The organism is Salibacterium lacus (assembly GCF_042684865.1).
GTDB classification, from domain to species: Bacteria; Bacillota; Bacilli; order Bacillales; family Marinococcaceae; genus Salibacterium; species Salibacterium lacus.
In genome coordinates, this window is the sequence record NZ_JBHUML010000003.1 from 353,510 (window position 1) to 411,180 (window position 57,671).

A 57,671-nucleotide genomic window follows, 5' to 3' on the forward strand; every position below is an offset into this window, starting at 1 on the left:
CTGCCATTCCTTCGAGACAGTCAGCGTGATACGGGCAGTTTCCTTCGTAATCATCTTCCGGATGCCGGCGTACAAGAATATGTCCCATTTCGGGATGTCCGAAGCCTTCCAGCACTTTCCCGTCCACGACCGCACCGCCACCGATTCCTGTTCCTACTGTCAGGTACACACAACTCCCTGATTTCTGACCTCCTCCTTTTCTAAATTCCCCATATGCCGAGGCATTCACATCGGTTGTCCAGGCGGTTGGGACGTTGTATCTGCTCTTGATTTCTCCGAGAAAATCAAAAAATCCCCATCCTGGTTTCGGAGTGCTGGTGATAAAGCCGTATGTACCGGAATCCTTGTTCACATCAATCGGTCCGAATGAACCGATCCCCATGGAAATGAGAGTGTAAGAATCAAAAAAAGCAAAGACATGTTTCAATGTTTCCTCCGGGGTCGTTGTCGGAATACTTGTACGTTCTTCTATATCTACACCGTTTCTGCTGACCGCGCACACAAACTTCGTGCCCCCGGCTTCGATTGCTCCATAATACATAGAAGTATCCTCCCTGCTGTTGTTTTCTTCTCTGTTCTTTTTTCTACAAACGCTCCTTTGTCTCCTTCTATATATTTTTTACATAATGCTTTCGCCTGACGATAACAATACCATTAACTACAGCAAAGCAGGTGATACGGTGTCTATTTTTGAAACAGCGAATCCAGGCGATATTGTTTACGTAATTATCCGCAATCCACACGTCCAGGGGGTGGCCAACGTGCAGGAAGCGGCAGTCGTTGAAAATCCGGAAGCTCCCGGCGGGCTTGCTCTGTTCTTATATGAAACATACTACCCGTTAAATGATGACATCGCGGTATATGAAACCATGCAGGAAGCTGAAAGAGATTACGCCGAAGCATTCGGCACGCCGGAGGATACACAGTATTATGGTTAAACCCTTTGTACCGGAACTCGTTTATGTCGAACCGCGCGCCCTGGAATATCCTCTCGGAAAAGAGCTCACCCAGAAGTTTGAGAATATGGGAATTGAAATCAGGCATACGACATCGCACAACCAGGTCCGGAATCTTCCGGGCGACAATCATTTTCAGCGGTACCGCACCGCCAAGTCGACACTGGTCATCGGCATCCGGAAAACGCTGAAGTTTGACACATCAAAACCGTCGGCAGAATTCGCTATCCCCTTTGTGACCGGGTGCATGGGCCACTGTCACTACTGTTACCTTCAGACGACAATGGGAGATAAACCGTATATCCGCACGTACGTGAACGTGGATGAAATTCTGGAATCCGCCGAGGAATACATGCAGCATCGCGCTCCGGAACGAACGAGATTTGAAGCGTCCTGTACCTCCGATGTCGTCGGGGTGGACCATCTAACCCACACGCTGAAAAAAGCGATTGAATACTTTGGACGGACCGAGCACGGACAGCTCCGTTTTGTGACGAAATTCGCCCATATCGACCATCTTCTGGACGCCGAGCACAACGGCCGCACCCGGTTTCGTTTCAGTATCAACAGCGACTATGTCATTAAATACTTTGAACCCGGCACTTCCCGGTTGAATGAGAGAATAGAAGCTGCGGTAAAAGCAGCGGGGGCGGGATATCCCCTCGGCTTCATTATCGCCCCGATTTACCTTCATGACGGCTGGAAAGAAGGATACCTGGACATGATGGAGAAATTAAATAGATCCCTGCCCGCCGAAGCAAGAAAGGATCTCACGTTTGAAATGATTCAACACCGCTTCACGAAACCGGCCAAGCGGGTCATCGAGAAAAATTACCCCATGACAAAACTCGAACTCGATGAATCGAAACGCAAATGGAAATGGGGCCGTTACGGTATCGGAAAATACGTGTACACCAACGAAGAACAGGAAGATATCAAAGATACCATCGGCTCTTATATCGCGTCTTATTTTCCAGAGGCCTCGCTGGACTATTTCACGTAACCCGCGCACGGAAAGAGGTTTGAGCCTGCGGCTTTTATTTTACTTTCTGATTCATGCGCTCCACCCACTGCTTCAATAAATAATAGTAGGTTTCTGTAGCAGCATAAATCTTTTCTGCCACGCTTTCATTATTCGTGTGAGTGGTTAAATTACAGTCGTTGATATATGCAGCGCTGTATTGCCGCGTCTCTCTCGATGTCGGACGGTTCTTTTAATCCGGCAATCTGTCCAAAAGAAGCGAGCGCCGCTTCCGCCGAGGTCAGACGTTGGTGAAGTCTTTCCATATCAGCCCCTCCTTTTTGACCTGCCGGGTGAACGCCGGGCCGGCAGATCGCAAATCAACGACATCCACATGATAAGGAACGGTGGACTCCTAGACTACCTCAAGCAGACGATTCCATGCCGAAGCATCCAGATCCTTTTCTGCTTCAACCGCCAAGTCGATATCCAAGCTCTGTTTCTCTGTTCCTTTCGCCCATGAACCGAAAAGATAAACACGGACATGACGGGAGTCCAACTCTTGTGTAACAACATCTTTTAAAGAAGAAAGAATGGCATCACGGCAGGCGGAATAATGCTCCATCGAATATCTTCCTTTCCTTTTTGTTCCTTATACCATAACACCCACCGGTTTCACCGCTGCGGGCGGAACGCTCAGGAGTGATACGGGGCAGACTCGATTTTCTCTTCATCCCCGGAACCAATAGTTACACTAATTTAAAAACAATATTGTAAACGCAAACATTAGATAGGGACTTAAGAACATCAAAACACTTAATACAAGGAGAAGTTTGTTTTTAAGAGCGGCTGCAGCAATTAAAACAGCCCATATACCAGTGAAAAAAGTGATAATGATGGTATATACAATGCCGTAATCCATCGTAAAAGTATAATACCAGGACCCCGAACCGATGATAAACGCGATCCAATACATGATTTGAAAAACTACCTGTTTGTTCATTAAGATGATCTCCTTTGAAAGTTTATGACACGTCCGTTCACCTATATCATAATAAGAAGTAAAAACGGGCTTAGAAGCAGCAGAACACTTAACAGAACGAAATGTTGTTTTTGAGTGAGGTGACAGCAATGACAACAGCAGCTACACTGTTTACCGTAGTGAAAACTATAGCGGTGCTGAAGTTAAAACCCAATCCCGCGATCATGATGCAGGGAACGAGCCCAAGAAAAAACAACATCCAATAGACAATAACAAAGGCCGATGGTTCCCGCATCTGGATAACCTCCGATGCTGATAATCTTACCGATTCATGCTCCACCACATACGAATACCGGGCTGTTTAATATTGAACAGCCCGGTGAACAGCTTGCAGAAAAACACGCGGCACCGCCGGCCAACAGATCAGGAACTCTGCGGGGTGAGCTCGATTTTTTCTTCTTCCCCGCTTTCCAGATGATAACGGAACAGTTCGAAACTCTGCTGCTGGTTCTGCCGGTCCTTCTCTTTGCTGTAATATATCTCGCTTTCTCCTTGACTTAGCTGGGTGTGCTGCACAGATTCGTTGATACCAAGACGCTCCCCTTTTTCTCCGGTGGCGCGGTCAAAGGTTACCATGTCGTACTGGAACAAAGGATCCCCTTCGCCGTAGTTCATAATCGTCTGGACGAGAAGTTTGTTCTCTTTTTCCAGCTGCACGACTTCACTGACCGGCACGTCATTGTTCTCGAGCGGAACAGGGTTTAACTTTCCGGGTTCGGCGATGTTCATTTCGTATATCCGCTGCACAGACTCAAACATCGAATCCGGGGTGGCGTTTTTGTAATCATCGGCCAGTATCATAAGCATTTTTTCTCCGTTATTTGATATACTCAGCGACCCCGGGCTGTACGTGTCAAACGTACGTATTTCTTCAAAGACGCCATCCGGTTTCAGGGTATATAACCCGGATTCCATCGGTTTGAATCCTTCTTCCGGCTCTCCCTGTGTGCTGACGTGTATGCCTTGTACGAACAAACGCTCATGGGCGGGGTCCTTCTTGAGATTTGTGAGGACGCCGCGCGCCTGAAGTACGGTCTCTATCTTTCCACCTTCCGCAGATATGGTCACGATATCACTGTGAGCAAGCTGAAATTCCTGTTCACCCGGAGCACCTTCCGGATATCCGCTCGTTTCGATGACGGACAAATCACCATTTTCGTTGAACACCGGACTCCACAGTTTCTGTGATTCTTCCGCCGTATAGACTCCTGAACGTTCAGACTCGCGGCCTTTCACATACAAGGTCTGACTGCCGTTTGATTCCATCACGTAAGCAATACGTCCATCAGGTGCCACACTGTATTCACCGGTGAAAGACGGCTTTGCCTTTTCTTCAGACTCCACCATTCCTCCAGCAGCGGCAAGACCTGCCGTGACAACAGCAATCAGACTAAATACAACGGCCATTCCTTTTTTATTCATGAAACTGCCTCCTCTTAATCAAATAATCCTGCAGCATAAGGAACAATAACCGGCCAGAACATGTACGCCAGAATAAGAACAGTCAGAACCAGACTTCCCAGAATCAGTTTCGGGAAACGCGGAAGCAGCAGGATCTGAACCGCATAAAGCACCGCCCACAAGAGCATGGGTATTAACACACGCAGTAAAATAGTAGCGGATGCGCCGAAACCCATGGCGATGAGATGAATATACAGCCCCGCCGCACCACCTGCGAGACCAAGTGTAATATTGACAATATGGATAACACGCCGCGATTTTTTATGTTTCTTTTTTTGCTCATATGTCAAAACGGTCCGGTACAGAAGATACAGATTGAGCAGTAAAATCAAAGGAAGAACCGGGCCCAGGGAACCGGAACCGAAAAATCCCAGACCGCTCCATTGAGGAACAAGAAACAGGAAGTTCAACACCAAAGCAAGAGCCAGCCACAGCTTCCGGTTTACAGCAAACACACGGTTCAATGCAAAAAACAGCACGGTCGAGTGACCAACTGTTCCATAGAGTACAAACCAGAGAGCTTCCCGGGTCTGAGTAAGTGAAGATATATACTTCCCAAAGGTGAACATAAAGCAGAGCACCGCAAGCGCCAGCAGCAGTTCCCTCCGAAACGGAAACATCGCCTGCTGCAGGCCGTCGCCGATACACGCTTCTTTCCCGAACATGTTCATCGCTTCCTTTTCCGCTTCCTCTTCGGTTTTCCCGGCTTCCATTTCTTCATCCCGCCGCATCAGAACGTGAGACAGCAGTTCCTCATACAGATCATCACGCTCGGAACGGCTGCAGTCCGTCTGCGCAGCGATCCGCTTCACATACGTCTCCAGCTTACGAGTCATACGCTCTTGCCGCCTTATCCAGCAGATCATGAAGCGATGCCCAGTCCTTTCGTTTCCGTTCGAGTTCGGTCCCACCTTCTTCGGTGATTGTGTAATACTTTTTTTGTCTCTCCCCTTCCGCCGCGCTCCAATACGATGTGACCCAGCCTTTACGCTCCATCCGTTTCAGCGCCGGGTACAGTGTTCCTTCACTCATGTTGTACGCCTCGTCACTCAAACTTTTCAACTTTTTCGTCATTTCATAGCCGTACAAATCCCGGTCCGCCACAAGCGACAGCAGAATCAAATCAATATTACCTTTCATCATTTCTTTATCCATTATTTATTCTTTCCTTTCATTGGAATACAGTTACAGTATAAAAGGTGATACATCGTAATACAAGGGTTATATTAAAAAAACTCCCTCTATGTTATAGAGGGGGAAAAGAAGATTTACTTTCAATATCCGAGGAAGGAAGGGGCGGGCTGTAGTAATAACCCTGGTACTCTTCGCATGCTTCTCCGGAAAGAAGCTGCAGCTGCGCCTCATTTTCAATACCTTCTGCAATAACATTGAATTCCAGGCGGTGGGCCATGTTAATAATGGCGTCCACGATCGCTTTCTCCCTGGATCCGTGTTCCATATTATCAACAAAGGACTTGTCTATTTTTAAGGTATTGAGCGGGAAATCTTTCAGATAACTCAGCGAGGAATAACCTGTTCCAAAGTCATCGAGCGAGATTTTGACTCCCATTTCTCTTATTTCTTTCATGATAGGAACGGCTTGTTCCGGTTCCTGTACGATACTTTCGGTAATTTCGAGTTCCAGATATTCCGGAGGGAGTTCCGTTTGGGCAAGCACATGTTTCACCACCTGCGCAAAATCCGGCTGCTGAAACTGAATCGCGGAGATGTTCACAGACATTCTGGAAACCGTGCTGCCTTCATTGCGCCAGACCATCATCTGCCGGCACGCTTCTTCCAGCACCCAGCGGCCGAGCGGTACAATCAAGCCCGTCTCTTCCGCCAGCGGAATAAAGTCCCCGGGAGAGACGAGGCCACGCTCCGGATGTTCCCACCTAAGGAGTGCTTCATACCCTTTGACTTCTCCTTCTGCCACGCTGACCTGAGGTTGATAATAAAGCTGAAACTGCCCTTCTTTCATTGCTTTCTGGAGATCCGACTCAAGCAGAAGTTTCTTGAATACTTCCTCGTTCATGTCCGGTGTAAAAAAACAATACTGATTCTGTCCGTTGCTTTTCGATTGATACATCGCAGTATCCGCATACTGAATCAGTTTTTCCGCCGTCTTGCCGTTTTGAGGGTACATGCTGATTCCAATAGACGCCGAAACGAACAATTCATGACCCTTCACAAGAAAGGAGTGCTTCAGGGTTTGAATCATTGATTCAGCGGTGTGACCCGCATGATACTGGGTCGCATTCGGAAGTACCGCTACAAATTCATCTCCGCTCTGGCGGGCAATGAAGTCCGACTCCTTGAGCTCTCCACTCATTCGTTCCGAGGCGGAAATAAGCAGTTCATCCCCTATCCGGTGGCCAAACACATCATTCACTTTTTTGAAACGGTCCAAATCAATGAAAAGAACGGCAACATGAGATGCAGCTTGCTGGTCCAAGGTATTCTGCAGATGTTCGTTCAACATACGCCGGTTCGGAAGCCTTGTGAGTTCGTCCCGGTACACAAGCTCCTGAATCCGTTCATTCTGTGCCACCCGTTCTGAAATATCGCGTATAATACCGGTGAAAAATGTCCGGTCTCCTCTACTCTGTTCGGAAAGAGACAGTTCAATCGGAAACGTCTGTCCATCTTTGTGCCGTCCTTCCAGTTCCACAACGCTTCCAATCACTCTCTGTTCTCCGGTGCGCAGGTGGTGTCTGAATCCCTCTTGATGAGCTTCCCGGTAAGACTCCGGGATAATCATCATCAACTCACTGCCGACAGCTTCCCCTTCGGTGTAACCGAAAATTCGTTCCGCTGCTTCATTCCACGATATGATAACCTCTCTCTGATCTGCTGTCACAATGGCATCGGTAGCCGAGTGAACGATGGACTGGTACAAATCCTGAAGATAGTTGGACTCATCTTGACTTGATTCTATTTTTCTGGAAAAAATCGCGACGATAACAATAATCGTTACAATAATAAGAATAACGATACTGATAAGGGCAGACAGAATCTCAGACCCTACAGAGGAAGAAACGGGAGGAACTCCTTCTCCACCGCCGGATCGAAAATAGGTTCCTGCCATACCTGTATAATGCAGCCCGGAAATCGCTGCACCCATCACGATGGAACTGCCGATGAATCCGGCTTCCCTTTTCAAGCGGCGTTCAATGGAAGGAAGCACAGAAAGCAGACGGAGTGCCGTAAATGAAGCTATCAATGCGATAAGTACAGAGAGTGCAACATAGACCCTGTCGTAAAACAGCTCGGCTCCCATCTGCATAGATTCCATGCCTATATAATGCATCGACACGATTCCGGAACCAATGAATACCGACCCCGTCATATGCAGCACCAGTTTCGGCTGTAAAAACTGTACCATTAAAAAAGCCAGACAGCTCGCTGTCACTGCACAGCCGATACTAAGCGCAAAAAGGGCAGGATCATAGGTGACTGTCATCCCCATGTCGTAAGCAAGCATCCCGATGAAATGCATCGACCATATGCCCCCGCCGAGACAAAACCCGCCGCTCACTGCCCAGAGCGTTCTTTTTTTCCTCGTCGATGCTTTAAGCCGGCCTGCGGCATGAAGCGCAGCATAAGAGGCAAACGCAGCAATAAAAAGGGATAAAAGCACCAGGGACGGCTGATAAGTGCCCTGCATCATATCCATGGATATCACATAACCTTCCTGTTTTTCTCTTTCATCACCACTGAAACAAAATACCCGTTAATGAGTAAATAATAACAGTTGAGAAAAAGACCGTCATGTGGACCAAAGAAAAAATGAACATCGCTTTCGCCCATTTCTCTGCATCCATTTTTTTCGATCCATACATACTAAGTACCAGCCAGGTGATGCTGAGAAGCAGGGAGACAAGCATTAATCCCAGACTCAAAGTGCCGAGAAGAAAGCTGATGGCAATTAGAATGACAAGATACGCGTTCGTCTGTACATACGTGCGCTGGATACCTTTTACGACCGGCAGCATCGGCACACCCGCTGCGCGGTATTCCTCGTATTTACGGATCGAAATAGCGTAGAAATGAGGCATCTGCCATATAACCGTAATGACGAACAGCCCAAGCACAGCGGGATGTGAAATGTCCGGATATATTGCCGCCCATCCGATAAGCGGCGGCATCGCCCCGGAAATACTGCCGATCTCCGTGTTATAAACGGTCCGCCGTTTACTCCACATCGTGTAGGGAACGACATAAAAAAAGATGCCGAGAAAACCCAAAAGTGCGGCAAGCGGTGTGGCCAGAGCAAGAATACCGACCCCGGCGATACTCATCAACACGGCCAGCCATAATACGGTGCCGGCTTTGATCTCCCCGGTGACAGTCGGCCGGTTCTTCGTCCGCTCCATCATCGAATCAATATCGCGGTCATACAGATTATTGAAGGCACCTGCTGCGCCCATGACGAGAATGGATCCCGCAAAAGCGCTCAGGATGGCCGGAAGCTTCTCTATAATCCCGAGCTGATACGTATACAGCGCCAGGCTCAACCCTGCAGCCATCGGGAATAGATTTGATTTTATAATTCCTGTTTTTATTGTTTTTGACAAAATCTCTGAAAACGGCTGCTTCCCTGCTACGGAAGCTTCATTTGTCTTCTGATCTTTCCGCATGATTATCCTCTTCATTTCTATAATAAATGTTATGTTCCATTATATCAGACATACGAAACGGCACATACGAAACGGTTTGACCATTCAGCGACACATTACGGCGGATTTCAAATTTGTGACATAAACTTGCCAGTGAAAGGGTATACAATCTGAAGTCTGCAGAGTGGTTCATCATGCGGTTCACTTAATCATTTGAAACGAGCTTGTCTTCGTATCATGTGCAAAAGGGGTGTTAACTATGGAAAACAAAACGAAACGATTGCAGTTCATGAACACGATTTTCTGGGTTTCGTTCCCTATTATCTTTGTTTTTGCGTTGTGGGGCGCACTCGCACCTGATGTATTGGCCGAAATGGCTGATATGGTGTACAGCTGGATAGCCGGTACATTCGGCTGGTTTTACCTTATATTTGTGTTGTTTCTCATTCTGTTTAATTTCTATATTGCGTTCAGTAAATACGGAAAAATCAGACTTGGAGGAGTGGATGCCAAGCCGCGGTATCCACTGTTCACCTGGATCGCTATGTTATTCAGCTGCGGGTTCGGCGTCAGCATCGTTTTTTGGGGCGTAGCTGAACCGATGACTCACTTTGGAACTCCTCCTCCCTTTGTATCCGGCATCGAAGCGGAATCACCCGCCGCTGCGAGAGAGGCAATGTGGAACGCGTTCTTTAACAACGGCATCCACCAGTGGGCATCTTTCACATTCGTCGGGCTTGCGATATCGTATTTTCACTACCGGAAGGAGGAGCGCAGCCTGATCAGCGACACCATGAACGCGGTCATAGGGGACCACGGAAAAAAACCGCTCCGTCATACCATTGATATTATTGCGGTCCTTGCAACGGTCATGGGAGTGGCGACAACGCTTGGGCTGAGTGTCATGCAGATCGGAAGCGGTCTTGGCAGCGTATTCGACCTCACGTCCGGCCGTCTGGTTCAGTTCAGCATTGTCGCAGCCATGTTCATTCTTTTTATGGTCTCCACCGTGTCCGGTCTCGACCGCGGGATTAAGTATCTGAGTAACGTGAACCTCGGACTGGCTCTCATACTTATGGTAGCGATGCTTATTATAGGGCCCACTGGGTTTATCTTGAATGCCTTAACGACCGGCATCGGTGATTATCTGCAGAATTTTTTCCAGGCAAGTCTCCGGCTGGATCAATACACAGACAGTACCTGGGTGCAGGAGTGGCCGGTCTATTACTGGGCGTGGACCATTGCGTGGGCTCCGTTTGTCGGGATGTTTGTGGCCCGCATTTCCAAAGGGCGCACGCTGCGTGAATTCGTGCTTGGTGTTATGGTCGCGCCGCCTCTTATCGGGATCATCTGGATCGGTATTTTCGGCGGGACGGCCATCCATCTTGATCTGTTTCAGGGAACCGACATTACATCTGCCGTCGAACAGAATACATCCACCGCTCTCTTTGCGATGCTTGAGCATGTGCCGCTTGGTACCATACTTTCGGTTCTGGCTATCTGTCTGTTGTTTACGTTTCTCGTTACGTCTGCCGACTCTGCCACCTTCGTTCTCGGCATGATGACGTCAAACGGCGACGAGAATCCATCCGTCCTTCTGAAAATTATCTGGGGCACCCTGATTGCGTCCCTGGCTTTTATTCTGATTATCAGTGCCGGGTTGAACGGGCTGCAGACCGCCTCACTGGTCGGAGCATTACCGTTTTCTGTCGTCCTGTTTGTCGCCGCCATGTCGCTTCTTAAATCCATACGCAGAGACTACCGAAGGACCCGGGAGCTCGAAGAAGAAGAACGGCAGCGCCAGATTCGGGAACAGATTGAAAATCATACAGAGTAAGAAGCAGGAGCCGCGCGTACAGTGCGTGGCTCTTGCTTTTACTATGTATTTTAGTCCCGGCAGGCGTTCATGATTGCGTTTGGGTCTTTATTTTTCCTTCAAACGTTGTTATGAAATGCACCGGGTTGCGTTTGATCGGGGCTCGGCAGCCGCAAACTGTCTTATGGACCGTTCATAATTACGTTCAGGGGACTCTATACACATCAATCGTCGTTTAGACGCCGGGACTTGCTTTTTCTTCCATCTTTCCCTATGATATAAGAAATCGAAAGGGAGTGACCTATGATTAAAAAGAAGCGCCGCCCATCCCCCGAACTCCAACTGTTTCGCAGCCTGAACCTCCGCTCTTCCCTTCCCCCGAAAGAAAAGCAGTATTACCACCATCTTGAAAAAGGATTCGAGGGAGAAATGCAATTCGACGATTGGGCGTCCACGCTCAACCCACAACCGGTAATGATTCATGATATCTCGTTTGAAATCAGTCACACCTACTGCCAGCTGGATTCGTTATGGATCACCCCTCAAGGCATCTATCTTTTTGAGGTGAAACAGTACGAAGGAGATTTTTATGTAAAAGATGATTCATGGTTTACCCTGTACGGAAAAGAAATCAAAAGCCCTCTCCTGCAGCTGAGAAAAAACGAGTCACTGCTCCGCCAGCTCATGCAGCAGCTGCAGTGGGACGTGCCGGTTCACGCCTTTCTGATTTTCATGAATCCCCTTTTCACGCTCTACCATGCTTCTCCTGATATGCCTATTCTTTTCCCTTCCCAGATAGAGAGATTTCGCCAGAATTGGAAACGCGACTCGCTGCCTTCCGGAGAGAAAGAGGAAGGCAGGACGGCACTTCTCCTCGAACGCGGGACGACCATCCCCTTTCCTTCGCGGACACCGCCCTATACTTTCACCGACCTGCAAAAAGGAATCCTATGCGCGGAGTGCTTTTCTTTTATGAAAAAAGAGAAAAGAATGCTGATTTGCCCGGGGTGTCAAACCGCTGTCAGCAGGGATCAAGGTGTGCTGCAGAGCATAGAGGAATTCAGGCGCCTTTTTCCCGATGAGAAGCTCACCACCAATACCATCATCGAATGGTGCGGAGGCGGCCTGCCTCCGAGGTCGGTAAGGAGGATTCTGACCACGAACTTCCAAATCAGAGGGAGAGGGAAGCATGCTTATTACCAGTGACCAGCGTTTTTGTTGGAATGGCTCTTCAAACGGCACCTCCATCTTCCCCCAGTTGCGTTTACAACGTCTCCGCGTGCCCTAAACGTCGTTAGAAAACGCGCCGGGTTGCGTTTGATCGGAGCTCGGCAGCCGCAAACTGTCTTATGGATCACCCTTGATTACGTTTATGCTCCTTGTCCCACCCGTTTTGGCCGTAGCTGATTGACGCTCACATTCCGGCACGCGGACTCAAAAAATCCGTATCACCCGGCGCAGCATCATGTGGTCCGGATTATTTTTTCCTCCAGTTGCGTTTGCACCCCTTCTGCACCCTCTAAACGTCGTTAGGAAACGCGCCGGGTTGCGTTTGATCGGAGCTCGGCAGCCGCAAACTGTCTTATGGACCACCCTTAATTACGTTTATGCACCAGTTCCCACCCGTTTTGGCCGCAGGACGCTCACAAACCAGCACGCGGACTCAAAAAATCCGGATGACACGGCGTCATCCGGATGTTTCATCAGTCCTGCTTCCACTTAGCAAGCAGTGACAACAGGATAGTGATAAGTAGAAAGCCCATCAAAGCAAGAAAGGGAATGGTGATAAAGCCTAATAGATTGATATACTGCCCCTGACACGGAACCCCCTGGGCGCACGGTTCCACGGGAGCGAACCCGGGAACTTTCTGCATCAGGTAATGGTACACCGAAACCAGACCGCCGACCACTGGCAGAGGAAGCACGTACCGGATGATACGGGGATTATTATCAAAAGCTGCGATGCCGAGCACTATCACAAGTGGATACATCAGAATACGCTGGTACCAGCAGAGTTTGCACGGTTCAAAACCAAGCACCCCGCTGAAATACAAACTCCCGAAAACAGCTGCTGCCGACATCAGCCATGCAGCATACAATCCGTAGGATACGACGAACTTTCTCATGACTCCTGATTCAGCTCCTCTTCAACCGCCGCCTGAACAGCCTCCCAGTCAAGTGGATCTTCAATGAGCGTTCCATTCACCAGAATACTCGGGGTAAATTGAATATTATACTCATCTACAAGTGATTCGTCAGTACTCACCTGTTCTTCATACGTCCCCTGCTGCACGTCCTCTGCCACCTGTTCCGCGGCCGGCGCTCCGTCCACCTGCGCGGCCATATCCCCAAGCGAATCCGGGGTGACCCATACTTCATCCTGCGACTGACCGCCCGGATGGTTTTCAAAAATGGTCTGATGATACGACCAGAACGCCTCCGGACTGCGGTCCCATACCGATTCCGAAGCCAGTGCCGCAAGCCTTGACTTCTCGCCGTGGAACAGAGTATTCACATAAGTAAACGAGACATCGCCGCTGTTAATATAGTTTTCCTGAAGTTTTGGAAACACCGTCTGACTCCATGATTTGCACGCCGGGCACTTATAGTCGCCGAATTCCACCACCTGCACCGTCGCATCTTCTTCTCCCATCACCGGCTGATTATCCAGTTCCAGCTTCGAGCCTGCCTGATTTCCCGTCGGGTTGTCCGGTCTCGTAATCAGAAAAACACCCATCGCCACAAATACCACGGCCGTCACAATGACAAGAATTTTAGATTTCATACGTTCTGCCTCTCTTTCGTTCTGTTACAGATACTCCTTTCATTTTACACGAAAACAAGCATCCTAGCTGTGACAGAACACCAAAAACAGGGAAACTGTTCTTTTTTAAGAAACAGGGCAGCCAACACGCATATTAATCGGGAGATTCTCCGCCGGTTTTCATATCCTGTTCCGTCTCCTGCCCCATCCCTTTTAAAAAGGTAAGAAGCAGCGTGACCGCCCGGTTGACTTCCGGGTCTTTTAAGGATTTCACAAGATCCACGTAGCCGGTCTTTTCTTCGGTGTCACCGGCTTCCCCAACGCGGCGTAATCCTTCATTCACTTTAAGCAGCAGCGGCTCCATTTTTTCCACATCGAGCTTGCCGGCCACACCCATCAGCAGGAGAAGATGGCGGATCGCTTTTGTATTTTCTTCATTGTTCATCGTCTCCGCAAGGACTTGCAGCACTTTGTCCCCATCGGCAAACAGACCATGCAAAAGCGATATCACGCCGCGGTCATCTGCGTGCTTCAAGGTCGACAAGGATTTCAGAATAACTTCTTTATTATCAATCAAAGCATCTTCGATATCACGAAGGTCCTGTGCCCGCTGCTCTTCTTCCGATGGCTCCTGTTTTTTGATATGCTGGATTTTTTCAGCCATGTTAACGACCCTCTCCTTTCACTACGTCCCCGGGAAAGATGTAATCACTTCGCTGCCATTTTTTCTCCACCTGGACACCGATCTGCGGCTGCGGATTCCCGAAACGGTGATTAATTTTCGGGAGCGGGGAGTCCCCTTTCTCCTCCAGCACTTCCATTCGTACCCGCACCTCTTTATACGCCGGGGTGTCTGTATCTTTATCCGCATAGCTGCTGGTGAGGCGGTTGACCGCTCCATCCCCGTCGTCATTCAGCGGAATATAAATCTCTTTTTTCTGAACCCGTTCTGTTACCAGACACGGCAGTTTCACTGCGCCGTACGGGGAAACCAGACGTACGGACGTGCCGTCACTCAATCCGCGTTCCTCCGCAAGCTGCGGGGAGACTTCCACAAACGCGCGCGGTGTCCCGCGTGTAATTCCTTCCGACTGATAGGTCATATTTCCTTCATGGAAATGTTCCAGCAGACGTCCGTTATTCACCTGCAGGTCATACTCTTCCTCATATTGTACCGGTTCGGTCCATTCGACCGGATAGAGACGGGCGCGTCCGTCGTCAAACGGAAACCGGTCGGCAAACAGCATCGGTTCATCGGTACCATCTGCGTGAACCGGCCACTGCAGGCTCTTGTATCCTTCAAGCTTTTCATACGTGACACCCGCAAAAAGTGGTGTTAATGAGGCCGCTTCAGCCATAATCTCCGATGGGTGATTGTACTTCCAGCCGGCATCCAGCTGATTTGCGATATCCATGATAATTTTCCAGTCCGGACGGGAATCGCCAAGCGGCTCCAGCGCCTGATACAACCGCTGAATCCGCCGTTCTGTATTTGTGAACGTGCCGTCTTTCTCAAGGCTCGGACTTGCCGGAAGGACAACGTCAGCAAACTGGGCTGTGGTAGTGAGAAACAAATCCTGAACGACGAAAAAGTCCAGTTTTTCAAACGCCCCGTGCACGTAGTTGATATTGGAATCAACAATCCCCATATCCTCGCCTTTGAGATACATCGACTTTAACTTTCCTTCATGAATGGCCTCCACCATTTCATGGTTGTTCAATCCTTTTTCTTTCGGAATCTCTGCCTCCCAGGCCTCTTCAAAACGATTTCTCACCTCATCATCACTGACAAACTGATAGCCCGGGAAACGGTCCGGCATGCTGCCGAAATCACTGGCCCCCTGTACATTGTTATGGCCGCGGAGTGGATAGGCACCGGTGCCGGGACGACCGTAATTACCGGTAATAAGAAGGAGATTGGAGATAGCTGTGCTGGTATCGCTTCCTCCCTGGTGCTGGGTAACACCCATTGCCCAGAGGATACAGACACTGCCGGCTTCATGAATCATTTTTGCGGTACGAATTAAATCGTCCTGAGATACGCCGGTCATTTCTTCGGCATACTCCATCGTGTAGGGGGCGAGCGTTTCTTTATAATGTTCCACTCCGTTCACGTTCTCCTCCAGGAAGGACTCAGCTTCCCAGCCCTGATCCACGATATATTTAGTCACTGCAGAAAGCCAGATCAAGTCTGTTCCGGATTCCGGACGGATAAACAAGTCCGACCGCTGCGCCATTTCATGTTTGCGGAGATCGGAGACAATAAGCTTTTGAGCGTGGAGTTTATGGGAGCTTTTCACCCTTGTAGAAAGGACCGGATGGGATTCGGATGTATTCGAACCTACAGTAATGATAAGCTCACTCTGTTGAATGTCGGTAATGGAACCGGAATCGCCTCCGTAGCCGACGGTGCGGAACAGCCCCATGGTGGCCGGACTCTGGCAGTAACGGGAGCAGTTGTCGATATTGTTCGTACCAATCACTCCCCGCGCCAGCTTCTGCATGACGTACGATTCTTCATTCGTGCATTTGGAGGAACTGATAAAACTGAGTGCATCCGCTCCGTGTTCCTCCTTGATGCCGGTGAATTTCCGTTTAATAAGATCCAGGGCTTCGGCCCATTCTGCCTCCCGGAACATCTGTCCTTCCCTGATTAATGGCTTTGTAAGACGTTCTTCACTATTTACAAAATCCCAGCCGAACTTCCCTTTTACACATGTGGAAATCCCGTTGGCCGGAGCCTCCTGCTGCGGTTCGATTTTTAATATGTCACGTCCCTTCGTCCAGACGTCAAAGCTGCAGCCGACCCCGCAGTACGTACAGACCGTCTTTGTCTTATCAATACGGCTGTCCCGCATCGAGGCTTCCATATCCGATACGGCGAGAATCGAGCTGTATCCGGTTTCCACCCCTTTTGTGATATCAATAAGCGGCCGAAGGGTGTCTTCATTCATGCCGGTCATGTACCCGGCTTCTCCTTCCATTCCGGTTTCCATCATCGCGTTGCACGGACATACTGTGGAACAGTGGCCGCACGACACACAGGAAGATTCCTCAATCGGCACATCGTTATCCCAGATCACACGCGGACGTTCCCGCTCCCAGTCGATCGTCAGCGTTTCAGTGACCTGCACGTCCTGACAGGCCTCCACACAGCGTCCACACAAAATACACTGATCCGGGTCATACCGGTAAAAACTGTTTCGGTCTTTGTCGTAAGGTTTGGGTTCAAACGGTACGCTCTGATGCTCGATTTTCATTTCTTTTACGGCATTGTGGATTTCACAATTTCCATTGTTGTAATCGCAGACCGTACAGTACAGCTCATGGTTGTAAAGAATCCGGTCCATCGCCACCTTCTGCGCGTCCTTCACTTCGCTGGATACCGTATTGAATTCATCTCCCTGGTCCACATTGGAAGAACAGGCACGAACCAGCTCCCCGTTTTTTTCCACGATACAGGTGTCACATGTTTCAATCGCCCCAAGGCTTGGGTGATAACAAACGGAAGGAACCTGCTGATCCTCGTCTGTTAAAACATTCAACGCTGAAACATTCTCATCCACTGTTACCTCTTTTCCGTTGATTTTTACTTCCATTTTACCTGCCAACCTGTCCACTCCTTTCTAATCTCAATATGAACGGCCGTTGAATTTCTTCTCTACATTGTCTTCAAACACAAAGATGGACATACCCACATCTTTTTCAATATCGATATCAACAAATAACTCCACAAAATTACTTCCCAGCAGTTCCTCCATTTCATACGGACGGTGCTTCTTATATATCTCTTTTACCATCTGGGTTCTGGCTTCACGCAGCATCTGCCTTCCATCTTTTTCACTGGCGATAAATTTCTCTACCGGGGAAAGGTTGCCTTCCATCTCGCATATTGCCCAGTTTTTGCAGAATGTTGTAGTGATGTGGCTCGGCCCCTTTCCCATATGCTTTTTGCGGAACGAACGCACCAGATTACTGAATTCAGCTTCATATTTATTCATACAGTTTCAGCTCTTTCACCCCGCTTCTTCCTGTCGTTGTTTTCGTTTCAGGAGATTAATATCCCTTCTGATCCAAAAAGAAATAATTAAAGCCACAGCAATCATCACCCCGAAAATATACAGCGTCGCCGTGTAACTTTGCGTCGCCTCACGGACAGTGGAAGATATGCTCGGCCCTGCAAGGCCTGCTGCCGCCCAGGCGGTAAGGATGTAGCCGTGGATCGCCCCCAGCTCTTTGGTGCCGAAAAGATCGCCGATATAAGCAGGGATGGATGCAAAACCGCCGCCGTAACACGAAATGATAATAAACAGAAGAATCTGAAATACAATAACCTGACCCATGACCGGAAGCATAAAATAAGCAGCAACCTGGATAACAAAAAATGCTGTGTAAACATTGGCACGGCCGATGTAATCAGAAACCGACGCCCAGATAATGCGGCCGAGTCCATTGAAAAATCCCATAATTCCAACCATTGTTGCTGCCGCCGCTGATGAAAGCCCTGCAATTTCCTCCCCCATCGGAGCAGCTACAGCCAGTATAGCTATACCGCACGTTACGTTAATAAACAGCATCAGCCATAGAAACCAGAAGCGTCTCGTTTTTACCGCTTCATTGGCAGTAAGCTCGGACAGGTCTGCGTTTTTCTTCGTTTTTTCCTGTGCTTTATCCTGCATGTAACCTTCAGGCGGACGTTCCAGATACAATGCAGAAGCCGTCATAAAGCAAAGAAAAATAATACCGATGATAAAAAATGTATTAGCAATACCGACGGTCCCCATAAGTGCTTCCTGCAGCGGGCTGAAGATGACAGCGGAGAATCCGAATCCCATGATTGCAAGTCCTGTTGCCAGCCCTCTTCGATCCGGAAACCATTTAACGAGGGAAGAAACTGGTGTAATATAACCGATACCCAGTCCAATACCGCCGAAGACGCCGTAAGAAATAAGAAGAAGAATGAGTGACTCTACCATCACAGCCAATCCGGAACCGAGCACACCGGCACCGAAAAAACCAGCTGCTGTAAGACCAGCCACCCGGGGCCCGTATTTTTCTACGAAGCGGCCCAGAAATGCTGCTGACAGACCAAGAAATAAAATAGCCAGACTGAACGCGAAGTTGACCCAGAATAAGTCCCAGCCCAGCTCTTCCTGCAGTGGATTGGTAAATACGCTCCATGCATACACCGAACCGATGGAGATGTGAATACCAACTGCCGATAATGCAATCAACCATCTGTTTTTCTGTTTTCCAGCCATTCGATTCCACCCCTTCTGTTTTGGTTGGTTCCTGCTTAAATAAAAAACGACGTTTCCCCAAAACAAATGACATAATTGTCTTGAAAAAACGACGCACACAGTTGAAGCAGGAACGCTGCTACACCTAAAAGAAATCGCTTACAAAAATCCGCGCAGATGATAATAGCAGGGTCGCTGCTACACCGGTCCACCTTCACATAATATTCATATTTTCCTCATTCTACAACGGCTGCCCTGCTTTTTCAATAACTTTGATAATTCCGATTATTCGGACATATAATTGATTCCTATTCCGGATATTGATATGATGAAGGCATCAAATTCGGCTGCAGGAGGGGGAGGTTGATGACAAGCCATATCAGTGAACCGCGTCCCATCACATCGTACCGGGCAGGTGTGGTGAGTGCAGCGGCAGATACCATCGTGAAGGAGACACCACTGACCATTTATGTAAATAGAGAAGAATTTGCCACCATGGTTTGTTCCCCGGAACATCTTCGTGAAATGGTGGTGGGCTTTCTTGCTTCTGAGGGAATTATTTTAGTTTACAGTGATATCCTTCGTCTGGAGCTGGACGAGGAATCCGGATTTGCCTACGTTCACCTTTACAAAAAGCCCAACCTTTCTTTCTCCGGACATTCCAAGCGTTTCATCGGGTCATGCTGCGGTAAAAGCCGGCAGTTCTATTTTCACAATGACATGAAAATGGCGAAAACGGCCCGTACATCCGCCCAATTGTCTCCGTCACGCTGTGCTTCCTTGATGCAGGCGATGCAGGAGGACAGCGAAGCATTCCACCAAACCGGGGGTGTTCATAATGCTGCTCTTTGTTCAACGGATGAACTGCTTCTTTCGCGCATGGACATCGGGCGCCATAATGCGCTTGATAAACTGTACGGACACTGTCTCATGCATCACTGGAGTGTGCGCGATAAGGTTCTTGTCTTCAGCGGCAGATTGTCCTCGGAAGTACTGACAAAAGCAGCCAAAATAGGTGTCGGTATCGTACTTTCCAAGTCCGCTCCAACCAGTCTCGCTATTGACCTGGCCGATGACCTCAATATTACCGCTGTCGGTTTTGTGCGTGGAGACAAGCTGAATGTCTATACGCATTGCGAACGTATTTTTGAAGAAGGAGTGCATTCATGATGAGTTCATGCCCTGTAGACCACAGCCTTGATGATGTGAAACAAAAACTGGAAGATCAAAAAGATGTCATGCCGGCTCCATTATATCATGATACCGCCCGTTTTTTTCACGACGGTCAGCCTCAGTCGATTTTAAATGAAGGATTTCATCTGCTGAAAAAATACGATCTCGCCGGGGAGGCAGAAAAGGAAAAAAGAAATGCTGCACTGCAACAGCTCGTGCAGCGCGGGGAGTAGCACACAACCAGAGCGCATAGTAGAAGAACCAGGCAGGGAGGGGCTCCCTGCCTGGTTTTGTTCAACTGTTAATAGTTGTGTTACTCATGGCTGTGGTTATGACCTTCATGGTCGTGGCTGCTGTGATCGTGCCCTTCATGGCTGGTCTCTTCCTGATTCTCTGATGAGCTTCCGGTGTCTACGGAAAATTGAAGGGCGGTTTTCATGTTTTCGATATTTTGTCTCATCAAGCTGAAATAGTCTTCGCCCGCTTCGATCTCTTCTTCGGTAAGAGAAGCCAGATTATGCAGCGTGAGAGATTCTGCGCCTGCTTCTTCCTGAATAACTTCGGTTACTTTCGATGACACATTCTGCTCCAGCATGACGTGGTTGATGCCGCTTGTCTCCATCGTATCGATGATGGACTGCAGCTCTTTCTGGGATGGTTCATCCGATGGTGAAATACCAGTCACTGCCGTTTGTTCCAGGCCGTAGCGATCTTCCCAGTAGCCGTATCCGTTATGGGAGACAATGAAGGTATTGTTTTCTGCTTCCTCCACCATCGCGGTGAATTCTTCATCCAGCGCATTCAGGTCTTCTTTCAGCTTCTGATAGTTTTCTGCAAACATCTCTTCTTTTTCCGGACGGAGATTTGTAAGCATGTCTCTGATGTTGGCTGCCGCTTCCCGGGCCAGTACCGGATCGAGCCATACGTGAGGGTCGACATTGCTTTCATGGTTGTGGGAACGCCCGCTTCCGTCCTCACCGTGGCTGTGATCGTGACTGGAGGAGGATTCCTGCAGATTCAATCCTTTTGTGACGGCAAGGGATGTCACTTCCTCGTCCGCTGCCGTATCATTGACTGCATCCGCGAAGCTTTCCATCCCGGCCCCGTTATACATGAACGCGTCCGATTCAGCGATATCAATCATCGTCCGGGAAGTTGGTTCAAAACTGTGCGGGTCTGCCCCGGCTGGAACGAGGTTCTCCACTTCCACCTCGTCACCTCCTATCGCTTCAGCGAAATCCTTCCATACTGCTAATGTAGTGTATATATGTAATGGTTCTTCTTCAGCCTGTGCTTGTGTATCGTCGGCACTTGGCTGCTCCGATCCGCATGCTGCTGCCACTCCGGCAAAAAGTAGAAAAATAGCTGCGGAAATGCCCCAATGTCTCATACCTGCATTCCCCTTTCGTAAAGGTTACGATTTGACTTTTGTTAGTATATCGCAACCTTTACGATTTGTAAACCAGAATAATTATGATTTATAACGTTGCGGGGAAGACAAGTTTCTATTTCTTTTTGCGGATTAATTCGTCTCTGTTTTTTACCTCGGGAGGCTGCTCCATCCAGTTATGCTTAATCATGAGATCGATCCCGCTTTTCGCGTATTTAGCGATTTCCAGGGATAAGCGCTCATAATTCAGACTCAGATCCGTTCGAAGGCTTGACGATGCAGCGAGTGCATAATTCCCTACACCAGCCGATGTTAACATGGACATATGAAACATCATTAGTTTATCGGAAAACGTACGGGTGGTCGAATCACTGACACCAAGATCGGGAAGCCTGGGCGTCACAATATCATTTTCATCAAAGACAGCAGTGAAAATTTTGATATGTTTGTTCGATATCTCTTTTCCCCGTATCATATGATTCTGAACTTCTCTGGACATGGACGTCTGAGCAAACGCAATGGCCAGCTTGACCCCTACGGCGTTTGTGAGTACGTTCATGTATAAATATGTGGTTTCTACTGCATTGAGCGCCCGTTTTTCATGCAGAGGATTGAGACCGCTAAGGTATTTTTTACTTTCTATATATTCCCGTTCTTTCGGAACATTTAAATAAGGATGGGTGGCATGGATGCCCTTGGACACTGCTGCCTCTGTGGTGAAGTTGTAGAGTGAAGACGTATCCGAAAGAAGCCTTGTGTAGAAGGAGCGGATATCCTCACGTTTGCTCATTCCCAGGAATGCACTGTGGGACGCCATGCCGACTTTGGACATATGATTCACGTAGGTTAAACAGAAAACATCAGAGAACAGCCAGGGGGCGTCCATATTAACATCCTGTTCTGAAAAACCATCCGGCTTCACGTACTTTTCCTTTTCAAAAAGAGTCCTCATCTCTCCCAGATCGCGCTGTGAAATATCATACGCATACTGCACCACCTCTCTGATCTCTGTATCCTGCACATGTTGCAGCATAAAAGACAACATAACGTTCGACATACTCTCATTCATATATGTCGTCCATAAGTTTCCGATTTCAGCAGATGTTAAATGGGTATCCTGTTGATTCACTACAATATCCCCCTAAGCTTTTATTCAAGTGTTCCGTTTTTTCACAAGTATCTTTCTTATCACCATACCGGCACCGAGCCCGAGCGGCAGAAACAACATCGGCAGCCACATCGGCCCCAACTTGTACCCGTAGACCGTGAAAACCGGCGAAAAAATCAGTCCAACCGTGACAAAATAGGCGGAAAAAGCCATCGGCATGTAAGAAAATGATTTTTCCCCGCCGCCTGCTTCCCGGTAAGCATCCCAGATGCTGAAAAAATAAAGACACGGGTAAAACATCAGCCACTGATAATTCGTCTGCTCAATGGCCTGTGCTATTTTTCCGTTAAAGCTCAGGATAATGATGGTGTTAAAATTCCCAAAAACATTCACGAGTATTTCCAGAAAAACAAGCAGCAGTCCTTTCACATACTTTCGCAATATTAAATGCCCGAAGCCGGGCAGGGCGATACTCCATAATACAATCTCCAATTTTCTGCTTTGTTTTTCCTCATTGATATTCATACGGATTCTCCTGTTTTTCTGCTTCATTCCAGCTTTTTAACAGAGCTTACCTTTCACCTGGAAACCAATTCTCTCCTAGTTTTTCAATATCAGCCCTCCTTATTCACCGAGTGCCGCTTTTTCAATGCGGCCGCGGTCAAAAGAAGAGCAGGCACCATGACATGAAACGGCAGGTGCATATATAACGGCACGAATTTCAGTCCCTCTTTAATGTGTTCGGCATAGCCGCTGGCAATGACCATCGATAAAAACAGGACAACGAGACCAAGCGGAAATACCAGACTGGAACTCTCTTTTTTTTGAAATAAATCGGACGTGCCGATAACTGCCGCGTAAAAATAGATACTTATTTTAACGAAACCTCCGACAATAAGAGCAACCATGAAAAAGACATCGAGACGTTCCAGAAATTCAGCCACCTGAATAGCCTGAATGGTATTTAAAAGGGGAAACTGCGAACGTTCGGTCAAATTCACTCCAAGCACGGCAACATTGACAGCCATCGTAATCGACAGATTGATGCCGCTGAGCACCAATGCTGAAAACGCGGCAGGCTTGATTTTATCCGGACGGTTCACGTAAGGCAGAATCATAAAAAAGACGACGGCTTCTCCAAAAGGGACATACAATGTTTCCGTGCCGGCTGTTTTCAAAATGCGTCCGATACCGCCTTCCAGCACCGGTTTCAGGTGGTCTATGTTGATCAAACCCGAAACAACAATCAGAATGGATCCGGTTACAGCCAGTACGTAAAGAACGACAAACATTATTTCCCCTGTTCTGGAAATGACTTCAATACCTTTATGGGTGACATACAGGACCAGAAGCAGAAGAAGGGTATTGATTATAAAAAGCGGGGTTTCATTGTAGGCAAAGGTAACGAGCATTTCGCCGAAATCACGCAGCACCCGTGCAGCGCTGTACATAAAAACCACAATATAGAGATACGCTGTAATTTTTCCAAAAAGGGGACCGATAATATGCTGCATATAGGAGGTGGGAAGCATGTCCGGATAAAACAGATACAACCGGTAATACATCCAGAACAAAAAAAGGCTCCCAAACATTCCTGCCAGCACAGCCAGCCAGGCATCCTGTTTTGCCTCAATTCCTAAAGACAACAGGAGGGCGCTTCCCATTTCGAATAAAAAAATCAGCACAAACAGCTGCCCGGCATTTATTTTTGCCTTCTCCATCTGTTTCACCCTCCTGTCCCGGCGTCATCGTGATAAGTTCCTGTGAAAAGATTCGTTACGCAGCCCGGTCCGCCGGATAAATACATCCACCGAAACATCCACCTGTACTTCCGGGAAATAGCTTTCATCCCATTCCCCTTCCCACTTTTTCCATTTATCAGGATTCGCCTGATGAACTGCTTCGCCGAATCCGAGAATATCGGTTTCCAGCTCCTGCGCCTTGTCGACAGCATGCAGAATACTCTGTTTAATTGTTTCTTCAACCTTCTGTTCCATTTTGTTCAAAACCCCCGGGGAGGCCAGATTAATAGGTTGTTTTACTTCACTGGCATTCCCTTCGGCGGCTATATTCACCTTCATTCGTACGTCCCCACCTTTGCCCAGGTCAGCCGAAACCTTCGTCTGCTGCCGGACCAAGTCGAATACCGCCGCATGTTTTTCTTCGTTCCAGTCCACAGATACCGCTGTGGTTTTCACCTTATCCAACAGCCAGACAATTCCTTTGGAGGTTTCGCCGGTCGTCATATCCACCATTCTGCCATTCTTAAAAATGGCCAGACCCGCAGCTTCCAGCCGGCCTGCGGGGTTGGTCTGCTGAATGCTCTGAAGCGTCTCTCCCTGATTTTCAATCGTATGAAAAGTAGTAACAACCGGCGCTTCACCAGGCGATACGAGTTTGGCAACCAGCTCCCTTATATTTACACTGACATGCTCCCCCCATGCTTTTTCTGTGGACCTCATCGTATTAATAATTTTATTGGCAGGGACTTTATCAATACTGCTCAATGTCTTCATAATATCTTCAGCGTCAGACTGGTGGGAAATTACTACCTGGGCGCTGGAACGGAATTCATGATCCCGTTCCAGCACATCAAATACCGGCTGGATCCCTTTCTCCTCAGCCAGCTTTTCACTGATCACCACCAGATTCGTATGGGCATAATAGATACGGCGCGATACCTTTTTGGACATTTTACGGTTGATTTCGGTCAGATTCCAGCCGGATTCGGTGTAGGTCGATACAGGCGGGCTTTCCGATCCGCCGGTTCCCTGCATGCCTTCCCCGGCTACATTCCCCGGGTTGATTACTTGTACCGTCACGGTGTAGCGTCCGTCATCCTCCAGATCAATTCCAGTCGCTGAAACGAGCGCAAGATCGGGAAGCTCCTGGTTGCTCCAGCAGCCGGAAAGCAATACGATGGTCAACAATGCAGAAACCAGGCAGTACAATTTAGTCTTCATTCAGGTCACCTGTATTCTTTCGTTGTTTCCGGATACTTTGTGTACCGGGAGCTTCCGGTTTCAAATCATCTGCCTCCCGCACATTATTCTCTCCACTGATAAGACGGGGGCGTTCTTTCGCTTTCCACCACGGCAGACGGATAATCGAATCGCCGAAATCTGCAGGAATGAACGGAGCCAGCGGAGCCATGTAAGGCACACCGAAGGAACGGAGGCTGCATAAATGTGCCGTAATCATAATGAACGACAAAATCAATCCGTAAAATCCGAAAGAGGCTGCAATCACCATCAGAAAGAAACGGATTAGACGGGCCGCAATGGCCATGGAATAGGACGGTGTCGTAAAGCTTGCAATTGCTGTAATTGCCACGATAATGACCATCGCCGGCGAAACAATCCCCGCCTGTACCGCCGCCTGTCCGATCACAAGCGCCCCCACAATCGACACCGTCTGCCCGACGGCTTTTGGCATGCGGATACCAGCTTCCCGTAAAACCTCAAACGTCATTTCCATGATGAACGCCTCTATCAAGGCCGGAAAAGGAACGGCTTCACGCTGCGCTGACAGTACAATCAAAAGCTGAGTCGGAATCATTTCCTGGTGAAACGTCGTTGCGGCCACATACGTGGCAGGAGCGTAAAGGGATATTAAAAAAACCATAATCCGGAGCATGCGCAGCGAGGAAGCGATATAGGAACGACTGTAATAATCATCGACCGACTGAAAAAATTGAATGAAAACTGCCGGCATATGCAGAATAAACGGGCTTCCATCGACAAAAACAGCCACCCGTCCCTCGAGGATGTTGCCAGCAGCAGAATCCGGACGTTCCGTGAAATGGATCGTCGGAAATGGAGAAGAAGGCTGATCTTCTATTAATTCTTCGATATAGCCCGAGTCCAGGATGCTCCCCATGTCCGTTTGTTTTAAACGGCGGTGGACTTCTTCTACCACCTTTTCATCAGCTACCCCTTCAAGATACATAATTTCCACATTTGTTTTTGTTTGACGGCCGATTTTCATTGTTTTCACCCGTAGATTCGGGTTTTTGATACGTCGGCGAACCATCGCAGTATTAGTCCGGATCGACTCGGTAAATCCTTCCCGGGGGCCGCGGATTGATATTTCGGTCGGCGGCTCTTCCACCGCACGCCGCTCGCCGCCAATAGTACTTACGCTTAACGCTTTTAGGGCACCATCGATGAACAGAACCGCCCTCCCAATCGTCACCGCTTCAAAAAGCGTTTCCCAATCCAATACCGGCTCAATTCCTCCAAGAGCAATGACCTGTTCTGCAATATAATCCGGGATATCCTGCTGCTGAACGGGGGAAACCGGAACCTGGAGCTTGAGCAGCGGCTCCAGGAGAAACTCATCAATGGAGGTGTTATCGACGATACCGTCAATGTAGACGACGGCCGCTTCCCACTGCATCCCGCCCGTCGTTAACGTCCGGATCACCACATCCGAACTGTTCCCGGTTCTCTTTTTAAACTCTTTCAGATTATCCTTCAGAGAAGTTCCCAACGGTGTCTTCTTTTTCTGGTCTGCACTGGAATGACTCTGCTGTTTTTTGGATCTGAACAAACGTCGTAATCGATAGGGCATAGCAACCTTGCTTTCTTTGTATTTGCGGTTAGTGTGTTTCCAATTCACGCGCAATATACATAACGCCCGTCTGAAGTGCACATCTTAGAAATGGAGTTGATAGACGTGAAGACAGCGGGTATTACATGTTTACTTTTTAGTACATTAATCGGAGTTTCCCTGATTCTCGACATGGCCATCGGGTTTAATATGAAAGATGCAGTCCGGAACACCTTCAATCCGTTCCGGGTTATGGATACGGTCGAAATTGCAGTAATCGGAGTATTTCTCCTGATTTTAGCAGCGGATCTTGTGATGGCATTTATGCGAAAAAGAAAAGAAGGGGAAGGAAAGAAAAAGGGCAGGATGAAATAATACGGGAGTTGAGTCACGTATTCATACTTTGACGAAACGAGGGATATTTTATGTTTAAAACGCTGGAAGCCATTGCTTCCCTTATTCACGATTATACCGATAAAGAACCAAAACCACCTCTTCATGTCGGGGAAGTAATGGACCTTTGGACTGCTTACACTTCGTTTCAAGAAGCACAGGTGCTCTACCAGGTCGGCTTGAACTCAACCACCGATCCTGATTTAGAGCATGCCTTACAGAAGGCACTTAAAAGCAGCGAAGCCGATACAAAAAAACTCGAAACATTTCTTCTTCAGGAAGGCGTTCCCCTTCCCACCCTCAGCTCTCCCAAACCAAACTCTGAGACGAAAGCTGTTCCTAAAGGAGTACAACTAACGAATGAAGAAATCGCGAGTATGGTTTCTGTGAAGATTGCCACGTCGACCGCCTTCTGCGCGGAGGCTATGTCCAAAACCATCCGCAGCGACGTCACTATGATATTTTTTGAGATGCAGATTCACTTAATGCAGTTCGCCCTCCCCTTTAAAAATGTCATGGAAAACCGCGGCTGGCTGCACACTCCACCTGCTTATATCCCGCCCGGCTCCCCGGGCACACAGTGAATACACGGGTTTTTGACACCAAAAGGCTTCGGAAGCCCCGAAGCCTTTTCTTCTTCTATATAACCGGATAATACGGTTCGTATCTTGGATAAACAAAATATGGCGGCATCGACCTATAATGCATCCATCTCAGCCATTCTCTACATCGGGGGTAATAAATCGTTTAATCCCTGCTGTAAACCAATACGAAAGATATGCTATGACAATATCAATAAGAAGAATGTAAAACTGATTCATGCCACGCTCAAATTCCACCAACCCCATTGCTTCTTCCAAAGACATGAAGATAAAGACAAAGACAGCACTTAAAAGGACCGTATAGATATAAAAGTTTTTCTTATGATTCGTGCAATACTGGTACAACAACAAAAATCCGACAGGAAGCAAAGATGTTGTCACCGTTAAGGCAAAGGGGAGCAGAGGCGTTATAAAACGGGTGTGAATGAGGTAATTATAATTTTCCAGTATCAGATCAATATAAGTCCAAAGTAAATGAATAGTGTATCCAAAACAAAACAATTCAAATATCCTTGTCCTGTCAATAAAATATAGCAGGCATAGAGGGAGCACCAATAACGAAACAACAACCCAGAGCTCCCACGTACCCAGATGAGAATAATCACTCCAGTAGGAAGAAATAAGCGAATTCAATTCCTCCCTTTTCTCCTGTATCTGATTCCAGTACTCCCTGTAACGCATCTGATATCCTCCTATAACGTTCCTCCTTGTAATGTTTCCGTACCGAAGATATTCATACAAAAAAGTTTCATTTTCATTAACTTGAAACCAAAGAGAAACGTCCTTCCCTATAGGAAAGAACCCGTTTCTCGTATAAAATACAGTCAGGAGGAAGTTCCATGAACAGGAAGGGGATCAGAATGAACAAAACGATCGATCATATCGGTATCGCTGTACGGGATATAGAAGAAAGCAAAGCTTTTTACACCAATGTACTGGGAGGCACAGTCATTGACCATTACATCAGTGAAGCTTCCGGGGTGGAAAGTGAGGTTGCCGTTCTCCACGTCAACGGCCTTCAGACGGAGCTTCTGGCGCCGACCAATAATACGACATCCCCGATTGCACGCTTTATCAAACAGAAAGGAAAAGGCGTTCATCATATTGCCTACCACGTGCACGATCTTGATGAAGCTCTGGAGGAACTGAAGGAACAGGGAATCCGGGTTCTCGACCACACGCGCCGGATGAATAAACACGGCAGACGTCTTATTTACTTAAACCCCGCAGATACCGAAGGCACGATTATCGAGTACTGCGATTATCCTGAATAAAGCCGGCCGCGGGCGTTTAGGGGAGCACCCACCTCCCGTTCGATAAAATCCACCATACCAAAAACTTCTAAATGAAAAAATGACGTCGGACAGAGAAAATATCGACCGGCGCCATTTCAGGCGTATCTATTCTGTTATACCGTGCTTTTACCGGTCTGGAGCAAGCTGCACAGCCATGCGGAGCGCCTCATTCAACGATTGCTCATCAGCGATGTTCCGGCCGGCGATATCAAAAGCGGTACCATGATCCACACTTGTCCGGATAATAGGAAGACCGACTGTAATATTCACCCCTGCTTCCAAACCCAGTACTTTCACCGGACCGTGGCCTTGATCGTGATACTGGGCGACCACTATGTCAAAATCCCCCCGTTTCGCCCGGAAAAATAAGGTGTCGGCCGGAAGCGGACCCTGCACATTTATGCCTTCCCCCTGTGCTTTTTCCACTGCTGGTATGACTTTTTCTTCTTCTTCGCCGTTTCCAAATAATCCGTTTTCCCCCGCATGCGGATTAATGCCGCATACGCCGATGGCCGGGTTTTCAAATCCCGCGGTCCGAAGGGTTTCGTCAGCCAGTTTAATAACATCGTACTCCCGCTGTACATTAATTTTTTCCACAGCATCGAGCAGCCCGACATGCGTAGTAGCGTGAATAACTTTCAAACCTGGAGCGGAAAGCATCATGGCAAATGTCCTGGTATGCGTCAAACGGGCAAGAATCTCCGTATGTCCGGGATACAAATGACCCGCTTTATGGAGAGCTTCTTTATTCAACGGTGCAGTGCAGACTCCCTGGATATCTCCGTTATTTGCTAACATTACGGCATGCTCCAGATATGAAAAGGCAGCGTGTCCGGCTGCTTCGGAAATTTCTCCCCAGGAGAGATCTGGAGGTACGAGATTCAAGTCCACAATATCAATCACACCATGCTGGAATAACGCCTTTGATGGGTGATCGATAATACGTACGTCAGCCTCGGCCCCCGTCACTTCAACAGCCCGTTCCAACATGGACGCGTCTCCGATGACAAAGGGCAGGCATTCTGAAAAAAGTTGTTTTGTACTGAGGGATTTTGCGATAATCTCAGGACCGACCCCCGCAGGATCCCCCATCGTTATTGCAATGGCGGGACGTTTTTCAACCATTGTTCTCCTCCTTTCGTTGTAAGGTGTTATCAATCAATGAACAGGTCCGGCAGGAATGTAACAAGGTCCGGGACGAAGATGATAACAATAATGGATAACATATACACAAACACAAAGAGCAGAATGTGTTTCAGCATTTTGATGACGTTGGTCTCCGCAATCTTGGAAGCCATCAGCGTGGACAGTCCGTACGGCGGCGTCACAGTGCCGAGGCGGATAGCCATAACGGTGACTATACCTGCCACAACCGGATCAATCTGCAGTGATTCCATCACCGGCAGTAAGAGCGGTACGAAAATCAGCATAGCGGATGTCGGTTCCATAAAAGTTCCCAAAATAACATAGAGCAGCATGAGCAGGAGAAGAAATGCACTTGCCGGCACATTGCTGTTGATAAGGAAATTGATAATCGGATCCATCACTTCATAATACGTGAGGACCCAGGATAAAAATCCTGCCGCAGCAATGAGTATATAAATAACAGAGGATTCCATCGCCGCTTTCTTGGTTGCTGCCCCGTATTCTTTGAGACTTGAGCCTTTTTTGATAAAGAGCGCCACAATGACAACATACACCACAGCAATACTTGCAGCTTCCGTCGCAGTAAATACACCGCTCATAATACCGACAATGACGACAAGGAACAAGGACAGTGGAAAAATACTTTTTCTTACGGCGATAAGCTTGGAAAGACGTTCGTTTTCCCCTAAATTTATATCCTTGTTGTCCACATTGCCCACTTCATTTCTGGAAGCATAGTAATAGGCATATCCCATCTGCATCAGACCAATCAGAATGCCTGGAATGATCCCTCCCATAAACAAGGCAGCTACGGAGGTCTGCGCCAGCGCTCCGTATACAATCAGCAGTATACTTGGCGGGATGATGGAGCCAATGGTAGACGATGCTGCTGTAATCGTCGCGGCAAACTCTCTGCTGTAACCGGCTTTGATCATCGCCGGAATCAGTACGCGGCCAAGAGAAGCCACATCAGCGACAGAGGATCCTGAGATAGCAGCAAAGAAGATACTGGTCACAATGTTAATGTGAGCTAAACTGCCCTTCGCTTTGCCTACCAACGCTTTGGAGATATAAATTAAATCTTCGGTCACTCCGGTCAGATTCATAATACGTCCGCAGAAGATAAACAAGGGAATCGCCAGTAGTGTGAAACTTTGAATCGACTCCAGCATAATCGTACTCATCTGCGTCAAGCTGACAAGGGGATCTACTAAAACAGGAATCGCCGACGCAAGCACAAGACTGAAGACAACAGGCACTCCCAGGAGCAGACATGTAAAAAATGTAGCCACAACCCCTAATAAAACCATGAATGATCACCTCACTGCCCTTTCCTGCTGTTAAAAAATTGCTTGATGTTGATTAGATGAAAAATCAGCATTAACACAGCACCAACCAGCACCGCTGAAAAGTAATAAGCCAATGAAGGCGGAGAGGACAGGAATCGTACCTGCACCAGTTCTGTCCGTCCCAGGCCTGCTTCAAGTGCTTTCCATCCAACAACCACTAAAATACAGATTGCAGCCAGCGTTAATACATACACCAGGATGTTCTTGAGGTATACCAATTTGGGGTGCAGAAAGTCAGAGAAAATATCAATCTGCAGGTGCTCATTTCCTTTCACGGCTACCGCTGCTCCCAAAAATACCAGCCATGCAATAGAGAGCTTCTGAAATATCTCTGTCTCCGGTATCGATTCTGAAAATACGTAACGTGCCAGTACTCTTGTAAATAAAGTGAGGGACAATAAAACCAGAAAAAATGCGTTTATCGTCTCAATCCAGTTCTGAAATCTATCAAGAAGCTTTTTCAACGTGCCGGGAACCTCCCTTCTTCAACCATTCCCCCGCACGTCTGTGCGTACGGGGGCTGTTGTATCTTTACTGGGTACCGAAGATTTCATCAATTTCATCCTGAATGCCGTGCTCTTCGGCGATTGCCTGAAGCTGCTGTCTGGATGCTTCGATGAACGCTTCACGATCAGGGTTGGTGAATTCAACACCGAACTCATCTTTTAATGTCTGCACATCTTCTTCCGATTTTTCAAAGGCTTTGTTGATATATTCTTCCTGTACATCCTGCGCCGCATTCATCACCACGTCCTGCATCTCAGAATCAAGGGAGTCAAACTGTTCGTTATTCATAACGACAAAACCGAGGGTGAGATTATGCTGGGTCCGGGCCACATAATCGGCTACTTCACCAAAGCGCTGCTCAATCATGGCGTCCATGCTGTTTTGCGATCCTTCCACAACGCCGGTCTGCAGGGCTGTGTACACTTCATCAAAAGCTACCGCCGTCGGGTTGGCTCCGAGGTTTCTCCACCATTCCAATTCGGTGGACTCGTTCTTACTGCGCATTGTTTTTCCTTGCAGGTCCTCTATCGACTCAATCGGGAACGTACTAATAATATTGCGCTCCAGACCGCCGGCGTACATGACCGTTTTCAGCCCCGGTTCTTCCACAAGAAGATCTTCAAAGTACTGCAGGCTGTCCTCTGAATTCACCACTTCTTTGTAATGCTCTTCTCCTTCAAAGAGATAGTTGGTACCAAGAGCATCAAATTCAGGGTGATGCTCGGAAAACCAGCCGGAATCGGAATAAATCATGTCAATATCTCCGGAAATCACCGATTGATAAAGGCTTGATGCATTACCAAGCTGGCCGCCTGTGGCCACCTGAAATTCGATTGCACCGTCACTCCGCGTTTCAATTTCATCAGCCAGTGCCTGCAGAGCATTAGCAAGCAGGGAGCCTTCCGGGTTAATAGTAGCGGCCACCATTTCCGTCGTTTCCTGAGACGAGCCTTCCCCGTTTCCACCGGATTCCCCGCTTCCATTTCCTCCGTTACCCGAGGAATTCTCAGTGCCACTGCTTCCACAGCCGGCGGCCGCTATCATTGTGGTACCCAGTACAGCTGCAGCAATAGCCTTTTTCATATCAAATGAATATTTTTTCATTATTTTCTCCTCCTTTTCATGAAACCATAATGATTTAACTTTTTATCCAATCTTCTGTCACTACCGTGTGCTTGATACATTCACGCAGATAGGTGTACGTCATGTGTATCGCCCCGTCCTTTGTCTGATGGATCGACGGATACGAAAATTCAGGGGACGCCTGATCATTCTGCTGCACGGCAATTTCTTTGTAATGCGGCCAGGTACGCCCGTCGTCTTCGGAAACAGCAATGGCCAGTGGAGCGCGGATCACTCCCCAAATCGATTCCTGCTTCCCGCTCTGCCCGGAGGCAATCGTCTGCTGATCCTTGTCATCGAACCATGGAGGACTGTTGACTTCCGGCGGTGCCAGTTCAGCGTTAATATTATTAAATACGATAGCAAGATTTCCGGTCTGCAGCCTTTGGCACTGAATGGAAGCATTATTGTTCATTAACGTGGTCTTCTCCGGAGTCGTCCAGGTTCTGCCGTGATCGTTGGATGTTGTCACATGGATATAGTCCGCTTTACGGCTTCTGAAAAATCCAATTAATTCATTACCACCGCCTTTCACGATACTCATATGAACAAGCGCTTCACTGTCGTCCACCGGGTATTCCTCCCAGGTCTGTCCGGCATCGCCGGAAATCTTCACGACACTGTAATCTTTTCCTAAGAACCCATTTTCCGATTTGATGCTGTAGTAGGCAGGCAAAATGATTTCACCGTTATCCCGGATGACCGGCGGGTTACGCACGAACGACCCCGGCGTATCAAACAATGTCTGCTCTTGTTTCCACGTTCTTCCGTGATCATTGGAAATACGGCACCGCACGACAGCGGAATCCTGGTGGATCGAATGCTGGGCGGTATAAAGCAGCCACAATGCCCCGTCGGGATGTTCGAATAAAACCGGGTTCTGTTCCGACCTTTTGGGATCGCCGGATAACACTTCCGGTTCACTCCAGCTGCTGCTTCCCTTTTCCAATCGGGAACAAAGAACGGAAATATCCGATTTCCCTTCCCGCGAACCGCCGAACCAAACGCAAAACAGATCTCCATTGCTTAGTGAAAGCAGATTCGACGCATGATTATGGGAAAATAAACTTGGTATTTTCGTTTCTGTTAATGGTTCACTCATTTCGTTCTCTCATCTCCTTTGCTGGGTAAGCGCTTTAATAAAAGTTCTTTAATTCATGTACGTTCCTCCGTTTATATTAATCGTCTCTCCTGTAATAAAATCTGACATACTTGATGCAAGAAAATAGACGGCATCTGCTACATCTTCGGGAGTACCGATTCTGTTCAACGGAATCTTTGAGAGTACCTGTCTACGGTATTCCTCCGACCACTGTTTGCTCATGTCGGTTTCCACAGGGCCGGGGTTCACTCCGTTCACATTAATATTGTAATCCGCCATTTCCAATGCCAGATGCCTCGTGAGGTAATCCACGCCGGCCTTTGATGCTCCGTAGGCAGGAGCCGCGTTCTTATGGGCATTCTTTGCAGCGGTGGAGCTGACATTGACAATTTTTCCGTGATTGTTTTCGATCATATGAGGAAGAACCGTTTTACAAAAGTACAGCGTGCCGTTTAAATTGACATCCAGAACATTCTGCCACTCTTCCAATCCCATATTAAGGGTTGAATTCCGGCTGTTTATACCAGCATTGTTGACAAGGATATCAACGCTGCCAAAGTACTGAATCGCGGCTTCTACTGTGCGGTCCGCGGTCTGTGGATCTGCCACATTACCGGGAACCATGTAACATCGCTGCCCGAGTTCTTCCACTTCTGTGACCAGCTGCTGCAGCAATGTTTCATTTGTTCCATTCACAATCAGAGATGCTCCGTTTTCCGCCAGTTTTAACGCTGCCGCTCTTCCGATGCCTCTGGTGGCACCTGAAACGACCGCTGTTTGATTATCAAGTAACATTACACCGCCTCCATTCTTTTTGGAAAAAGATCCCCCCCTTTTTTTTATCTTCTCTCCTTTTCTGTCCCATGTTTCGTATTCAATCGTTTCAACGCTGTTTGCATGATTGTTTCTTTTCCAAAATTGCCTGCCTTCGTCACAGCAAACATATTGCTTCGCACCGGCAGCTTCCCAATCGGCACTCCAGGCTCTATTTCGTCCAGCAGCTCAAATATTTCCGCTCCTAGATTTTCCATTACCTGCAGCGCTGTATCCCCGCCGGTCAAAAAAAGGCGTTCCAGCTGCAGTTCCTCGACAACAGCCGCAGCCGTTTCACCTAAAAAGCGGGATATGAGATCGCTTACTTCAATGGAACTGAGACCGGCATTTCTTCCATTTTGAACGGCTTCGGCCACATTATCCGATGAATAAAATGCGAGGTGAAAGCCTTTCTCTGCCGCATGTGCGGCTTCCAAGCGTATCCGTTCATACTCCTCCATCCGCCGCTCTGCTGATGCGGCAATTTCGGCGGACTGTATTTGCAGCCCTTTGACTGTTTCATCCTGAAGCAGAAAACGAAGCTGGTTTCTTCCTTGCGCACTCATGCTTCCCACCACAAACACCGCTGCTCCGTTTCCCTCAGGTATCTGCCGTACGTGATAGTGTTTCTCTTCGTGCCCGTATACGGCCGGCAGGTGATAAATCAAACCGGCGGAACCTCCCCATATCACGGAGTAAGACGTGCTTTCCACAAAAGCCGCCAGATCTGCCAGATCCGATTCGACAGTGGCATCCGCCGTGATATGATGGATATTTTGATCTTTGCACATCTGGAAAATCTCAAGCATTCTTGTTTTACCAGCGCGCAGATCTTCCAAATAAATATGGGCAGTTTCTCTGTCGGACTGTTCCTGGATAATCCGGTTAATGTCTGAATGCTGTACTGGTGTTTTAGGGTCGCGCGCCACTTCCGTTTCATGCAGCAGTATATCGTGAAGGTAAAGCATACGGTTTTTCACTGTTCGACCGTTCGAAGGATGAGCCGGAGCGGTAATAACAAAATCAGGAGTAAAATAATCATATAACGCATTGTTTTCCCGGCCGATATTCCCGCGCATCGTAGAATCGATTTTTTTGTAAATAATTGTTTCCTCCGTATGCTCTATTCTGCTGCAGTAGTCCTTCATCGTTTGATACGAATCATTTGCTGTCATCGTTCTGCTGTCGGTATTGTAAATATAGACACTGTCTTTTTCTTTTTCTTCCGGCTCCTGAATGATGACAAAAGGTGTCATGCCGTATTTGATGATCTGAACTCCGCTGTCGCCTGCTCCCGTTAAGTCATCCGCTAGAATTGATAGTTTCATAGCCTGTCTTTCCTATCCAAGAAGTCGGCGGTAGATATTCTTCATATCTTCAAGCGACAATTCTTTCGGGTTGTTATCCAGCAGTCTTGTGATTTTGGAAGCTGCGACAGCAAGGTCTTCGACATCTTCTTCGGCGACGCCGTATTCGCTCAAATCCTGCGGTATCTCCAGCGTTTTTGTCCATTCTTTGATCTGTTCTATCATTTTTTCCGCTGCCTGCTGATCAGGTTCCCCGTCATCGGCAATCCGGATTTCTTTCGCGACGTTGGACAGCTTCTCTGTAATCGCATCGAGGTTAAACTCCATGACATGCGGAAGCAGCATTGCATTCGCCACACCGTGGGCTACTTTGAATTTTCCGCCTAAAGGATAAGCAAGCGCATGGACCGCGGCCGTTCCGGCACTGGTTAACGCCATTCCGCCATACATGGAACCGACAATCATTTTTTCCCTGGCTTCCACATTCTCACCGTTGCGGTACGCTTCTACAATGCTTCTGCTGATCAATCGAATAGAATCCATGGCGAAGGTGTCACTCAAATAATTGGCTTTGCTGGAAATATAGGACTCAAGCGAATGCGTGAACGCATCCATTCCCGTCGCTGCAGTAATGGATTTTGGCAGTCCGAGAGTCAACATAGGATCAAGGACAACCAGATCAGGTAAGAGGTAAGGGCTTACAATGCCGATTTTCAACTCTTCTTCCGGGAAGGTGACAATGGCATTCGGTGTTACTTCCGATCCTGTTCCAGACGTTGTAGGAATCAACACCGTCGGAATGCCCGGCTCTTCAATCAGATTGGTGCCCAGCATATCGTTGACCGACTGATCATTTGTTTTCAGTACGGAAAGTACTTTCGCTGCATCCAGTACGCTTCCGCCGCCTACTCCTATGATGACATCGTACGAATCATTTTTAATATCTTCGTGCATGTCTTCAATGTTACCGACTGTAGGTTCCAGCATAACGTCGGTGATGGTCTTGACATGGACGTCCTCCAGCTGTTCATAGATACTGTCCAGAAGTCCCAGATCCTTAATTCCCGGCTGGGTCAGCACAAGAACGGAACGAATATCCCGGTTTACCCCCGGCAGATAATCCCCCAGCTGTTTCACCGCATGCTGCCCGGAAACTATTTTATCCGCTGTTTGAAATTGATACAGACGCTGCATGATAATGATCTCCTTTCGTGTATCTAACCATCTATAATGGTTTGTATTTTGTTCTCCAGTTCTTTCGATACTTCGTGTACAGGCGGACGCGGCGGCCCAGCCGGTATACCTTTTAACTCGACAGCTTTTTTATACACGGCGGGAACGGTTGCCGCCTGAGAAGCCTGTCTGATCGGACGAAGCTGTTCCTGAAAATATTGAGCCTGCTTCCAATCGTTTTCTTTCCACTTTCGATAGATCGAAACCGCTGTTTCCGGAAACACATTCGCTGTGGCGGCCACCGCCCCGTCTCCTCCTGCTATCAAAGTCCATAGAATAAGCGAATCCGTACCGGACAGCACAGCGAAGTCTTCGTCCGTTTCTTCGATAAATCGTACAATATTATCGAAATTTCCGCTGCTGTCCTTAATGCCCGTTATATTGCCGACTTTCGACAGTTCTTTCACGGTATCAGGATGAATGGACACCCCGGTTTTCCCCGGCATGTTGTATAAAAGAACCGGCAGGGTGACCGCTTCTGCAACAGCTGTAAAATGAGTAATCAGTTCGTTTTGGGAGACCGGATCAAAATAAGGCGTAATAACAGACAGAGCATCCACCCCTATGTTTTCCATCTCTCTGGACAGTTCGATAACTTCCCGGGTACTGTTTCCACCTGTTCCCACTGCCAGGGGCACCCGGCCGTCTATTTCATCTTTCACTATGGAAGCAAAACGAAGCTTTTCTTCTTTTGTTAACGTATGAAATTCACCATTCGTTCCAAGAGCGAAAATGCCATCCACCCCACTGTCCAGCAAATATTGAACGAGCTGACGGGCAGCCGGTTCATTAATCTGGTGATCCGCTGTCATCGGAGTAAGCATCGCTGGTATGATTCCTTTCAGCATGAAATTCCCTCCTTTCTTGGATGAATGTTTCTAATTTAAACATTGTTTCCGCTTTCAAAATCAATGTCCATTAAATATAAAATATATAGTTTTATATTGCAACCATTATATAAAAATTACTTTCTAAAATTTTTATAACTAGCGATATTCGTTTCTTTTTGCAACAAAAAAAGCCGACCCTCCATGGGTCGACTTTCCTTTTTTATGACTCCTGCTTGTCTTGTTTCAGTTTTCTCCATAGCGTGGTTCTATTAATTCCAAGCCGTTTGGCCGTCCGGGAATGATTATGATGTTCCTGTTCGAGCACCTGTTTAATAACGCGCGTTTCTATTTCACTCAATGTCCCGCTCACTTGAATGTTGGAGTACTCCCATTTTTGCGGAAGAGCCTGCCGGATATCTTCCACTTCGAGATAGGACTGCTCGGCGATAAGTACCGCTTCTTCAATCACCCGGTACAGCTGTGACACATTTCCCGGCCAATCGATCTCCCTTAGGAGCTCCAGGCTTTCTTCCCTAATACCTGATATCTGCTTGCCATACCTGACATTACTTTCGTTTATGAAAAGACTGGACAAGCTTTCTATATCTTCTTTACGTTCCCGCAAAGGAGGGATATACAGTTTCAGCTCTGCTGCCTGATCATACAGTGAACCGAGAAAACTTTGCTGAACGAGCGGTTCAAGCTCACGTGAAGCAGAGGATATGATCTGTGTGTTCCCCTTTACTTGCAGCGCACGGCTGACCATCTGCTGTCCACTGTGGGACAAGGTATCGATGTTTTTCAACAGAACCGTGCCACCTTCTGCGAGGGAGACCAGCGAATATCCCTCAAGCGGGTCGCTGCTGATCCGCTCCAGTTCATTCTCTGTGACTTGTTCACAATCAATGGTTATAAAAGGAGAACGGTGCCTTTCACTGCTGAGATGCATAAGCTCAGCCGTCCGTCCTTTTCCCGTGCCCCTTTCTCCTTCTATTAAGATATTTCTCCCCGCCCCGGCGAATGCCAGGGCTTTCTCATACATCTTATTCATTTCCACACTTTCGGAGATACGTCCTTCCAGCACGGTAGAAGGACCGGTTGTCCGGTGCTGGTTGGACTGGATATCCAGTCCGCGCACAGCCTGTATGTCGTCAATATCTGAGAGGAAGAACACACCTAAAGGCTCTCCTTCCTCTCGGATGACCTGTGATTGAATAAACCACATACGGCTGCCCCTCTCATATAAAAAGGAGTATGAGGGACTGCTTTCCATCTTCTGAAACGCATAATCCATCTTACCAAAATAATCCCACACAATGTTTTGGATAAATGCCGGATCATCCGTTCCAGCATACTTCACCTTTCCCTTCTGATCCAGTACGGCAACCTCCTGTTGCATGTTTCGTAATACAATGTCGCCAATCCCATACCACGCTTTCATGTTTTCCACAATGTTATAGGACTTGCGCGCTTCATAAAAAGCCTTGCTGACACTTTCTCTTCCTGACGTCAATAAAATACCGTTTAATCCAAGCTCTTCGGCTATCCGGACGGTGATAACATCACCGATAATGACCTGGTATCCGTTTTTCTGAAGGACCTCCAGTCTACTCTGCACCTCATCGGCTTCTGTAATCGTAATGGTCTTCACATCAATGTCCACCAAGGAACAGACGGCGGAAGCTCCTTCTGCAATAGCGGCGAAACCAACAATCGCTGCTTTACCGGGAAAGTCTTTAATCAGAGTAATGACTCTCAGCATGTCATATCCCGACACTTCCACTTCAATGACTGGAATCGAGACCTGCTCCTGGATAAGCTCGGCAGTACCACCGCGGCTGATGATAATATCCGTTCCATTATTCTCTGCTTCCTTTGCATAATGTAAGCCAGCATTTAAGTCACCGGTTTCCACAACCAATTCAAACGGCTGATTCTGCCCTAAACTTAAAAGGAGTTCCTTTAAACCCGGATACGGAGCTATAGCAAGAATTTTCATGCCATCCTCCTTCGTTGCAATATTAAACACAACCACACTATACCAGAAAATGAATGCGCTTGTAAAAAATAATTGATAAATTATTCAACATATTGGAATGCTGCTTCATCACAGGTATTTACTTTACAGACTTTTTCTTCAAAATAATGATGTAAGGAGTGATGCTGCGTGGGAAGTGGCTTTTTTGAACAGGTATACAGCATCGTAGAAGATATTCCCGAGGGAAGGGTGGCAAGCTACTCCCAGATTGCCCGCATCCTGGAGCAGCCCCGTAATGCCCGGGTAGTGGGATGGGCGATGCGTCAATCACCGCCGGAAAAAGAGTTTCCCGCCCACCGCGTGGTGAAACAGAATGGTGATACCGCTCCCGGATTTCTGGAACAGCGGACCCTTCTGGAAAACGAGAGAGTTGCATTCGACCACAAAGGCAGAGTCCGTATGGAGGACTATCAGTGGGAACGATAGATAAAATCAACACCTCCCTATTCTTTTTCGTTCTCTAACACCTTATCTCTATAGTAAAATTGTAGTATTATGGAAAGAAACAATGGATGAAAGAAGTGTCTCTATGAATCTACAGCCTCCCTTAACAGACCGGGGGATCACTGCTGCCGGTTACGGGGTGGCACTGCTTCTTCTCACAGCTCTCCTCATTGTGCTGATAGTGTTTGCACTGACCGGTCAGTGACACCGCGTCCCGCTGCTGATCCGGTTTATTAAATAGCCGGACCTTCCCGTTACCAGCTCGATTTTTTCACGCCGGGAAGCTGTCCTTTATGGGCAAGATCCCGGAACGCAATACGCGACAAACCGAATTTGCGCATATAGCCGTGCGGGCGTCCGGTTACTTCGCATCTGTTGTGAAGCCGTGTCGGGGACGCATCACGCGGCAGCTTTTTCAACGCCTCATAGTCACCTTTTTCTTTTAGTTCTTTGCGCAGCTCTGCATATTTTTCAACCGTTTTTTGTCGCTGTTTTTCTCTAGCTATCTTTGATTTTTTAGCCATCGTTTCGTTTCCTCCTTTATTAAATGCCTGGTGTTTTCTGCTTTTCTTCTTCAAACGATTCACGCCATTCTTTCATTTCACCTGGTTGAATAAGGCATTCATCGAGCGTCCGTTCGATATAGTCGGTGTCCAGATCGACGCCTATAAACACAAGTTCTGTTTTGCGGTCTCCGTAGGGGTAGGCTTCCAGTTCTTCTCGTGCTTCCGGCTGTTCCCTGAGAATTTCACCTTTTTCCGCGGACGGCAGCGCATCCACCCAATACGTGACAGACTCGAGTGTAATAGAAGACGAAGCCTGGGACAGCATAAATGCCATCGTATGATACGTGGAAAGCCAGGCGATGCCTTTAGCTCTCGCGATTTCTTTCGGGTACTGTTCAAACCACTGCTTCAGCCTTTCCGTGTGAAACGGCATTCTGCGGCGGTACACAAAGGAACGGATCCCATATTCTTCGGTCTCCGGGGTATGCTCTTTCTCCTCCAGTTCCCGGAGCCATCCGGCTGATTCACTGGCTTTCTCAAATTTAAACAGACCGGTGCCCAAAATGTCCTGCAGCTCCACATTGCCATAATTGGTCTCAATCAGTGCTGCTTCCGGCTGCAGTTTGCGGAGAAAGGCAATCAGCTGCTCCCTTTTTTCCGCCGGGACCATATCGATTTTATTAACCACCATAACATCACAGAACTCCACCTGGTCGATTAAGAGATCAACAACCTGCCTATCGTCTTCTTCAACCGCTTCCTGCTTTCGGTCCAGCAGCGATTCCCCTGATGAGAAATCCTCCCAGAAACGATTCGCGTCCACGACGGTTACCATCGTGTCCAATTCACAGTACTGGGTAAGGTCGATTCCCATTTCTTCATCGATATAGCTGAATGTCTGCGCCACCGGTACCGGTTCACTGATGCCGGACGATTCGATGATGATATAATCGATATCCCCCTGCTCAGCCAGCCTCTGTACCTCGACAAGCAGATCTTCGCGCAGTGTGCAGCAGATGCAGCCGTTGGACATTTCCACCATTTTTTCTTCGGTCCGCTTGAACCCGCCATTTTCAATGATTCCAGCGTCTACATTAACTTCACTCATGTCGTTGACGATGACTGCCGTTTTCAAGCCTTGACGGTTGTTTAAAACATGATTCAATATTGTCGTTTTTCCCGCACCGAGGTATCCGCTCAGTACGGTGACAGGGATTTTCTTCATGTTTGTGTACCTCCTTCAGCCCGGTGATTTTCATCAATAGCTGTGATCGTGACTGTGATCATGGTTATGACTGTTTTCTTCCTGGGAATCTTCGCTGGGTCCGCCCTGATCCGTGCTGTCTGTTTCATTTTCCGCCGCTGCCTCAAGAGCCGTCCTGAGATTATCTATATTCTGCTGCATTAAATCGAAATAATCTTCGTTATTCTGGATTTCTTTTTCTGTTCGCACGGACAAGTTGTGAAGCTGCAGTGCTTCTGCCCCTACTTCATCCTGAATCACTTCTGTCACTTTCGACGTGACATTCTGTTCAAACATCACATGCTCAATTTCCTCGGATTCTACGGTTCCAATGATGTTCTGCAGATCCTTCTGTGATGGTTCTGATGATGGAGAGAGGCCGGATACGCTGATCTGTTCCAAACCGTACCGGTCTTCCCAGTAACCATATGCTGCATGGGAAACAATGAATCGGCTGTGACCTGATGATTCAGCCAGCTGCGAGAACGTTTCATCCAAGCCGGATAACTTGTTTTTCAGTTCTGAAGCATTTTCTTCAAAATAATCCTCCTGCCCGGGACGCAGTTCAATCAGCTGGTTTTTAATGATATCCACAGCTTCCTGACTGCGCGCGGGGTCCAGCCATGCGTGAGGGTCAACGCTGCCATGGGAGTGGGAATGACCACTGTCTTCACCGGAATGGTCGTGAGAGTGGTTGTGTCCACTTTCTCCATCGGAGTGTTCATGCGAATGACCGTGGGGATGCTCGTGACCCCCGCTGAACTCCAGAAGATCCATACTGCTTGTCACTTCCAGTGATGGAATCCCTTCTTCCTCCATCGTGTCATTCACAGCTTCCGCGAAACCTTCCATACCCGCTCCGTTCATCATAAATAGATCAGACTCGGCAATATCAATCATCGTCTGACTGGTTGGTTCATAGCTGTGCAGGTCCGCGCCGGCAGGTACAATATTGGTCACTTCCACCTGATCTCCACCGATTTTTTCAGCGAAATCCTGCCACGCAAACAGTGTCGTATAAACCTGCAGCGGCCCCTGTTCCTGATTACTTTCTCCACCTGCTTCGTCCTCAGATGAACTCTCTCCTTCCTGTCCTGAACCGCATGCAGCCACTATCATAATGACTAACAGAAGGAAGGGATATATCAGCCCCTGACGTTTCATTGTGTATGCCCCTTTCGCAATTCGTAACTATTACGATTTGATTTACAGTTTATGATTATACCGTCACGATTACGATTTGTAAATAATAATTATTACGATTTACTAAATAAAATAAATCAGCCTCTTTCCTGCATGATGCAGCGAAAAGAGACTGACGTCTGTCAACTTGCTTTTTTCCCGGCTTCCTCATGGTCTTTGCGGTTATTTTTCAGGAACATATAAAATGATGCCCCGAAAATAACGACGTATCCTATAATACTGAGCAACGTCGGCACCTGACCGAATAAAAGAATACTTAAGAGAGCCGAATATACAACAGTAGAATAGAAGAAAATCGAAATTTCCCCCGCCGGCGCGAACTTATAAGCAAGCGTAATTCCAAACTGCCCGACGGTTGCAAAAGCACCGGCTGAAAGAAGCAGGGTCCATTGCTGCCAGCTCATCGGTTCGTACAAAACGAAAAGAAACGGCAGAAGCACAATCGTTGTAAAAAAGGAAAAGTAAAAGACTACCGTGTAGTGCTTCTCCCGGCTTCCAAGCACACGCAGCAGTGTATAGGCTCCTGCTGCGAACATCGCTCCGATGACACCGACTATATAAGGAAATATCTCCACAGAAAATTCAGGCTGAATAATGAACAAAGCACCGGCAAATGCGATCAGCACAGCAATGATTTGATACCGGTGGACGGTTTCTTTCAGAAAAACCGCCGAGAAAATAATAAGGATAAAGGGGCTGAGTTTATTGAGCATCTCTGCATCCGACAGAACCAGATGATCAATAGCGTAAAAGTTCAGAACGATTCCGACGGCTCCAAGGGCAGAGCGGCTCAACAGCAGCTTCTGATTTTCTTTGCTTCCAAAAACCCGCTCCCGGTGATACAATACAAAACCGAACGTGATAGCAGCTGCGACAATATTACGGAAAAAAGCTTTCTGCATCGTCGGAAGGTCTCCGGACAATTTTACAAATGCTGCCATAAGCGAAAAACCGAGTGCAGACACTAATAATAATAATATACCTTTATTACGGTCGGACATTGGGTGTCCCTCCTATTTCTCTAAACCATTCCGGGCGGAACAGGAAGTATGGATCCATTCCGCCCCCACCGACAAACCATATTAATACAAATCACGGGAAATGGAAAGAAATTTGTTTGATCATTTATTTTCTTATCCTGAAAAGTTTCGATCTAAGACTACAGCAAAACCCCCAAATCGTGGTATAGTAGACACGGGCATGTCATTCAATCAATTATTACGATTATAAAAGGAGTGGACGTTCATGAACGAGAAGCAGTTGGAACAGATGAAACACGGAAAAGGCTTCATCGCAGCACTGGACCAAAGCGGAGGCAGCACACCAAAAGCACTGGCACTTTACGGGGTGACAGAGGACCAGTATTCAGGGGAAGAGGAAATGTTCGATCTTGTACATGACATGCGCACACGGATCATCACAGCCCCTGCATTTGATTCCGAGCAGATTATCGGCGCTATCCTGTTTGAACAGACGATGGACCGTGAAATTGACGGCCTGTATACAGCAGATTACCTATACGAGAAAAAAGGCGTCGTGCCTTTCCTGAAAGTCGACAACGGCCTCGATGCGGAAGAAAACGGCGTACAGAAAATGAAGCCGATCAACGATCTTGAGGACAAGCTCAAACGCGCAAACGAGCGTAACATTTTCGGTACTAAAATGCGTTCTGTCATCAAGGAACCGAACGAAGAAGGCATCAAAGCGGTCGTTGAGCAGCAGTTTGAACTCGGCCGTCAAATCATGAATGCCGGCCTCGTACCAATCATTGAGCCGGAAGTGGACATCAACAGCTCCAATAAAGAGAAATGCGAAGAAATGCTCAAAGAAGAGATTCTCAAACATCTCAACGAGCTTAACGAAGAAGACCGCGTCATGCTGAAGCTCACGATCCCGACTGTTGCCAATACGTACACAGAGCTCATTGAGCATCCGAATGTCGTACGCGTTGTGGCTCTTTCCGGCGGGTATGAAATTGACGAAGCCAACCGCAAGCTCGCCGAAAACAACGGCCTGATTGCCAGCTTCTCCCGTGCGCTCACGCAGGACCTAAACGTGAACCAGTCGGACGAAGAATTCAACAATAAAATGTCAGCAACGGTCAACTCCATTTATAAAGCTTCCATTACGTAAGTGGAACGCACAGTAACTGAAAAACGCTCCCGATTATCGTATTCATAATCGGGAGCGTTTTTTGTTTTATAAGGAAAGGTGCTTTCTACTCTTCTAGGCTGTGCCCACTAACAGCCTAGAATAAAGAATTAGTGTCCATGAAACAATGTTCCATGGACACTACATGCACCGCTCGAGCAGTTAATGGATGCCGGAAATCGGTGTCCGGTTTCCCACTTCAAAACTGTTGGATTTCCTCCTTCAGCGCTTCTTACGCATTAAATAAACGTTGAATGAAAGGCGAGCACACATGCTCCAACTGCGGTTGGATTCACGTTATCTTCTGCCCGTTGAAAGACAGGACGCTGCTGATCCGTTTGAGAAATAAAACACTCCGCTGTTTGTATCACTTTTTCATAGTAGGCGGGGGATAGTTTTATCAGCTCACTGCTCAGCACCACGATTTCCGGGTGAAGCACGTTGATCATGTTCGCCAGACCGACACCGTAGTAATAGGCGGACGACAGCACTATACTTTCGACCATCGGATTTCTGTTTTCCAGTTCCTGCAGTACATACTGCATCACGTCGTTTTTATCAGTCTTCGTTTCCGGAATCTGCATGGACCGTTGTGTTTCACCGGCAAGATGATGATAGGAAATGAAGGATGACAAGGTTCTGCCTGACGAAGCATCAATGATCATGTTACCAAACGAAGTGGCGTCCCCTTTCCTGCTCTGCATGATAGTTCCGTTTGCCAGCACTCCGCAGCGAAGTCCCCATCCACTGATGCAGTAAAGAATAGACTCTCTGCCGAAGCGATGCCGCAGTGATTCATACAGGGCTGCTGTGTTTGCCCCGTTTTCCAGAAATACATCCATTTGGAACGCTTCCTGCATTTCTGCCACAATCGAAACTTCTTCCCATCCCGGGGCTGTAAAGCCGTCCGGGTACATCACACCCTCCTCCCGGTCAAGAGGTCCTACCGTTCCGATACCAATGCCCAGTATATCCACATTGTCTATGTGATGTTGCTTCAAGAGAGAGGTTATCGTTTGTTTGAGCAGGGACAACGTGAATGCAGGGGTATGATTTTCAGTCATCGCAAACGTTTCTTCGGCGACCGGCTGAAATGACATATCAGCAATCGTAACGGTTGTTTCCGCCCGGGAGAGCGCGATACCAATGATAAAAGCTGCTTCCGGTTCAATATCATATAAGGCAGGCGGCCGCCCTCCGCTGGATTCATCATAGGATGCAATCCGGATTAATCCATATTGTTTCAATTCCTCCAGATGCCGGACTACGGTCGTCTGCGTCATGTTCGTCCGCTCCAGGAGTTTTGCTTTCGTGACCGGATTCTCTTGATGGATCACGCGGTACACTTCTTTCATTCCATGAAATTTAGGGGAGTGGCGGCCCAGCAGTTCCTTTATCACAGCACAGTCTCCTCCCTTCACACTTAGATCATGTAGTCGTTTGGTTCCTGTTTTTCTTTCATAAATTCATCCAGCGGAAGGTCACTCATCACATCCGGAAAACGCTCCTCCCAGCCCGCGCGCTGCAGTAAGTCACGGACCGGCCCTTTCAGTTGGACGAACCAAATATTGATATCGCCTCGGATCGTGTAGGTCCGGATCAACCGCTCCAGCTCGTCAATGCCGGCCGTATCGATGTCGTTTACTCCGCCCATATCAATAATGACGTCATACAGCGTTTCCGTTTTTTTCTCCGCTTCCTTTACCACTTTTTCCACTACCTTTTCGATATAGGTCACATTGGAAAAATGGATTCTGGCGTCGATGCGCAGCATCACTTTACCGGGCATACGCTCAGCGTCGGTAAACCGCTCCACATCACGGTAATTTCTTGTTTTATCATCCCAGCCTACTTCGACAATATGTGGGTGGGAAATCCGATGAATCAAAATACACAGCGAAACACCGACCCCGATCAGCAGCCCCCATTGAATGCCTGTAAGTAAGGTCGCCGCAAATGTAACGACCCAGACCCATCCGTCCGCGGGCTTGATACGAAAAGCATAGCGCAGAGACGGCACATTGACCAGGCCTGCTAAAGCAGACAAGATAATAGCGGCCAGCACGGCCTGGGGAAGATAGTAAAACAACGGGGTCAGAAAAAACAACGTTAGTATAACACCGATGGCTGTCATCACCATCGCCACCTGGGATACCGATCCAGAGCGGTAGTTCACCACACTTCTGGAAAAGCTTCCGGTAACGGCATAGGACGAAAACAGGGAACCGGCGATATTAGCAGCACCTATGGCCCGCAGTTCTTTATTTACATTCAGGGGCGGGCTGTCTTTTCCGGCCAACGTCTTCGTGATGGATAACGATTCCATCATGGCAATAAACGCAATGGTTAACGCTGTCGGAAGAAGCATGGCCATCGAGGATGTATCAAAAGCAGGGACAGAAAATCCCGGAAACCCACTCGGAACATCCCCGACAATTTTTATTCCCGCCTCATCCAGACCGAAAAAGTACACCACGGTGATACTTAAAATAACAATAAGTAACGGCAGCGGTAATTTCGTGCGTTTTCTCAATCCCATTAACATAACAAGACTGACCACACCAATAACAGTTGTCGGTAAATGAACAGCGTTAATATGTTGAAAAAAAGATACAGCTAGAGGCAGGAGTTGATTTTGGCCGCCCATTTCAATCCCGAAAAAATTCCCAAGCTGGCTGAAACCTATAATAATCGCAACGGCCGACGTAAAGCCGTTAATGACGTTTTGGGAAATAAATTTCACCAAAGCTCCGGCGTTCACCAACCCGAGGAACAGCTGCAGAATCCCAGTCATCAAAGTTAACAACAGCACTAAGGTGATGTACTCAGAACTTTGTGGTTCCGAAAACGCGGAAACCCCGGAGAATATAAGAATAGAGGACAATGCGACCGGACCGACAGCCAGATGCCGGGATGAGCCGAAGAGCGCGTATAAAATGAGTGGTATCGTGGAAGCATATAGTCCCATGACCGGCGGCAGTCCAGCCAGCAGCGCGTAAGCCATACCCTGGGGTACCAGCATGATAAACACGGTAAGACCGGCCGCGATATCCTGTTTGAATGACTGCCCGTTATAATCCGGTGGAAGATTGAGGATACCACCCGGAAGTTTAGACATGGCGCCTGCCCCCTTTTGACATACAGCGTTTGTTTCATCCATTTCGGACAAAAGTAATATACTTTCACTATACCCTGTTTTTCTTCATCATTCAAGAGCTGTGTTTCAGGCCTGCATCCTTTGACGGGGAATGGGAGTACTGAACCGATATTCTGCAGAAATTCATCCTTTTCCACCGTATCCGCTTACATATGTTTACAATGAACTCTATGCGGTAATGAGAAAGAATGCGTCTTTTTCATTAAGCAGCTTGCACGCAAAAAAGGTCTTATGCCATACATGATCTTGACGTAAAGGAGGATATATATGATTGATTTAAAACAGAATGGAAAACTCGGCTTCGGTACAGCGCCACTTGGTAATATGTATCGTGACATCCCGGACGACGAAGCCAAAGCCGTGATAGAAGCAGCCTGGGACAACGGCATCCGTTATTTTGACACCGCACCGTTTTACGGAGCAGGACTGGCAGAACTGAGGCTTGGCGAAGTGCTCTCCAAGCACAACCGCGACGATTATGTGCTGAGCACCAAAGTCGGACGTTATATGCTGGAAGAGACAGAAGAAAAAGAAGAAGGCTTGTTCCAGGACGGACGAAAGAATAAAGTTGTCGATGACTACAGTGCAGAAGGCACGCGCCGCTCAATCGAGCAGAGCTTGGAACGCCTGCAGACTGACCGGATTGACTTTATCTACGTTCATGACATTTCTCCGGATTTTCACGGAGACGAATGGGTCAGCCGGTTTGATGAAGCAAGAAACGGCGCCTTCGTTGAGCTGGAACGGCTCCGCAGGGAAGGGGTTATCAAGTCCTGGGGCATTGGTGTAAACCGGACCGAGCCAATTGAACTGGCGATGCAGCTTGAACATGCCAACCCTGATATCAGCCTTCAGGCAACCCGTTACACATTGCTTGACCACGAACATGCCCTGCAGCGTTTAATGCCAGCTGCCCAGGAGCAAGGCGTGGGCATTGTTGTCGGTGCGCCGTACAGCTCCGGCATTATCGCAGGTGGTTCTCATTATGAATACGGTGAAGCTTCGTCTGAAGTAACGTCCATGGTCAACCGCATGAATGACATCGCAGACCACCACGGCGTCAATCTCATCGCAGCCGCTCTGCAGTTCTCCGCTGCCCATCCGGCTGTTGCCGCCGTCATACCAGGCACAACCCGCCCTGAACGTATTCAGGAAAATATCGACGCGATGAACGCTGATATTCCGGATGCTTTCTGGCACGACCTGCGGGAGCAGAAGATTGTTTCGCCGAAGGCACCACTGCCTATAAGCACTTAAATTTCTACAAAAGAGTCCCTCCCGTTTTTGGCTGGGGCTCTCTTACGTATTTTGGATTGGAAAGACGGGTAGACACTAAATGTTCCCGGAGAACTTTTAGCGTCCACGGAGGTTGGTTTAGTGGACACTATGATGCTGGACCGGCCGGTTAGTGGATGCCGGTCCTCCACCGGTATCCGCTATTTCCCGGAAACAGTGCCGCAGTATCCATGATATAGTGTTTCGGAACCGTTCTTTCCTCTTCCAAATAAGATGCTCCCGACTATCTGTTTCGATAATCGGGAGCATTTTTTATACCTTTATAATACGCTTTGAATGTCTTCTTCCAGGGATTCGGGTTTCGTCTGGGGAGAGAAGCGGTTGACGACGCTTCCCTCTTTATCCACCAGGAATTTCGTGAAATTCCATTTGACCTGACTGCCGAACATGCCTTTCTGCTGGTCCGTGAGAAACTGAAACAGCGGATGAGCCTCGTCGCCATTTACCTGCACGATATCATGGATTGGAAACGTCACCCCGTAATTCAGGCGGCATGATTCTTCTGCTTCCGCCGCATCATCCAGTTCCTGTTTAAACTGGTTCGACGGGAAGCCAAGTACAATCAAACCTTCGTCCTTATATTTCTGATACAGAGTTTCGAGCCCGTCAAATTGCCCCTTAAGTCCGCAGTTGGTAGCAGTATTGACGATCAGCATAGGCGTTCCTTCATACTCGTTCAGTGTGTATTCTTTTCCATCAGCTTTGGTGACTGTAATATCGTAAATGCTCACTAAAATCCCTCCTTTCGTTCATTATACCTTCTTCCTTTCCGAATGCAGAACCATCTGCTCGTGAGTATAAAATCCGCAAAAAGTACAGAGCACCCCTGACAGCGGCGGTTAATCCGGTGGCTAAGGAGGGAAGAATTGGTCGTTAAACTCCATCTAAGGACCAGTTCCGGGTTGAAGTTGTGCGATAAATGGTTCATGGAGCGTTCCTGCGGCCATTTCTCCCCTGCTCCCTCAGGCGATTGGCTCCTTGAACTTACTAATGACTAATTCAAAACACGCTCAACCATCAATCGGTCATTAGACACTTTCCAGCTACCACTTCCAGGCTGAAATGCGGCGAAGTTGGTTCCTCAGGGTTTCCTGGGACCAATTCTTCCCTCCCCCATTTTGCAAACGGCTGTTAGATCCCATCTATCGACTACTTCAAGCTGTTTTTGGCCATATAGTGGTCAATAACAGGACTTTCTGACGCCGCATCCGGGCAACGCCAACTTGTCCTGCTTACTTCCTGCCAAGAAAAAACCTATCCTCAAAGAACCGATGCGTCCTTGGATGGTTTTCCCGTCTTCCTTATCATGCGAATTAATTGCCATAAATCTCCGATTCTGTGAGATATCCATCGTCGATTAACGTTTCTTCTATATTGTCTTCCGTCACAGTCAAAGGCTCCAGCAGGGTGGAAGCGATATCTCCCTTCCCATTATCAATTGTTGTTTCTGCCGGAATCTCTTCGCCTTCAGCCATGCTCAGGGCAAGTTCTGCGGCTTTGCCTGCGAGATCTTCCATTGATTTATATACGGTCATTGTCTGGGTCCCTTCCACGATTCGCTGTACGGCTTCCACTTCGGCATCCTGTCCGGAAACAGGCACCTCTCCTGCCTGATTCCCGAGCGCTTCAATGACACCGCCTGCTGTACCGTCGTTGGCAGCCACCACCGCGTCGAGGGATACATCATTGGAGGCCAGAAAGGAAGATAGATTTTCACGCGCTTTTACCGGATCCCAACCCTCGGTATAGCTATCGTAGACCAATTCGATATCTCCGGATTCAATATGCGGCTGCAGTACATTCATGGCTCCTTCCCGGAAAAGAACCGCATTATTATCGGACTCTGCTCCACCTACATAAGCAAACGTGCCTTCTCCGGCTTGACTGAGGATGGCCTCTGCCTGAAGTTCTCCGACTTTTTCGTTATCAAACGAAACATAATGATCGACATCTGCTCCGCGGATCAGACGGTCATAAGACAGCACCTTCACACCTGCATCATGAGCCATACTGACAATCTCAGAGGCTCCCTCTGCTTCCGTCGGAACCACGACCAGCACATCGACTCCCTCGTTGATAAGAAGGCGCGCCTGCTGAATCTGAATATCCTGGTTTCCGTTGGCAGCCAGCGTTTTTACCTGGCCGCCCTGATCCTCTACCGCAGCTTCAAAGGCGTCCTTGTCGCGGTACCAGCGATCTTCACGCAGGGTGTCAAGCGCAAAACCGACATACGGATCCTCCTGGTTGGAACGGAGTTTCTGCTCTGCCGCTTCGGCTGTTCCTCCCTCGGAAGAATCGGCGGAATCCGTAGACGCACCACCACTGCAGGCCGCCATAATTACAAGCAACATCAAAACGGTAATCCAAAAGATTGTTTTGCCAAACATCTTCATTACTTATCCTCCTCTCTGTACACCGCTTCAGGCATTTCTGCCGTTTCCTGTTCGGTGTCATTCTGAACATCAAAATGCTGAATCAATCCGTTCATCCGCTCCACCATCTGCTTGAGTTCATCTGCGCCGCTTGATACCCGGTGGATGGATTCCTGCTGATCGTTCACCGAGGCGGAAATCTCTTCGGTCCCTGCTGCTGATTCTTCCGAAATAGAAGCGATATGTTCCACAGAACGACTGATATCCTGACTGGCTGAATGGAAGGAAGCAAGCGAGTTTGAGATCTCGGAAACCCGTTCTACCATATTTGAAACTTTTTCTTTGATCTCCGAGAAGTAGGCGCCGGATGTTTCAATCTGAGACTTTCCTTTATTCACTTCTTCATATCCTTCTGTCATATCGGTGACCATTTTTCCGGTCTCGTCTTTGATGGAATTGACGATTTTTGTAATGCTGTCCGCAGATGATGTAACCTGTTCGGCCAGTTTCCGGACTTCATCGGCTACCACTGCAAATCCTTTACCGGCTTCCCCGGCGCGCGCTGCTTCAATAGACGCATTAAGCGCAAGCAGATTCGTCTGCTCGGCTATATCTTGAATCACATGGACAAATTCAGAGATCGAATTCGTCTGTTTTTCCAGATCTTTCATTTTCGTCATGGACGTTTCAACCATATCATTGATTCTGATCATCTGTTCCAATGATTCCTGCATCTGTGCATCCCCGTCGATGGAAACGCGGTGCACGTCTTGAGAATACGACGTCAGCTGTTCCCCGTTTTCACTTGCATCCGTAATCTGCTGATTCAGATCCTGCATCTTCTCGGATATGCTGGTAGCTTCATTGGCCTGGCTGCTGGCACCTGCCGCCAGTTCTTCAATCGTCACTGCCACCTGTTCGCTCGTTTCTTTCACTTCACCGGATGTCCTGCTGAACGTCTGTACTTTTTCGTCGACGTTGTCGGCCAGAGTGGAGACTTCCACAATCATACCTTTTAAGCTCGTCTTCATCTCGTTAATTGAGCTGGACAAACGGCCGATTTCATCTTTCCTGTCGTCTTCCAGATCGTCTGCCTCAAGGTTACCGTGCGCAATCTCATTGCTCGTTTCCACCACCCGGCTCAAGCTTTTCCTTATAGAACGGCTGATGAAGAACAGTAAGGCCGACGAGATAGTTATCGACACGACGACGGAAATCACAAGGATTAATAAGCTGGTACGGATGCTGTTCTCCGCTTCCGCAATCGAAGCATTATTGGAGGCCGCAGCTTCTTCCTGCAGGGACTGCCCCAGCGTCATCGTTTCCTCTTTCAACTCCTGCGCGCTGTTTTGCAGTTCAGTAAATGTTTCCGTATTAATCTCCTGAACATTCGGGACAATTTCGCTGAAATAATACTCATCAAGAGCGTGATTGTTTTCGATGATCTGATTAATGACAGAGAGCTGCTCCTCTGTTTCCAGATTCCCCCGCAGCCGTTTTGCTGTCGCTGTAAATTCCTCACTTAGAGACAGGTAATTTTCGAGTCCGGCCTCATCCTCCATGATCATATACTCCGGAATGTTCAAGTATTTCTGCTGATACAATGACATCAACGACGATGCATCCTGGACGACACTGTTTTTCACACGAGTCTCCTGCACGGAGTCATTGGTCTGGGAAAGCAGCTTATATGTCACAAGGAGGGAGAGAACAAACGTCAAAATAACGACGGCAAACACAAAGGCGTATTTCCCGCCAATTGATCGATTCTGCCAAATGTTTTTAATCACGATATCTCCCTCCATTTATTTCTTTGTTGTCTCGGGCTGCTTTTTTCAAAAACAATACCACCTTCCATTATCCACTTTTAGGACGTATGTCTGTCATCCATATTCCTTATATCGACCAACATCCCATTAGGTTAATGAATGCAAACAATAAAGGATTAAATTTCCATATGCAAATCTAAAAAAAGAACCTTCCATCCACCGGGATAGAAAGTTCTTTGCTGTAGTAATGTTTAATGCATAACTGGTTCTTTTTTCTTCAGCTGCAGCATCTCGTCAGCTTCTTTTTGAATCTCATCAATCAGTTCAGGATGCTCGGAAAGGGACAAACCGTAAGAAGGAACCATTTCCTTTATCTTCGGCGTCCACTCCTCTATATGCTGCGGGAAGCACTTTTCGAGCACTTCGAGCATGACCTGAACGGCGGTGGAAGCGCCCGGCGAAGCACCGAGAAGGGCTGCGATGGATCCGTCCGCTGCGGTGACAACTTCTGTCCCAAACTGAAGGGTGCCCTTCCCGCCTTCTTCTGTGTCCTTGATAACCTGCACGCGCTGTCCTGACACGACGAGCTCCCAGTCTTCGCTTTTGGCGTCCGGAACGAATTCACGGAGGGCTTCCATGCGCTGTTCTTTCGACTGCAAAACCTGGCCGATCAAGTATTTGGTCAGCCCCATTTCTTTCGCACCGGCCGACAGCATCGTCAGCACATTGCCCATCCGGATCGATGTAAATAAATCGAGAAGCGACCCGGTTTTCAGGAACTTCGGCGAGAATCCGGCGAAAGGACCGAACAACAATGTTCTTTGATTGTCGATGTACCGTGTATCCAGATGCGGCACGGACATTGGCGGTGCTCCTACCGGCGCTTTTCCGTATACTTTGGCATGGTGCTGCTCCACAACGTCTGGATTCTTACAGACCATGAACTGGCCGCTGACTGGAAAACCTCCGATGCCTCTGCCTTCCGGAATGCCCGCTTTCTGCAGCAGATGAAGGCTCCCGCCGCCGGCTCCGATAAAGACAAAACGTGCTCTGTGGCTTTCGGCGTCCCCACTATTATGATTGCGTACTTTCAAACTCCATGTTCCATCCGAATTCTGCCTCATACTCTCTACCTCATGGTTATACCGGACATGAACATTGTCACTCTGCAGCTGATCAAACAACTTACGAGTGAGAGAGCCGAAGTTAACATCCGTTCCCGTCTCCATTTTCGTTGCCGCCACAGGTTCTTCAGGGCTGCGGTTCTTCATCATCAGCGGGATCCATTCTTTCAGCTTCTCTGGATCATCGGAGTATTCCATCCCTTGAAAAAGCGGATGCTCACTCATGGTCTCATACCGCTTCTTCAAAAACGTCACATCGTCCGGGCGGTGCACAAAGCTGATATGCGGCAGCGGCATAATAAACTCCTGCGGATTGGTGATCTTGCGGCTGTTCACAAGATAGGTCCAGAACTGCTTGGACACTTGAAACTGCTCATTAACATTCACCGCTTTGCTGATGTCTATCGAGCCATCCGATTGTTCTTTTGTATAGTTCAACTCACACAGCGCCGCATGACCGGTTCCTGCGTTGTTCCATTCGTTCGAGCTTTCTTCGCCTGAATGTTTAAGTTTCTCAAACACCGTAATGTTCCATTCCGGTGCCAGTTCTTTTAAAAGACTGCCGATCGTTGCACTCATAATACCGGCACCGATCAGAATCACGTCTGTCGTTTCGTTCGTACTCATGTATACCATCCTTACAAGCTGAAAATTCACAGAAAAGAGCAGCTGCATTCATGCTGTTCTATTCTGCTTACCTTTATGTTCTTTTATTCTGCAACACTACCGCACCGACTAGTTGGTTTCTCTTCTTTTCTTATTATAGACTATTTCGTGTCTATAAAAAAGAAATGACCCTTTTGTGAAAAGAAAAACATTCACAGATTATCTACAGTCAGCCGCGCAGGCATAGATTAGAATGTAAATGCTTATCCCCCATAAAGACGGGGCAGCTGTGACGTTGCGCAGAAAGAGGAGATATCATGGATCATTCAACCAAAAAAGAGCGCCAGAAAAACTATACTATTTTCTGGCGCTGGCATTTTTATGCCGGTATTATTCTCGCCCCCATTTTATTGATGCTGGCCGTGACAGGGGCTTCGTATTTATTTCGTGGGGATATTGAAGACTGGCTGTACCAGGACTATACAGAGGTGTCGGCAGAGGGGAACCGGCATGAGGCTTCTGTGGTTACACAGGCGGTTCTCGATGAAAGACCGGAGGCTCACATCACCCGCTACCAGCCCCCAGGCGGAGAAGGACAAGCCGCCGAAGTTGGTATTACAACGGCTTCTGAGGAAGGGATGACGGTATTTGTGAACCCTTATACCCTGGACATAACCGGAACACTTCTTAACAAAAACCGGTTAATGGACCGGGTGCAGGAATTCCACGGTGAATTAATGATTGGAACGACCGGAGACCGGATTGTCGAAACCGCCGCCTGCTGGACGATATTTATGCTCATCAGCGGACTGTACCTGTGGTGGCCGTCCCGCAGTCAGATGGTAAACCGGAAGAGCTTTCTGCCCGGCCCTTCGGATAATAAACGGCAGAAACGAAAGAGAATCCACTCTGTCCCCGCATTTTGGATTTCGGGCGGCCTGGTTTTCTTTTTGCTGACTGGAATGTTGTGGACAGGATTCTG

At 48.0% G+C, this 57,671-nt stretch carries 56 protein-coding genes (2 of these 56 running past the window's edge); 13 read left to right on the forward strand and 43 right to left on the reverse strand.

Going from position 1 to position 57,671, the window contains the following annotated elements; genetic code table 11:
* On the reverse strand, positions 1 to 541 hold the 5' portion of the coding sequence (locus tag ACFSUB_RS12180) for an ROK family protein (RefSeq protein WP_380713528.1). 329 nt of this gene lie to the left of the window's left edge; only the first 541 of its 870 coding nucleotides appear in the window; it begins with the start codon at positions 539 to 541; its stop codon lies beyond the left edge, outside the window.
* Positions 542 to 680: 139 nt separating this feature from the next.
* On the opposite strand from ACFSUB_RS12180, the gene ACFSUB_RS12185 reads away from it, so the two are divergent.
* On the forward strand, positions 681 to 938 hold the full coding sequence (locus ACFSUB_RS12185; RefSeq protein ID WP_380713529.1) for a transcriptional regulator SplA domain-containing protein: 258 nt from the start codon (positions 681 to 683) through the stop codon (positions 936 to 938).
* Positions 931 to 1,959: a spore photoproduct lyase gene (gene splB / locus ACFSUB_RS12190; RefSeq protein ID WP_380713530.1), complete on the forward strand. Its 1,029-nt coding sequence runs from the start codon at positions 931 to 933 to the stop codon at positions 1,957 to 1,959. Before ACFSUB_RS12185 ends, splB begins: the two co-directional genes overlap by 8 nt.
* 149 nt (positions 1,960 to 2,108) lie before the next feature.
* Here splB and ACFSUB_RS12195 read toward each other — a convergent pair whose 3' ends face one another.
* From ACFSUB_RS12195 to cyoE, 9 genes are all read right to left on the reverse strand, one after another.
* Positions 2,109 to 2,243 carry a hypothetical protein gene (locus ACFSUB_RS12195; protein WP_380713531.1) on the reverse strand — a complete coding sequence of 45 codons (135 nt, stop codon included), beginning with the start codon at positions 2,241 to 2,243 and terminating at the stop codon, positions 2,109 to 2,111.
* An 89-nt stretch (positions 2,244 to 2,332) separates the two neighbouring features.
* Entirely contained in the window at positions 2,333 to 2,542 is a 210-nt protein-coding gene (locus ACFSUB_RS12200; protein WP_380713532.1) for a nucleotidyltransferase domain-containing protein, read from the reverse strand.
* Positions 2,543 to 2,671: 129 nt separating this feature from the next.
* Positions 2,672 to 2,920, reverse strand: a complete 249-nt coding sequence (locus ACFSUB_RS12205; protein WP_380713533.1) for a hypothetical protein — start codon at positions 2,918 to 2,920, stop codon at positions 2,672 to 2,674.
* An 88-nt stretch (positions 2,921 to 3,008) separates the two neighbouring features.
* The gene (locus tag ACFSUB_RS12210; RefSeq protein WP_380713534.1) at positions 3,009 to 3,194 is read right to left on the reverse strand and encodes a hypothetical protein; all 186 of its coding nucleotides are present in this window, start codon (positions 3,192 to 3,194) and stop codon (positions 3,009 to 3,011) included.
* 128 nt (positions 3,195 to 3,322) lie between these two features.
* On the reverse strand, positions 3,323 to 4,381 hold the full coding sequence (locus ACFSUB_RS12215; RefSeq protein WP_380713535.1) for a hypothetical protein: 1,059 nt from the start codon (positions 4,379 to 4,381) through the stop codon (positions 3,323 to 3,325).
* 14 nt (positions 4,382 to 4,395) lie between these two features.
* On the reverse strand, positions 4,396 to 5,256 hold the full coding sequence (locus tag ACFSUB_RS12220; RefSeq protein ID WP_380713536.1) for a permease prefix domain 1-containing protein: 861 nt from the start codon (positions 5,254 to 5,256) through the stop codon (positions 4,396 to 4,398).
* Positions 5,246 to 5,575, reverse strand: coding sequence for a PadR family transcriptional regulator (locus ACFSUB_RS12225; protein WP_380713537.1), 330 nt, complete (start codon positions 5,573 to 5,575; stop codon positions 5,246 to 5,248). The genes ACFSUB_RS12220 and ACFSUB_RS12225 overlap by 11 nt, the downstream gene beginning before the upstream one ends.
* Positions 5,576 to 5,666: 91 nt before the next feature.
* Entirely contained in the window at positions 5,667 to 8,096 is a 2,430-nt protein-coding gene (locus ACFSUB_RS12230; protein ID WP_380713655.1) for an EAL domain-containing protein, read from the reverse strand.
* 34 nt (positions 8,097 to 8,130) lie between these two features.
* Positions 8,131 to 9,060 (reverse strand): heme o synthase, encoded by a 930-nt coding sequence (gene cyoE, locus ACFSUB_RS12235; RefSeq protein WP_380713538.1) that lies wholly within the window; start codon positions 9,058 to 9,060, stop codon positions 8,131 to 8,133.
* Between the two features lie 238 nt (positions 9,061 to 9,298).
* Between cyoE and ACFSUB_RS12240 the strand changes: the two genes are divergently transcribed.
* Positions 9,299 to 10,876, forward strand: a complete 1,578-nt coding sequence (locus tag ACFSUB_RS12240; RefSeq protein WP_380713539.1) for a BCCT family transporter — start codon at positions 9,299 to 9,301, stop codon at positions 10,874 to 10,876.
* Between the two features lie 282 nt (positions 10,877 to 11,158).
* Positions 11,159 to 12,061, forward strand: a complete 903-nt coding sequence (locus tag ACFSUB_RS12245) for a nuclease-related domain-containing protein (RefSeq protein WP_380713540.1) — start codon at positions 11,159 to 11,161, stop codon at positions 12,059 to 12,061.
* Between the two features lie 497 nt (positions 12,062 to 12,558).
* Here ACFSUB_RS12245 and ACFSUB_RS12250 read toward each other — a convergent pair whose 3' ends face one another.
* From ACFSUB_RS12250 to ACFSUB_RS12275, 6 genes are all read right to left on the reverse strand, one after another.
* Complete coding sequence (locus ACFSUB_RS12250; RefSeq protein ID WP_380713541.1) at positions 12,559 to 12,981, reverse strand: disulfide oxidoreductase; 423 nt, start codon at positions 12,979 to 12,981, stop codon at positions 12,559 to 12,561.
* Positions 12,978 to 13,640, reverse strand: coding sequence for a thioredoxin domain-containing protein (locus tag ACFSUB_RS12255; RefSeq protein ID WP_380713542.1), 663 nt, complete (start codon positions 13,638 to 13,640; stop codon positions 12,978 to 12,980). The genes ACFSUB_RS12250 and ACFSUB_RS12255 overlap by 4 nt, the downstream gene beginning before the upstream one ends.
* A 133-nt stretch (positions 13,641 to 13,773) precedes the next feature.
* Positions 13,774 to 14,283, reverse strand: a complete 510-nt coding sequence (locus tag ACFSUB_RS12260) for a DUF1641 domain-containing protein (protein ID WP_380713543.1) — start codon at positions 14,281 to 14,283, stop codon at positions 13,774 to 13,776.
* Position 14,284: 1 nt separating this feature from the next.
* Positions 14,285 to 17,218 carry a formate dehydrogenase subunit alpha gene (fdhF, locus tag ACFSUB_RS12265; RefSeq protein WP_380713656.1) on the reverse strand — a complete coding sequence of 978 codons (2,934 nt, stop codon included), beginning with the start codon at positions 17,216 to 17,218 and terminating at the stop codon, positions 14,285 to 14,287.
* Positions 17,219 to 17,251: 33 nt separating this feature from the next.
* Positions 17,252 to 17,620: a DUF2294 domain-containing protein gene (locus ACFSUB_RS12270; protein ID WP_380713544.1), complete on the reverse strand. Its 369-nt coding sequence runs from the start codon at positions 17,618 to 17,620 to the stop codon at positions 17,252 to 17,254.
* A gap of 15 nt (positions 17,621 to 17,635) precedes the next feature.
* Positions 17,636 to 18,880 carry an L-lactate MFS transporter gene (locus ACFSUB_RS12275; RefSeq protein ID WP_090926153.1) on the reverse strand — a complete coding sequence of 415 codons (1,245 nt, stop codon included), beginning with the start codon at positions 18,878 to 18,880 and terminating at the stop codon, positions 17,636 to 17,638.
* A 345-nt stretch (positions 18,881 to 19,225) separates the two neighbouring features.
* Between ACFSUB_RS12275 and fdhD the strand changes: the two genes are divergently transcribed.
* Together fdhD and ACFSUB_RS12285 are read left to right on the forward strand one after the other, a co-directional pair.
* On the forward strand, positions 19,226 to 20,029 hold the full coding sequence (gene fdhD / locus ACFSUB_RS12280; RefSeq protein ID WP_380713545.1) for a formate dehydrogenase accessory sulfurtransferase FdhD: 804 nt from the start codon (positions 19,226 to 19,228) through the stop codon (positions 20,027 to 20,029).
* A complete protein-coding gene (locus tag ACFSUB_RS12285; RefSeq protein WP_380713546.1) occupies positions 20,026 to 20,265 on the forward strand; it encodes a hypothetical protein in 240 nt (79 codons plus the stop codon). The genes fdhD and ACFSUB_RS12285 overlap by 4 nt, the downstream gene beginning before the upstream one ends.
* An 80-nt stretch (positions 20,266 to 20,345) precedes the next feature.
* Here ACFSUB_RS12285 and ACFSUB_RS12290 read toward each other — a convergent pair whose 3' ends face one another.
* The 6 genes from ACFSUB_RS12290 to ACFSUB_RS12315 form a co-directional block, all read right to left on the reverse strand.
* Positions 20,346 to 21,422: a metal ABC transporter solute-binding protein, Zn/Mn family gene (locus ACFSUB_RS12290; protein WP_380713547.1), complete on the reverse strand. Its 1,077-nt coding sequence runs from the start codon at positions 21,420 to 21,422 to the stop codon at positions 20,346 to 20,348.
* Between the two features lie 115 nt (positions 21,423 to 21,537).
* A complete protein-coding gene (locus ACFSUB_RS12295) occupies positions 21,538 to 22,551 on the reverse strand; it encodes a DUF3231 family protein (protein WP_380713548.1) in 1,014 nt (337 codons plus the stop codon).
* Positions 22,552 to 22,575: 24 nt separating this feature from the next.
* Positions 22,576 to 23,055 carry a hypothetical protein gene (locus ACFSUB_RS12300; RefSeq protein ID WP_380713549.1) on the reverse strand — a complete coding sequence of 160 codons (480 nt, stop codon included), beginning with the start codon at positions 23,053 to 23,055 and terminating at the stop codon, positions 22,576 to 22,578.
* 89 nt (positions 23,056 to 23,144) lie between these two features.
* Positions 23,145 to 24,251, reverse strand: a complete 1,107-nt coding sequence (locus ACFSUB_RS12305) for a GerAB/ArcD/ProY family transporter (protein ID WP_380713550.1) — start codon at positions 24,249 to 24,251, stop codon at positions 23,145 to 23,147.
* Positions 24,252 to 24,275: 24 nt separating this feature from the next.
* Positions 24,276 to 25,493, reverse strand: a complete 1,218-nt coding sequence (locus ACFSUB_RS12310) for a Ger(x)C family spore germination protein (protein WP_380713551.1) — start codon at positions 25,491 to 25,493, stop codon at positions 24,276 to 24,278.
* Positions 25,483 to 27,102: a spore germination protein gene (locus tag ACFSUB_RS12315; protein ID WP_380713553.1), complete on the reverse strand. Its 1,620-nt coding sequence runs from the start codon at positions 27,100 to 27,102 to the stop codon at positions 25,483 to 25,485. The genes ACFSUB_RS12310 and ACFSUB_RS12315 overlap by 11 nt, the downstream gene beginning before the upstream one ends.
* A gap of 105 nt (positions 27,103 to 27,207) precedes the next feature.
* Here ACFSUB_RS12315 and ACFSUB_RS12320 point away from each other — a divergent pair, with 105 nt between their 5' ends.
* Entirely contained in the window at positions 27,208 to 27,456 is a 249-nt protein-coding gene (locus ACFSUB_RS12320; protein ID WP_380713554.1) for a hypothetical protein, read from the forward strand.
* Positions 27,457 to 27,506: 50 nt separating this feature from the next.
* Entirely contained in the window at positions 27,507 to 28,058 is a 552-nt protein-coding gene (locus ACFSUB_RS12325) for a DUF3231 family protein (RefSeq protein WP_380713555.1), read from the forward strand.
* Between the two features lie 129 nt (positions 28,059 to 28,187).
* Here the strand turns inward: ACFSUB_RS12325 and ACFSUB_RS12330 are convergent, their stop codons facing one another.
* Positions 28,188 to 28,757 (reverse strand): hypothetical protein, encoded by a 570-nt coding sequence (locus tag ACFSUB_RS12330; RefSeq protein ID WP_380713556.1) that lies wholly within the window; start codon positions 28,755 to 28,757, stop codon positions 28,188 to 28,190.
* Between the two features lie 179 nt (positions 28,758 to 28,936).
* Here ACFSUB_RS12330 and ACFSUB_RS12335 point away from each other — a divergent pair, with 179 nt between their 5' ends.
* Positions 28,937 to 29,350: a VOC family protein gene (locus ACFSUB_RS12335; RefSeq protein ID WP_380713658.1), complete on the forward strand. Its 414-nt coding sequence runs from the start codon at positions 28,937 to 28,939 to the stop codon at positions 29,348 to 29,350.
* 147 nt (positions 29,351 to 29,497) lie between these two features.
* Here the strand turns inward: ACFSUB_RS12335 and pdxA are convergent, their stop codons facing one another.
* From pdxA to ACFSUB_RS12385, 10 genes are all read right to left on the reverse strand, one after another.
* Complete coding sequence (gene pdxA, locus ACFSUB_RS12340) at positions 29,498 to 30,496, reverse strand: 4-hydroxythreonine-4-phosphate dehydrogenase PdxA (RefSeq protein ID WP_380713557.1); 999 nt, start codon at positions 30,494 to 30,496, stop codon at positions 29,498 to 29,500.
* A gap of 29 nt (positions 30,497 to 30,525) precedes the next feature.
* A complete protein-coding gene (locus ACFSUB_RS12345) occupies positions 30,526 to 31,827 on the reverse strand; it encodes a TRAP transporter large permease (RefSeq protein WP_380713558.1) in 1,302 nt (433 codons plus the stop codon).
* A gap of 11 nt (positions 31,828 to 31,838) precedes the next feature.
* Positions 31,839 to 32,330: a TRAP transporter small permease gene (locus ACFSUB_RS12350; RefSeq protein ID WP_380713559.1), complete on the reverse strand. Its 492-nt coding sequence runs from the start codon at positions 32,328 to 32,330 to the stop codon at positions 31,839 to 31,841.
* Between the two features lie 67 nt (positions 32,331 to 32,397).
* On the reverse strand, positions 32,398 to 33,477 hold the full coding sequence (locus tag ACFSUB_RS12355) for a TRAP transporter substrate-binding protein (RefSeq protein WP_380713560.1): 1,080 nt from the start codon (positions 33,475 to 33,477) through the stop codon (positions 32,398 to 32,400).
* Between the two features lie 34 nt (positions 33,478 to 33,511).
* On the reverse strand, positions 33,512 to 34,597 hold the full coding sequence (locus ACFSUB_RS12360; protein ID WP_380713561.1) for a sialidase family protein: 1,086 nt from the start codon (positions 34,595 to 34,597) through the stop codon (positions 33,512 to 33,514).
* A gap of 48 nt (positions 34,598 to 34,645) precedes the next feature.
* Positions 34,646 to 35,392 (reverse strand): SDR family NAD(P)-dependent oxidoreductase, encoded by a 747-nt coding sequence (locus ACFSUB_RS12365; RefSeq protein ID WP_380713562.1) that lies wholly within the window; start codon positions 35,390 to 35,392, stop codon positions 34,646 to 34,648.
* A 44-nt stretch (positions 35,393 to 35,436) separates the two neighbouring features.
* Entirely contained in the window at positions 35,437 to 36,738 is a 1,302-nt protein-coding gene (locus ACFSUB_RS12370; protein WP_380713563.1) for a four-carbon acid sugar kinase family protein, read from the reverse strand.
* A gap of 12 nt (positions 36,739 to 36,750) precedes the next feature.
* A complete protein-coding gene (locus ACFSUB_RS12375; protein WP_380713564.1) occupies positions 36,751 to 37,911 on the reverse strand; it encodes an iron-containing alcohol dehydrogenase in 1,161 nt (386 codons plus the stop codon).
* Positions 37,912 to 37,934: 23 nt separating this feature from the next.
* Positions 37,935 to 38,798, reverse strand: a complete 864-nt coding sequence (gene dapA / locus ACFSUB_RS12380) for a 4-hydroxy-tetrahydrodipicolinate synthase (protein WP_380713565.1) — start codon at positions 38,796 to 38,798, stop codon at positions 37,935 to 37,937.
* Positions 38,799 to 39,000: 202 nt separating this feature from the next.
* A complete protein-coding gene (locus ACFSUB_RS12385) occupies positions 39,001 to 40,779 on the reverse strand; it encodes a sigma-54-dependent Fis family transcriptional regulator (protein WP_380713566.1) in 1,779 nt (592 codons plus the stop codon).
* A 168-nt stretch (positions 40,780 to 40,947) separates the two neighbouring features.
* Here ACFSUB_RS12385 and ACFSUB_RS12390 point away from each other — a divergent pair, with 168 nt between their 5' ends.
* Positions 40,948 to 41,244: an MGMT family protein gene (locus ACFSUB_RS12390; RefSeq protein ID WP_380713567.1), complete on the forward strand. Its 297-nt coding sequence runs from the start codon at positions 40,948 to 40,950 to the stop codon at positions 41,242 to 41,244.
* Positions 41,245 to 41,516: 272 nt separating this feature from the next.
* On the opposite strand, the gene rpsN is transcribed toward ACFSUB_RS12390, so the two are convergent.
* From rpsN to ACFSUB_RS12410, 4 genes are all read right to left on the reverse strand, one after another.
* Positions 41,517 to 41,786, reverse strand: a complete 270-nt coding sequence (gene rpsN / locus ACFSUB_RS12395; protein WP_090926180.1) for a 30S ribosomal protein S14 — start codon at positions 41,784 to 41,786, stop codon at positions 41,517 to 41,519.
* A 19-nt stretch (positions 41,787 to 41,805) separates the two neighbouring features.
* Entirely contained in the window at positions 41,806 to 42,993 is a 1,188-nt protein-coding gene (locus ACFSUB_RS12400; protein WP_380713568.1) for a GTP-binding protein, read from the reverse strand.
* Positions 42,994 to 43,026: 33 nt separating this feature from the next.
* Entirely contained in the window at positions 43,027 to 44,175 is a 1,149-nt protein-coding gene (locus tag ACFSUB_RS12405; protein WP_380713569.1) for a metal ABC transporter solute-binding protein, Zn/Mn family, read from the reverse strand.
* A 161-nt stretch (positions 44,176 to 44,336) separates the two neighbouring features.
* On the reverse strand, positions 44,337 to 45,215 hold the full coding sequence (locus ACFSUB_RS12410) for a DMT family transporter (protein ID WP_380713570.1): 879 nt from the start codon (positions 45,213 to 45,215) through the stop codon (positions 44,337 to 44,339).
* 244 nt (positions 45,216 to 45,459) lie between these two features.
* On the opposite strand from ACFSUB_RS12410, the gene ACFSUB_RS12415 reads away from it, so the two are divergent.
* Positions 45,460 to 46,347, forward strand: a complete 888-nt coding sequence (locus tag ACFSUB_RS12415) for a fructose bisphosphate aldolase (RefSeq protein WP_380713571.1) — start codon at positions 45,460 to 45,462, stop codon at positions 46,345 to 46,347.
* A gap of 257 nt (positions 46,348 to 46,604) precedes the next feature.
* On the opposite strand, the gene ACFSUB_RS12420 is transcribed toward ACFSUB_RS12415, so the two are convergent.
* The gene (locus tag ACFSUB_RS12420) at positions 46,605 to 47,765 is read right to left on the reverse strand and encodes an ROK family protein (protein WP_380713572.1); all 1,161 of its coding nucleotides are present in this window, start codon (positions 47,763 to 47,765) and stop codon (positions 46,605 to 46,607) included.
* 23 nt (positions 47,766 to 47,788) lie between these two features.
* On the reverse strand, positions 47,789 to 49,483 hold the full coding sequence (locus tag ACFSUB_RS12425; RefSeq protein WP_380713573.1) for a SulP family inorganic anion transporter: 1,695 nt from the start codon (positions 49,481 to 49,483) through the stop codon (positions 47,789 to 47,791).
* 306 nt (positions 49,484 to 49,789) lie between these two features.
* Here ACFSUB_RS12425 and ACFSUB_RS12430 point away from each other — a divergent pair, with 306 nt between their 5' ends.
* Complete coding sequence (locus ACFSUB_RS12430; protein WP_380713574.1) at positions 49,790 to 50,779, forward strand: aldo/keto reductase; 990 nt, start codon at positions 49,790 to 49,792, stop codon at positions 50,777 to 50,779.
* Positions 50,780 to 51,078: 299 nt separating this feature from the next.
* Here ACFSUB_RS12430 and ACFSUB_RS12435 read toward each other — a convergent pair whose 3' ends face one another.
* From ACFSUB_RS12435 to ACFSUB_RS12450, 4 genes are all read right to left on the reverse strand, one after another.
* Positions 51,079 to 51,549, reverse strand: a complete 471-nt coding sequence (locus ACFSUB_RS12435) for a glutathione peroxidase (RefSeq protein ID WP_380713575.1) — start codon at positions 51,547 to 51,549, stop codon at positions 51,079 to 51,081.
* Positions 51,550 to 52,131: 582 nt separating this feature from the next.
* Complete coding sequence (locus ACFSUB_RS12440) at positions 52,132 to 53,211, reverse strand: sugar ABC transporter substrate-binding protein (protein ID WP_380713576.1); 1,080 nt, start codon at positions 53,209 to 53,211, stop codon at positions 52,132 to 52,134.
* Entirely contained in the window at positions 53,211 to 54,980 is a 1,770-nt protein-coding gene (locus ACFSUB_RS12445; RefSeq protein WP_380713577.1) for a methyl-accepting chemotaxis protein, read from the reverse strand. Before ACFSUB_RS12445 ends, ACFSUB_RS12440 begins: the two co-directional genes overlap by 1 nt.
* 230 nt (positions 54,981 to 55,210) lie before the next feature.
* Positions 55,211 to 56,719 (reverse strand): malate:quinone oxidoreductase, encoded by a 1,509-nt coding sequence (locus ACFSUB_RS12450; protein ID WP_380713659.1) that lies wholly within the window; start codon positions 56,717 to 56,719, stop codon positions 55,211 to 55,213.
* Between the two features lie 287 nt (positions 56,720 to 57,006).
* On the opposite strand from ACFSUB_RS12450, the gene ACFSUB_RS12455 reads away from it, so the two are divergent.
* Positions 57,007 to 57,671, forward strand: partial view of a PepSY-associated TM helix domain-containing protein gene (locus ACFSUB_RS12455; protein ID WP_380713578.1) — the start only. 697 nt of this gene lie beyond the right edge of the window; the window shows 665 of its 1,362 coding nt (coding positions 1-665); the start codon lies at positions 57,007 to 57,009; the stop codon falls past the right edge of the window.

Coding starts and splice junctions, on each gene's coding strand:
- splB (WP_380713530.1), top strand. CDS start 931: ATGGTTAAACCCTTTGTACCGGAACTCGTTTATGTCGAACCGCGCGCC.
- ACFSUB_RS12195 (WP_380713531.1), bottom strand. CDS start 2,243: ATGGAAAGACTTCACCAACGTCTGACCTCGGCGGAAGCGGCGCTCGCT.
- ACFSUB_RS12200 (WP_380713532.1), bottom strand. CDS start 2,542: ATGGAGCATTATTCCGCCTGCCGTGATGCCATTCTTTCTTCTTTAAAA.
- ACFSUB_RS12205 (WP_380713533.1), bottom strand. CDS start 2,920: ATGAACAAACAGGTAGTTTTTCAAATCATGTATTGGATCGCGTTTATC.
- ACFSUB_RS12210 (WP_380713534.1), bottom strand. CDS start 3,194: ATGCGGGAACCATCGGCCTTTGTTATTGTCTATTGGATGTTGTTTTTT.
- ACFSUB_RS12215 (WP_380713535.1), bottom strand. CDS start 4,381: ATGAATAAAAAAGGAATGGCCGTTGTATTTAGTCTGATTGCTGTTGTC.
- ACFSUB_RS12220 (WP_380713536.1), bottom strand. CDS start 5,256: ATGACTCGTAAGCTGGAGACGTATGTGAAGCGGATCGCTGCGCAGACG.
- ACFSUB_RS12225 (WP_380713537.1), bottom strand. CDS start 5,575: ATGGATAAAGAAATGATGAAAGGTAATATTGATTTGATTCTGCTGTCG.
- ACFSUB_RS12230 (WP_380713655.1), bottom strand. CDS start 8,096: ATGGATATGATGCAGGGCACTTATCAGCCGTCCCTGGTGCTTTTATCC.
- cyoE (WP_380713538.1), bottom strand. CDS start 9,060: ATGCGGAAAGATCAGAAGACAAATGAAGCTTCCGTAGCAGGGAAGCAG.
- ACFSUB_RS12240 (WP_380713539.1), top strand. CDS start 9,299: ATGGAAAACAAAACGAAACGATTGCAGTTCATGAACACGATTTTCTGG.
- ACFSUB_RS12245 (WP_380713540.1), top strand. CDS start 11,159: ATGATTAAAAAGAAGCGCCGCCCATCCCCCGAACTCCAACTGTTTCGC.
- ACFSUB_RS12250 (WP_380713541.1), bottom strand. CDS start 12,981: ATGAGAAAGTTCGTCGTATCCTACGGATTGTATGCTGCATGGCTGATG.
- ACFSUB_RS12255 (WP_380713542.1), bottom strand. CDS start 13,640: ATGAAATCTAAAATTCTTGTCATTGTGACGGCCGTGGTATTTGTGGCG.
- ACFSUB_RS12260 (WP_380713543.1), bottom strand. CDS start 14,283: ATGGCTGAAAAAATCCAGCATATCAAAAAACAGGAGCCATCGGAAGAA.
- fdhF (WP_380713656.1), bottom strand. CDS start 17,218: ATGGAAGTAAAAATCAACGGAAAAGAGGTAACAGTGGATGAGAATGTT.
- ACFSUB_RS12270 (WP_380713544.1), bottom strand. CDS start 17,620: ATGAATAAATATGAAGCTGAATTCAGTAATCTGGTGCGTTCGTTCCGC.
- ACFSUB_RS12275 (WP_090926153.1), bottom strand. CDS start 18,880: ATGGCTGGAAAACAGAAAAACAGATGGTTGATTGCATTATCGGCAGTT.
- fdhD (WP_380713545.1), top strand. CDS start 19,226: ATGACAAGCCATATCAGTGAACCGCGTCCCATCACATCGTACCGGGCA.
- ACFSUB_RS12285 (WP_380713546.1), top strand. CDS start 20,026: ATGATGAGTTCATGCCCTGTAGACCACAGCCTTGATGATGTGAAACAA.
- ACFSUB_RS12290 (WP_380713547.1), bottom strand. CDS start 21,422: ATGAGACATTGGGGCATTTCCGCAGCTATTTTTCTACTTTTTGCCGGA.
- ACFSUB_RS12300 (WP_380713549.1), bottom strand. CDS start 23,055: ATGAATATCAATGAGGAAAAACAAAGCAGAAAATTGGAGATTGTATTA.
- ACFSUB_RS12305 (WP_380713550.1), bottom strand. CDS start 24,251: ATGGAGAAGGCAAAAATAAATGCCGGGCAGCTGTTTGTGCTGATTTTT.
- ACFSUB_RS12310 (WP_380713551.1), bottom strand. CDS start 25,493: ATGAAGACTAAATTGTACTGCCTGGTTTCTGCATTGTTGACCATCGTA.
- ACFSUB_RS12315 (WP_380713553.1), bottom strand. CDS start 27,102: ATGCCCTATCGATTACGACGTTTGTTCAGATCCAAAAAACAGCAGAGT.
- ACFSUB_RS12325 (WP_380713555.1), top strand. CDS start 27,507: ATGTTTAAAACGCTGGAAGCCATTGCTTCCCTTATTCACGATTATACC.
- ACFSUB_RS12330 (WP_380713556.1), bottom strand. CDS start 28,757: ATGCGTTACAGGGAGTACTGGAATCAGATACAGGAGAAAAGGGAGGAA.
- ACFSUB_RS12335 (WP_380713658.1), top strand. CDS start 28,937: ATGAACAAAACGATCGATCATATCGGTATCGCTGTACGGGATATAGAA.
- pdxA (WP_380713557.1), bottom strand. CDS start 30,496: ATGGTTGAAAAACGTCCCGCCATTGCAATAACGATGGGGGATCCTGCG.
- ACFSUB_RS12345 (WP_380713558.1), bottom strand. CDS start 31,827: ATGGTTTTATTAGGGGTTGTGGCTACATTTTTTACATGTCTGCTCCTG.
- ACFSUB_RS12355 (WP_380713560.1), bottom strand. CDS start 33,477: ATGAAAAAATATTCATTTGATATGAAAAAGGCTATTGCTGCAGCTGTA.
- ACFSUB_RS12360 (WP_380713561.1), bottom strand. CDS start 34,597: ATGAGTGAACCATTAACAGAAACGAAAATACCAAGTTTATTTTCCCAT.
- ACFSUB_RS12365 (WP_380713562.1), bottom strand. CDS start 35,392: ATGTTACTTGATAATCAAACAGCGGTCGTTTCAGGTGCCACCAGAGGC.
- ACFSUB_RS12370 (WP_380713563.1), bottom strand. CDS start 36,738: ATGAAACTATCAATTCTAGCGGATGACTTAACGGGAGCAGGCGACAGC.
- ACFSUB_RS12375 (WP_380713564.1), bottom strand. CDS start 37,911: ATGCAGCGTCTGTATCAATTTCAAACAGCGGATAAAATAGTTTCCGGG.
- dapA (WP_380713565.1), bottom strand. CDS start 38,798: ATGCTGAAAGGAATCATACCAGCGATGCTTACTCCGATGACAGCGGAT.
- ACFSUB_RS12385 (WP_380713566.1), bottom strand. CDS start 40,779: ATGAAAATTCTTGCTATAGCTCCGTATCCGGGTTTAAAGGAACTCCTT.
- rpsN (WP_090926180.1), bottom strand. CDS start 41,786: ATGGCTAAAAAATCAAAGATAGCTAGAGAAAAACAGCGACAAAAAACG.
- ACFSUB_RS12400 (WP_380713568.1), bottom strand. CDS start 42,993: ATGAAGAAAATCCCTGTCACCGTACTGAGCGGATACCTCGGTGCGGGA.
- ACFSUB_RS12405 (WP_380713569.1), bottom strand. CDS start 44,175: ATGAAACGTCAGGGGCTGATATATCCCTTCCTTCTGTTAGTCATTATG.
- ACFSUB_RS12410 (WP_380713570.1), bottom strand. CDS start 45,215: ATGTCCGACCGTAATAAAGGTATATTATTATTATTAGTGTCTGCACTC.
- ACFSUB_RS12415 (WP_380713571.1), top strand. CDS start 45,460: ATGAACGAGAAGCAGTTGGAACAGATGAAACACGGAAAAGGCTTCATC.
- ACFSUB_RS12425 (WP_380713573.1), bottom strand. CDS start 49,483: ATGTCTAAACTTCCGGGTGGTATCCTCAATCTTCCACCGGATTATAAC.
- ACFSUB_RS12430 (WP_380713574.1), top strand. CDS start 49,790: ATGATTGATTTAAAACAGAATGGAAAACTCGGCTTCGGTACAGCGCCA.
- ACFSUB_RS12440 (WP_380713576.1), bottom strand. CDS start 53,211: ATGAAGATGTTTGGCAAAACAATCTTTTGGATTACCGTTTTGATGTTG.
- ACFSUB_RS12450 (WP_380713659.1), bottom strand. CDS start 56,719: ATGGTATACATGAGTACGAACGAAACGACAGACGTGATTCTGATCGGT.